A 51,250-nucleotide genomic window follows, 5' to 3' on the forward strand; every position below is an offset into this window, starting at 1 on the left:
TCCAACTTGAGTCTCGACACCTCAAGGATCACAGAGGACGGCGTGTTTCACGTCCAGCCGCAGATCAGCGCACCCACACATGCGGCAGGAGAGCCCGAAATAGAGGGAACCATCGAGGTGGCTCTCCGCTGGTGCGACTCCCACGAGGAACGGGTCGCAAGCTATGCCAACAGCCGGCCGACCACCGGCGGCGGCACGCATGAGCTCGGCTTCCGCGACGGCCTGGCGGCCGCGGTCACCGCCTACGCCCGGGAGCAACAGCTGCTCACCCCGTCCGACCCCGACTTCACCCCCACCCAGCTCGGCGCGGGCCTGACGGCGGTCGTGTCCGTGAAGCTCGATCGCCCCGAGTTCGAGGGGGCCACCCGCGACCGACTGGGCAACGGGCCCGTCCGCGCCTGCGTCGCCGACGCTGTCCGAGAGCACCTGGCCGCCTGGCTCCGCGCCAACCCGGCGCAGGCGACCGCGGTCCTCGCCCGGATCTCGATGACCACCCGCCACTGACAGCAGCACACCGAAGACTTGGCGGCCTGGCCGGCTCTGGTTCTCGGCCAGTCTGGGAGCCGAGGTCACCCTGCCGTTCCTTGCCGTCTTCGCCTTCCTGAGCGCACTCCACGCCAGTCTGGCGGGCACCCGCATCCCCTGGTGAGCGGTTCCTCAGTCAGGTGTCCCCGCCCGCCGCAGCTCCGGTGGTCAGTGGTGTCCCCGGGCGTGGAACGCCATGGTGGCCCAGACGAAGCCGACCAGGGTGATGGCGATGAGCCAACCGAGCGCCAAGTAGGCGCTGTTGCCGATCTCACTGCCCATCAGCAGCCCCCGCAGCGTGTCGATCACCGGGGTGAAGGGCTGGTACTCGGCGAACCAGCGGATGCCCACCGGCATCGAGCCGGTCGGAACGAAGGCGCTGCTGACCAGCGGCAAGATCTGCAGCGGCAGCGCCGCGGTGTTGGCGCCACCCGGGCTCTTGGCGGCCGAACCGAAGGCGATGGTGAGCCAGGTGATGGCGAGGCTGAGCAGTGCCAGGAGGCCGATCGCCGCGAGCCACTCGATCGGGGTGGCAGTGGGGCGAAAGCCCATCAGCAGCGCCACGGCGAGGACCAGCACCACGGTCGCCATCGTGCGGATGAAGCCGCCCAGCACGTGCCCGGTGAGCACCGCCGCGCGGGAGATGGGCATCGTACGGAAGCGCCGGACGATGCCCTCCGTCAGGTCGACGCTGACCGTCACAGCGGTGCTCCCGCCGCCGTAACACACCGTCAGGAGCGCCATGGAGGGCGCGATGTAGTTGAGGTAGCCGGCGCGGCCGACCGAAGCGCCGCCCACGCCGCTGCCCAGCGCGCCGCCGAGGATGTAGACGAACAGCAGGAGCAGGATGATCGGCGTGGCCAGGCCCGACACGAGCATCACCGGGTACCGGACGCCGTGCCGCAGGCTGCGGCGCAGCATGGTCATGGTGTCGCTGATGGCGTAGGGGAGGGCGCTACTCATCGGACGGTCTCCTTCGATCCGCTGGAGGGGCTGGTGAGGGCGAGGAAGACATCGTCCAGGTCGGGCGTGTGGACCGTCAGTTCGGTCACGTCGATGGCGGCCGCGTCGAGCTGTTCGAGCAGGTGTCGCAGGGAGTGGACGCTGCCGTCGCTCGGAAGCCGCAGGGCCAGCGAACCGCCGTCGCGGGAGACTTCACCGAGCGTCTCGGTCGCGGCGCGCAGGTGGAACTCATCGTCGAACTGGAGGCGGATGTAGCTGCCCGGGACGCGCCGCTTGAGCTCGGCGGCGGTGCCTTCGGCGACCAGCTTGCCCTGGTCCAGGACGGCGATGCGGTCCGCCAGTTGGTCGGCCTCTTCCAGGTACTGCGTGGTGAGGAAGATGGTGACGCCGTCCTCGACCAGGCGGCGGATCACCTGCCACATGGCGTGCCGGCTGCGGGGGTCGAGACCGGTGGTCGGCTCGTCGAGGAAGATGACGCTCGGCCTGCCGACCAGCGTCATGGCGAGGTCCAGTCGGCGGCGCATGCCGCCGGAGTAGGTCAGCGCCCGACTGCGGGATGCGTCCACCAGGTCGAACTGCTCCAGCAGTTGGTCGGCCCGTCGGCGCCCCTCCTTCCGGCCGAGGTGGTGCAGGTCGGCCATCATGATCAGGTTCTCGCGGCCGGTGAGGAGATTGTCCACCGCGGAGAACTGGCCGGTGACACTGATCGCGGCACGCACGGCTCCGGGGTTCCGCTTGACGTCGTGGCCGGCCACTAAGGCCTGACCGCCGTCGGCGGCGATCAGCGTCGAGAGGATCTCCACCGTGGTGGTCTTGCCGGCGCCGTTGGGGCCGAGCAGCGAGAAGATCGTGCCTGCCGGAACGTTCAGGTCGATGCCGTTGAGGACCATCTTGTCGCCGTAGGACTTGCGCAGCCCGGTGACGGCGATGGCCGTGGGGGGATTGGTCACGCCCCTTCCTTTCGTGATTTCGGGGTGACGAATGTGACTGATGGTCAGACGCGGCGGATGTCGACGTCGCCGTAGATGGTGCGGGCGCGCAGCTCGATGGCCCCGTCGGAGTTCGTGGGCGCGTTCGCCTCGCCCAGCGCGTTGTTCAGACTGCCGATGAGCGTGCGAGCGTCGAGGTGCGCCGAGGTGCCCGCGCGGACTCCGACGCCGACCGAGCCGCGGGTGGTCTCCAGCGCGACCTTGCCCCGGGTCACCTCGCTGACGCGGATGTCGCCGTTGGTGTTCCTGACCTCAACGCTGCCACGGGTACGCCCGATGGAGACATTCCCATTCATCGCATTCAACCGCAGATCGCCGGCGACATCACCCAGGTCGGTCGTCCCGCTGAGGTTTTTGATGGTCGCCGAGCCCTGGATGGTGTCAATCTTCAAGTCGCCATGCGTCGCGGTGATGTCGGCGTTGCCCACGACCCGGTTGACCGTCACGTCGCCGAGCGCGGCCTCCACCCGCAGCGCTGCCGTCTCCTCCAGATCGACGTTCCCGCAGGCGGACTTGAGGCTGAAATCGCCGAGGCGACCCCAGCTCGAAAGGTAGCCCAGGGCGATCTCACCGCGCACGTCGGAGCCTTCCGGCAGTTCGATCGACACGTGGACCGCAGAGTCCTTCTCCTCCTGGGCGTTGCGGTTGCTCCAGCCGAACAGCCCGCGCCGCTGCTTGGGTCCGCGGATCAGCAGCTTGCCGTTGGCGTATTCGACGGTGGTCTGCTCCGCGGCCTTCGCGCTGGCCTCGCTGTCGTTGCTCGGGCGCACCGCGACGACTGTGTCGGACCGCTGGCCGGCCGTGATCTCCACGTCGGCGACGACGAATTCGAGCGAGGCGGAGATGGCGGTGGGAGTCTCGAAGATCGGCATGACATGGCCCTTCTGGCGATTGGCGATTGGTGGTTGGTGTGACGGGTGGTGCGGTGGACCGGTTCGTCCTCAGCGCTTGCGCGGGTCTAGCTGGTCCAGCCCTGGAACTTCTGGTCGCCGCCCAGGCGGCGGCTCGCGGAGCGGCGCCGCCGTTCGGCGGCCTGCACGGCGGTGGCGGCGGAGCGGACGAGCCACGCGTTGGCCGACAGGCCCTCCTCGGCGGCGGACTCGTCCACCTGCACCTTGAGGCGTTCCGGCATCCGCACGGTGATCCGGGACAGCGGGCCTTCCTCGAAGCCGGGCGGCGAGGCGGGTTCGCCGATCGACTCCGGCGTCTCCTCGGCCTGCGGTGCCATCGTCACGACGAAACCGGGGTTGCTGCCGCGGAGGCGGACGTCCACCGAGCCGGTCTGCAGACCTGCGCTGATCTCCTCGGCGGCTTCCGAGACCACCTCCAGGAAGGTGAGCCGGATCGCCGATTCCAGCGGTACGGCGAAGCGTTCCAGGAAGGCTTCCGCCTCCTCGCCACCGGCCGTGCCGGCGACGGCGAGCGCTCTGCTCAGGTTCGTGACGTGCGGCGTGAGGTCCATGACGTCACCGTAGCGTCGTCGATGACGTCACTGCAAGCATCGATGACGCCATCGATGCCGCAGGGTGACGTCACCGGATGTCCGGATGTCCTGTCACCCGGACATCAATGCGTCACCGGCTGCCCGGCGGCCGGGTCGATTTCCGGATTCCCGAAACCTTGACGGAGTTCTTCGCGTGAATCTACGTTGACGATCTGCATGGGCTTCGGCGTCCTGTCGGGGCAGTTGATTGCCAGATTTTCGGAGTCGGGACCAGGAGTTCCCGTCGGGGGTCTCCCCGGCTTGTGGGCATCCTCTCTAAAAACTGAGGTGGCTTATGGCCGTGCGTGAACGGGAAAACGCTGTCAAGGAGCTTCAGAGGCGTCAAGGAGTTGTCGCCGCGCAGGCGGACCGGGCCGCGGAAAGGCAGCACTCCAAGGGGAAGCTGACCGCCCGGGAGCGAATCGACCTGCTGCTGGATCCGGGGTCGTTCGTGGAGCTGGACGCGCTGAGTCGTCCGGCTGCTGCTGCCGGCGAGATCGTGGAGAGCTACGGCGACGGCGTGGTCACCGGGTACGGCAGTGTCGACGGCCGGCCGGTCTGCGTGTTCAGCCAGGACGTCACGTTCATGGGGGGATCGCTCGGCGAGGTTCATGCGCGCCGGATCCTCAAAATCATGGACCTGGCGCTCAAGACCGGCCAGCCGATCATCGGGATCAATGACGGCGCGGGGGCCCGCATCCAGGAGGGGGTGGTCTCCCAGGCGCTGTATGCCGAGATATTCCGGCGCAATGTCAAGGCGTCCGGGGTGGTGCCCCAGCTGTCTCTGATCATGGGATATTGCGCCGGTGGGGCCGCTTATTCCCCGGCGCTCACCGATTTCGTTGTGATGGTCGACCGGACATCGCACATGTTCATCACCGGCCCCGACGTGGTGAAGGCGGTCACCGGCGAGGACATCAGTCTGGAGGAGCTGGGTGGCGGCCACACCCACAGCGCCCGGTCCGGCAATGTGCACTACCTGGCGGCGGACGAGGAGGAGGCCATCCTCTTCGCCAAGGACCTGCTCTCGTTCCTTCCGGACAACAACCTCTCGCTGCCGCGGTCCTGGCCGGGAGACGCACTGGGCGATGATGCCGTCGACTCCGAGGTCGAGCGTCGGCGGAAGCTGGACGAGATCATCCCGGACTCGCCGTCGCAGCCGTACGACATGCGCGACGTGATCGCGGAGGTGGTGGACGAGATCGGGTTGGTCGAGGTCCAGGAGGCGTTCGCCCCGAACATCATCGTCGGGTTCAGCCGGATCGAAGGCGCAAGCGTGGGCATCGTCGCCAGCCAGCCGTTGCATCTGGCCGGCTGCCTGGACATCAACGCGTCGGAGAAGGCTGCACGGTTCGTCCGCACCTGCAACGCCTTCAACATCCCGGTCGTCACCTTCGTGGACGTCCCGGGCTTCCTGCCCGGCACCGAGCAGGAGTGGACCGGGATCATCCGGCGGGGCGCGAAGCTGATCTACGCCTACGCGGAGGCGACTGTTCCGCTGGTCACCGTGATCACACGCAAGGCGTACGGCGCCGGTTACGACGTCCTGGGGTCGAAGCACCTGGGGGCGGACATCAACCTCGCCTGGCCGAACGCTGAGATCGCGGTGATGGGTGCGGAGGGGGCGACGAACATCGTCCACCGCAGGCGCCTGGCGGAGGTCCAGGCGGCCGGTGGCGATGTCGAGGAGCTGCGGGCGACGCTCCGGCGCGAGTACGAGGACAAGCTCTGCAATCCGTACGTGGCGTCGGACCGCGGCTACATCGACGCCGTCATCCAGCCCTCGGCCACGCGCAGCCATGTGGCGCGGGCGCTGCGGAACCTCCGGAACAAGCGCGACCTCTCGCGCGGCGAACGGGGCAACATGCCGCTGTGAGGGCACTGGTGAGGTCGCGTGGGACATCGGAGCGGGTGTTGTGGCAGGAGAGCCGCGACACCCGCTGCCGCTTGTGCGCGCGCGGCGGGCCTGACCGGCCGGGCACGGTCGGCTCACAAACGGTGCTCGGTCGACTGCCTTGGGTGGTCGACCTGGGTAAGTCGCGCCGGGTGTCGACTCCCGGCTTGCCGCCTAAATCACGAACGCGTTTCACTCGTACCGTTCGCGTCTCAGCCGGGTCGGGCACGGAAAATCGGTGCTGGTCCACGGCGACCGGGCTGCGCGCGTCTCGCCGGTATCGGACATGTTGTTTGGGGGAACTCAGTGGATTTCTGTTGGCATCGCGGCACCAGCCGGCAGTTCGGAAAGCCCGGATCCTCGTCGGTCCAGTGACCGTCGTGCAGCCATGGGCCCGGATTGTCGGGATGGATTGCCGATTCGCACGGCTGCCGGTTCGGCCGCAGCCCTCGCGGCTCCTCTTCGTCTGTCCATTTCTTCTCAACGCGGAGGCATGCTGATGAATGCAATGACCGGTTCTGGTGCCGAAACGGCCACCGAGCTGGCTGGAACCACTGTCCCGGTGCATGGCCGCTGGAGGGTCGGTGCGGACAGCCGGCGCGGTGAGGTGCTCACCACCCGGGTCGGCCTGCAGATGCCGTCCGACCTCAGCTTCGACGCCTGGCAGCGCGCGGGCGGCCAACTCGCGGGCGTCGTGGACTCGTCCTCCTGGTGGTTGGGTGACTGGCTCGTCTTCGGCAAGGACCACTATTCCGACCGGTACCAGCTGGGCATCCGCACGGCCGGCCTGAAGTACCAGACGCTGCGCAACTATGCCTGGGTGTCCCGCCGGTTCGACTTCCAGCGCCGACGGGACAGCCTGACCTTCCAGCACCACGCGGAGGTTGCCTCGCTCCCGATCGAGAAGCAGGAGATGTGGCTCGACCGCGCCGAGCAGAAGGGCTGGAGCACCAAGCAGCTGCGCAACTCCATCAGGGCGGCCAATTCGGTGACCGCCCCCGAGCGGTCCCAGCTGGACATGGTCCGGCAGCTGACGCTGCCCGGCAGCCGGATCAATTGGTGGCACCGGGCCGCCGAGCACTCGGGTGTGGACTTCGAGAAGTGGGTGCTGGTGACGCTCGACAACGCGGCGGAGCTAGCCCTGGACGACATGGACGGGGTGACGGCCATCAGCGCCTGACATCCCGCCGGGGCCCGAGAGGGGCACCGGCGGCCGGCTCCGGAGCCATCCTGCACGCGGGCGGCTCCGGAGCCGGTCCTGCGGTCAGGGGAGCCTGCTCATAAGCTCGGCGGTCTCCCGGTGCCCCCCGCAGGCGCGCTGGGCGAAGGACTGCTGGACCCGCTCCCGCACCTCGGGCGCCTGCTCCTGGCTCAGCTTGAACATCCCCTCCGCGCCGGTGACGGTCACTCGGAAGGCGCCGACGCCGGGAACGATCTGCCGGAAGTAGCCGAGGGAGTCGGTCATGTTCCAGCCGGTCCCCAGCCCGGCCTCGAAGGCCTGCACGGTGGCCTTGACCACCTCAAGGGTGTCCTCGATCGATTCGATCTTCTCCACGGTCCCGTGCACGTGCACCGAGGTGAAGTTCCAGGTCGGAGCCGCAGGGCTCTTCTTGTACACGGTCGGGGAGACGTAGCCGTGCGGCCCGGTGAAGGCGAGTAGCACGGTCTGCCCTGCCTGGAGCGACGTCCAGTGCGGGTTCTGCCGGTTCATGTGGCCGAGCAGGGTGGCTCCGGAAAGGTATTCGGCCCACTCTCCGGTCATGGCCGGGTCCGGAATAACGGGCAGATGGGTGGCGAACGGTCCGTTCTGTGGACTGCCGTTAGTCGCCAGCAGGGCCAGCGGATTCCGGCGGATAAGGTCCACCATCCAGGAGTTGTCGGGCTGTCGGTACTGCTCTGGAACGAACATTCGGAAACTTCCTTTCAGCGGTACACCGAAGATGCCTTTCCGATCCGCTGCGGGCAGCATGGAAAGCGCGACTGGGCAATGGCGCGCGTGGTCCCGGCATGTCCCGTTGCCGGGACATCGGTGAATGTCTGTTCGCGTAATTGCACACCCGTCCGAGTCGGCGTCGCAAGTGGACTTGGTGTTCCTGTCAGGAATTTGGTGCGGGGCAGCCGCTACTGCCGAGCAGAACAACCTGCCCACCCTCCGCCCCGCCGCAGCCCTCCACCGCTGGCTGCTCACCCACGGCACCCCACGGCCTGACAAGTCCAACAGCGCACCGATTCGTCTCGGCCGCGAAATAGGCGGCCGCCAACCTGATGGTCAACGGCCGCTTCGTTCGCGTCTGGTGTCTCAGCTCACTTGGAAGCTCTCGATGTCCGACGTCGTACTGGCGAATCCATTGGTCGAGATGACCCTCAGCTCGACCCGCGTTCCCGGGGGGAACTGGGTGCGGTCGACCGAGATCATGGGGTCCTTCAGGCCAACCCCGACAGTCTGCCAGGTCTGCCCGCCGTCGGTGCTGACCTGGGTGGCGAAGGTCTGGCCTTCCTGCTGGGGCTGGCCGAAGTCCAGGTTGAGCCCGAATCGCCCTTCTCCCGCCGTTGCCTGGCGGGCGCCGCGCAGGGCCGGAGGCGGGGCTCCGGGGCGGAAGGTGTCCACGACCTGTCCGCCGACGAGCAGTTCGATCGAGGTGGGGTCGGCCCCCATCGGGAGGACCGCGTCGACCAGGCCGGTGCGTTCCTGTCCCTGCTCCGGGTCCGACGTCAGCTTGACGGTGACTGGGAAGTCGACCGGTGGCGCACCGCCGGCCTGCTGGACGCGCAGAACCACCGGGACCTCGCCGTCCGGGCCGCCGGCGGTGGGTCCGGTGCCGTCCGGGCGTGCGGCCGGGGCCGGCTGGGCCGGCGTTTCGGCGGCCGCCGACACCGGGTTGACGAAGCGGATCGAGCCGTCACGGCGGGTGAGGTCGACCGTGCCGACGACGCTGACGAGTCGTCCGGCGTCGGGTCCCGCGCCCTGCGCCGCTTCGCCGGGCGCGGGCACAGGTGGCGGCGCCGTGGTCACCGAGAGTTTCGGGAACCGGTCGTCAGGGCGGCCGCCGCTCCCGACCGTGGTGACTCTCAGTACGCGCTCGGCAGTCAGGTCCGGAGCCGCCGCCTGGGCTTCGGGCGGCGCCGACGCGCCGGCCGCGAGGGTGTCCTCAGCCAGCAGGCGCTGGCGGATGCCTTCGTACGTGTAGCTACACGGCCATTGGTAGTTGCAGTACGTCATAACATCGTGCCACTGCACACCCGGCCTGGCGGCCATCGGCAGATTGAGCTGGGGGTCGCCGACGTCGAACCCGACGAAGCTGTTGGGGGTGTCGGCGAGCTGTCCGTTCTGGAACGGGTAGTTCTGCAGGTCGTCCTTCGACTCACCGCAGAATCCCGGGTGCTTGCGGCCGAAGGTGTGGCCGAGCTCGTGCCCGCCGTACCAGTCGGCGTAGGAGCCGTCGAAGTCCCAGCCCCAAGTCGCCGCACCGCAGGGCGAGGAGGCGACGGTGGTGGGGTCGGGAGTGGCGGGCACACCGGAGGCACAGCCGCGCAGGAAGAACCCGCCGTCGGCCACCTGGCCGATGTAGTGGGTGCGCCGGTCGGCGCCGGAGCTGATATCGAGGGCGCGGATGGCGGCGAGCTGGGCGTTGGTGTCGGTGCATTGGAAGGGTGGGGTGGCTGTGACATCGATGACGGCGTGTGGCGCCGTGATGACGTCGGCCACTGGGTAGGCGCGCCTGAGCCAGCTGACCAGGAAGTTGTAGTCGGTGTCTCGCGGGGTGTAGGTGACTGGGGGGTTGCCCATGGTGTAGCGCAGTCCGAGGACACGCACCCGCAGCGGCGGGGAGTCCTTGAACCAGACGGACGGGCCGCCGGCCGAGCCGTTGATCGGGACGGCGGCACCGGTCAGGGTGTCGGTCAGGGAGATCGCGCTCACGTTGAGTGCTCCCGCGGCCGTCAGTGCGGGCGGAACGATGAAGTTGAGGCTCAGAGCGGCGTCGGCCCGACGGGTGGGCACGTCCTTGGGCGCGGTCGGATCGAGGGAGATGGTGTTGGCCGAGGAAACGGTGATCGGTGGATCGGTGGGCGACCGGAGCAGGGTCGCGGTGCCTGTGACGCCGGTGGTGGGACCGCTCGCGCCGCTCACGTAGGCGCGGATCACGGTGATCTTGCCGGCGATCAGGGTGACGCTGTGCTGGAGGTCCTGAATGGCCTGGGTGACCTCCACGGCATCCAGTACGGCGAGCGTCTGAGTAGTCATGACTGACCCCTTGGACGAGCGTTCCGGCTCTTTCAGGTTATGTCGATCGGGGGCTGTTCGCCGTTCGGCGGCGGCGCCAGAACGGGCTCAGAGGCCAGCGCTGCTCCTTGTCGTATGTATGCGCATGGTTGCGTCGGTAGGCGGCCGCGATCCCGTCCAGGAACGCTGTGTAGTCGGCGAGCGCGGCGCTGGTCCGCCCTGCGCCGGCGAGGCAGTCGGCCACGGTCCGTCCGGCGCGCGCTCCGGTGTGCAGCGCGGTGAGGATGCCCTGCGAGGAGAGCGGGTCGAAGGCGAGGGCGGCGTCCCCGGCCGCCACCCAGCCGGGCCCGGACGCCGGGGTGAGTCGCAGGCCGTGGGCGGGTGCCCAGCGCGGCACGGGAGTTGCGGTCGGACTGTGCCCGGCCAGGCGGTGCCGAACGTGAACTGTGCGGCTGAGCGCGCGCCAGAAGCCCTGCGGGGTGCGCAGGGAGGGGGCGGCGAGGTCGGCGTCGGTCAGGTGCGCGACCAGCCGCCCGGCCGGGATCCGGGTGGTGTACCACCAGCCGTGCGGCGCCGCCTCCACCAGGGTGCGGGCTTCGACGTCCGCCGGTTGCGACTGGCGGTGGTCCGGGAAGACGGCGTACGCGGCGACGAGCCGGTCCTGCCGCAGCCGGTGGCTGTGGCGGCGGCCGACGACGCAGCGTCGGCCGGTGGCGTCGACCGTCCAGCGGGCGGTCAGCTCCGTCACGGCGCGGGTGGCCCGGTCACGGACGATCAGGCGGTCGTCGAGTCGGTCCAGTACGGCGGCCCGCCGCAGTTCGGCGCCGGCCGCGACGGCCGCGTCCCGCAGGAAGGCGTCGAAGCGGAGCCGGTCGAGGTGCCAGCCGTGCCCGTACGGGTCGAACAGGTGGCTGCGGCCGTACAGCCTCGCCGACCCCCAGGCGGCGTACGTGCCGGTGGAGACGGGGTGGCCAGCGGCCAGGAATCCGTCCAGCAGCCCGAGGTCGGCCAGCAGCGGCCGGGCGGCGGGCGGTAGGAACTCCCCGATCTTGAACACTGGCTTGAACACGGGTCCACCGGTGGCCGGGGTCTGGTCGCCGTCGTCCAGGAGTTGGACGCGGTGGCCGGCCCGGGCCAGGACGAGCGCCGCCACGGCGCCCGCCGGACCGCCGCCTGCCACCACGGCGTCGACGGTTTCGGACGGGCGCGGGCGGGCCGGTGGGCGAGGGCTCACCGGCTCGACCGGAAGCGCTTGACCTTGTCGATGAACCCGGCCGAGACCTCCTCGTCGGGAGCGTCCGTCATGGTGACTGCGGTGGCCACGGCGGCCGCGCCCAGGACCGGGTCGGCGCCGCGGTCCACGTGCACGGTGACCAGGTTGCGCCCGGCCGGCGGGGCGGGCTCGGGCGGGAAGCTCACCTCGGACTCCACGAGGAGCTCCGCCGGGAGACGGGGATCGTCGGTGGGACCGGGCCGGCGCTCGACCACGCCGAGCTTGCCGAAGTCCTGCACCATCGCGTTGATGGCGGCGACGTAGTCGCTGGGCAGCCAGCGGAGCCAGGTCCGCCGATTCTGGAACGCGGCCAGCCGGTCGGCGATCGGCCGGGTGGTGTCGACCACGACGTCGTAGTCCTCCTCGGCGAGCACGTGGTTGGGCACCCTGGCCGGCCAGAAGGTGGGCAGGTACGGGTCGTACGGGCCGAGGCCGAGGGAGACGCTGTACTCGTAGCCGGACCGGCAGCTCGCCGTGTCCGTCTGCCAGGGCACGGCCATCCACCGGGTCAGGTCGCCCGGGCCCTGGGCGTGCAGCGGTCCATCGAGGGAGAGTGCGGTCTCCGGGGTCAGCGTCTGGCCGTAGAAGGGCGGGGGAGGCGCCAGCGGGTCGCGGTGCCGTACCCGGAACGGGCTGCTGTACAGGGTGGTGTGGCGCATCGGCCAGGTCAGCTCGCAGCCGGGGTGGAAGGCGTCGGCGAGGCAGAACGACAGGGCCGCCCGGTCGAGGGTCTCGGGCTGTTCGGCGAACGGGACATCGTCGAGGCCGGCAGGCGGTTCGGCGTTCGGATCGTAGTCGTCGACGAAGTCCCCGCGGGCCCAGCGCTGCAGGAGGCGGTACTGCAACGGGGAGAGCGTCATGTGCTGGCGCACGGACTGGGGCGGCAGGTTCATTGCGTCGCCGTAGACCGCGGGCCAGGGCACGGGTGACACGCCGTCGCGGTCGTAGTTGCGGACGGAGAGCCAGATCTGCCGGCGGAGCTCTCGGTGGACCGGCGAGGGGTCCGCCAGCTCGGCGATCCGGGCAGGATCGAGGAGGTCCTCGCGGCCGCCGAAGCCGAACTGGGTGGCCAGGCCCTTGTTGACCCACTGCAGGCCGGACAGCCGGCGCAGTACCGGCAGCACGTCGCGGGTGAACGAGACCTTCGGTGGTTCGTCGAGCAGTCCGGCGCTGAAGAAGGCCCCGCGCACCAGGTCGTACATCGTGCGCACCGAGACGAGTTCGGGCGCGTAGTTGGGCGGCGCGGTCACCACCCAGGCCGGTTCGACCGGGATCGGCCGTCCGTCGATGCTCACCTCGGCGGTGACCGGGCCGTCGGAGACGTCGTCGTGCCAGCCGTCGTTGTTGGCGAAGGTGTCGGCGGGGGTGCCGGTCGCCGAGGCCGAGAGACCGTGGCCGCCGAGGAAGATCAGCCGGCCGCTGTCGTCGGTGCGCAGCTCCCCGAGGTAGACCGGCTTCTCCATGAACGTGCCGGTGTCGAAACGGTATTCGGGTCGGCCGGAGCGGTTGCGACCGCGTACTGACCGGGGACCCGGGTCGATGGTCAGGAGACCGCGCTGGTCGGCCGGGATCTTGGGATTGCGCAGGTTGCTGGGGTCGGCCTGGCCCGCCTCCGGGATGTCGAAGGCGATCTGGAACTGGTACCAGGCCGCCTTCGAGTTGGCGACGTGCACGGTCCAGCGCAGGTCGGCGTTGTCGGCGGTCAGTTCGGCGACCGGCTCGCCGGCGGCGTTGTAGCCGTAGACCCGGAACCGGACGGCCTGGCGCTTCAGAGCGCCGGTGACGTCCTTGTAGCTCCCGGCAGGCAGCGGGGCCGGCTCGTCGACCTCGGGGGCGAGGACGAAGTCGTCCATCATGCTGTCGCCGACCCGGGCCACGCCGATGGCCGGGTGCACGGCGGCCCGGACGATCCGGGTGTCGCGGGCCGCCGGCGGGGTGATCTGCGGGCGGGCCGGGCCGGGCTCGGCCGTCGGGACGCCGTTCACGTCGCGGCGTTGTTCGGCCGACGCGAGGTAGACCGTCTTGCGCACCTCGCCGATGCTGCCGATCGGGCGGTGCTCCGCGAGACTGTGCCACGGGTTGAGGGAGAGGTTCTCGCCGTACGTGGCCTGGCCGCGGACGGTGACGTCCTGCTGTTGGAGGGTCAGCCGGGCCACCTTTACGGGGGCGCTCTCGGACTCCTCCCAGCGCACGGTCGCCATGTCCAGAGGCATTCTCTCGTCGTCGGTGCGGAACTGGAGCATCAGGTCGAAGGCCGCCGGACCTGCCGCGAGCCGGTGGACCAGGTCGGCGCCGAGGTAACCGGGGTTCTCGTCGGGCGGCGTCGCGGCCGGGTCGCCGGGTTGGCAATCGGCGGGCACCAGCTTGTACTTGACGAAACGGTCGGCTCCGAAGGCATAGGGGAGCACGCCCCAGTAGGTGGCGGTCAGCACGCTCTGCTCCACCTTGGCCATCGCGTCGAGGATCTCGCGGGTGACCGGGTGGGCTTCCAGATACCTGTCGTAACTGCCGTCGATGACACCGGCCTTGGTGAACTCGCACATGTCCTGGGCGGTGTCGACGAAGAAGACGTCGTGGTTCTGCAGCAGTAGGTCCTGGGTGCCGGCCTCGGTGTAGTCGTCCAGCAGTTTCGGGCCGGGCACGCCGAACAGCTTGATGCCGATGCCGAGGGTGGTCTTCAGGTCGGGAAGGCCGGGCACGGTGTCGCTGGAAAACCGCACCCAGGCGGTCAGGCCGCCGGGTTGGGTACGGGCGGCCTCCAGGAACCCGACGCGCAGCTCGGCCGGCAGGTCGTCGGCGACCGCGAGCGTGCCGCGGGCGACGCCGTGCGGCTTGAGGAACACCGGCCGTTTGACGGGATCCTGGCCGCGGGCCATTCGCACGCCCTGGGTCAGGTCCACGAACATCTGCTTCAGGGCACCGGCCGAGTCCTCGGCACAGCCTGGAAGGGGCGGCATCCCCGCAGTGTCGTCGAAGGGTTCGGGGGTCCCGATCATGCTGTGCTCCCGTCGGTGCGGTGGTGGGTCGGGGCCGGCGAAAGCGCGGTCGGTACCGCTCGCGGCTTCCGGGCCCCGTCCAGCGTGCACGAACCTTCGGGGGATGGCGCGTCGGAGTACGCCCGAACCGACCAGGAGGCGGGCCCGGAGCGGGCCGGCTCACTCCAATCGGCCAGCAGCGGTCGCCCACTCCGGGCCCCGGTGACAGCGTCGTCGGTGGGCCGGCGCCGCCAGCGGCCGGCCGTCCAGTCCGAGGGAAGTCCGAGGGAAGGAAGGGTCATGGCCAGAGAAGGACTGCGCGTCACCGTCCAGGGTGATCTGCCGCACGACGTGCTGGAGAGGATCGGGGACTCGGTGCGCCGGGCCGTCCTCGACGAGGTCGCGGAGCTCGACCTGACGCCGCCGCTGCGTGAGGTGCCGTTCGGCAACGCGAAGAGCCCGGCCCACGACGCGGCGGACGCCTTGATCAATCGGCCGGGTCCGGTCGGGATCGCCATGGCGCCGGAGGAGTAGATGGGCGCCGCCGAAGCCGGGTCCGGGACGACCTGCCCGAGCAGCCTGTGCGCCCCGGGCCACCTGCTGCTCGGCATCGTCCGGCCGGACGGGACCGTCGCCGCGCTGCGCCGGCCGCTGACGGTGGACGCCGACTTTGTAGCCCGAGCCTCCGCGCCGGGCCGGCGCCCGCCGGAGGCGCGGTTCCGCTTCGCCGGGCCCTGCGTCGGACCGGCCTGCGGCCAGTGGGCGGAGGAGCGCTGCTCGCTCGGCGACGCTGTGGCGCACGCAGCGCACGAGGCGGGCGTGGACGCCTCGGGCACCCCGCTTCCCCCGTGCGCCGTCCGCCCCACCTGCCGCTGGTGGCAGCAGGGCGGCCCGGCCGCGTGCCACGTCTGCGACCACCTGGTACACACCTCCAGCTGAAGGGGTGACAGCTCCCAGTCACCGGCAGTAGCTGCGGCGGGGTGGTCAGCCCTGGGACCACTTTGGAACCACACGTGCTGTTCGGAGGCCGCCCGGCGGGCCTGTTCTCCCGGTTCTTCGGCGATGGCCGTGTCGGAATCGTCGGCGTCATGGGCACCCGCAGCTCCGACAGCGCCGTCGTCATGGTCTAGCGGCTCCCAGGGTGCCGGGGTGCCCTTCGCCGTGCCCGGCGCCCCTCCCGTACCGCTCGAGCCGCGCTTCAAGACCGGTCGCCATGCTCGGCGGATGCGCGAACCGAACGAACGGCTCCTCGATCTGCTGGCCGTGCTCCTGTGCGGGCTGGCGGCGCTGGGGCAGATGGCCGGCTACGCGGCCCCGCCGCCGCAGCCCCGGCCGGACCGGCGGCCCGGGGAGCCGGGCGGCCCTGCCGGGGACGGCCCGCCACCGGGGCACCCGGAGCGGCTGCGCCCCGACGTGCCGCTCAGCCCGGTCGAGCGGCGGCTGACCCGGCGGCTGCGCCGGGTCTCCGGGTGGACGGAGCCGCCGTGAAAGGCGCGCCGCCCCGGGGCCCGTGGCCGGCCCGTCCTCAGGAGGGCGCCCGTGAGGCCTGCGCCGCCTCGGGCGCCGGATCCGGGAGCGTGCCGGATCCGGCGGAGCCCGCCGTGTGGCGCTCCAGGAGCGGCCCCGTCATCAGCGTCGTGACCAGGGCCATCACCACCATGGCGGTGAACATCCGGGTGTCGATCACCCCGAGCCGGTGGCCCACGTTGAGGATGACCAGCTCCGTCAGGCCCCGGGCGTTGAGCAGGATGCCGAGCACCCGCGCCTCGCGCCGGCTTGAGCCGGTGGCCCGGGCGGCGGCGACCGCACCGACGAACTTGCCGGCGCACGCCGCCACCAGCACCGCCGCCACGACGGCCAGGCCGCGCAGCCCGAGGCCGGTGAGATCGACGGCCAGGCCGGTCACCGCGAAGAAGGCCGGCAGCAGCAGGAGACCCGCCCGCTCGATCTGCTCCGGGATGTCGGGCGCGATCGCCTCGATCCGGTCCCGGGGCACCGCCGCACCGAATATGAACGCCCCGAACACCGCGTCCAGGCCGATCTCGGCCGTGACCCAGGCGGTGATCAGGGTGCCGGTGACGAGCACCGCGTGGATCCACGGCCGGGGGAGGGGGCGGCGCCGGCCGGGGGCGAGCAGCCGGGAGAGGAGCGGACGGACGACGCCGACCAGCACCAGGACCACCACCGCCGTGTCGAGCGCCAGCCGTCCCAGCGACCAGAGGCCCTTGGCCTCCACCACCGCCACCACCACCGCCAGTGCGCACCAGGCGAGGAAGTCCTGGAAGGCCGCGCAGGCCAACGACAGGCTGCCGAGCGGGTCGTGCTGCATCCGTCGCTCGGCGATGATCCGGGCCAGGACGGGGAAGGCCGTGATGGACATCGCCGCGCCCAGGAACAGGGCCGGGCCGAGCCACCCGTCGGTGCTCAACTGGGCCTTGTCGAACCAGGGGTAGAGCAGCACCGCGAGCCCCACGCCGAGCGCGAACGGCAGGGCCACCGAGCTGAGCGACACCGCCGTCACGCGGCGCCCGGCGCCGCGCAGGTGGCCGACGTCGAAGCGCAGGCCGACGGTGAACATGAAGAGCACCAGGCCCAGTTGGGACAGCACCCGCAGGTAGGACTGGACCTCCGCCGGGAACAGTGAGGCGTCCAGGTGCCCCGGCAGCAGCCCGAGCAGGCTGGGCCCGAGGGCCAACCCGCCGACGATCTCCCCCATCACGACGGGCTGGCGCACCCGGGCGGCGATCCGGCCGCAGACGAACGCGCTGGCGAGGACGACGGCGAGGGCGAGGAGCACCCCGCTCGCCGTCGCCGAGTCGCCGGGGGCGGCGATCGCCGCGCGGCCGCTCACCGCCCCGCCCCGGCGAGCAGATCGGCGCGCAGCCGGACGGGCGCGGTGCCGAAGGCGATCCGGCGCAGCACGGCCCCGTACAGCGGAGTCCTGGACACCAGCGCCGCCGCCCGGGGGCGCACCCTGGAGGAGATGCGCCCGGTGGAGAGCATCATGCGGCTCTGGACCTGCTGGATCCGGGTGATCCGTTCCACTTCGGGGCGGCGTTGCCGTTCGTACGGGCCGAGCCGGGCCGCGCCGGCGTCGCCGCTGCGGACGGCCTCGACCAGCACCGGGTGGGCCGCGACGGCGTCACGGATGGCCAGGTTGATCCCCTGGGCGCCGATCGGGCTGTGGGTGTGGGCGGCGTCGCCGATCAGGAGCAGGCCGTCGCGCACCCAGTGCTCGGCGCTGCCGGAGAAGACGTCCAGCAGGGAGACGTCGCCGAAGCCGGTGATCTCCTGGCGGATCAGGTCGGCGTACTCCGGTGCGGCGTCGACGAGTTGGGTGACGATGTGGCCGATGCCGCGGTCGGCCAGCTTGCGGAAGCCGCCGTGCGGAAGGGTCCAGCCGAGCTGGAGCGCGTCGGGCACCGAGCGGTAGCTGAGTACCGGATTGCCGCCGGCCCGGAAGACCCGGACGTCGCACGGGCGCCGGGTGTCCGTGCGCGGCGGTGTGCTCAGCCGGAACCACAGGACGTCCTGGCTGAACAGCTCCTGGCGCCGGTAGCCGATCCCGGCGAGCGAGCGGACCTTGGAGAAGCGGCCGTCCGCGGCGACGACGCAGCGGGCCCGCACCACCCGGTCGGGGGAGCCGCCCGCGCCGCCCGCGACCACACCGCGGACGAAGCCGCCTTCCTCGATCAGGGCGGTGGCCTTGGCGCCCGCGAACTGGCGGAACCCTTCGTGGCGTTCGCAGGCCGTGAGCAGTTCGGTCAGCAGGTGCCGCTGGGGCAGGCTCAGCAGGCAGTTGTACGGCCCGGGCAGGCGCCGGTAGTCGCCGTCGATGAGGACGCGTCCGTGCTCCTCGAGCAGGAAGCGGTCGTGCTCGACGGCGCCGTGCGCCCGGGCCGGGCCGAGCACGCCCAGCTCGTCCAGCAAGGCCTGGCCGCCGGGTTGGAGGATCTCGCCGCGGTAGGCCCGGTCCAGGGAGCGGCTGCGTTCCAGCACGGTGACGCGCAGGCCGGAGCGGACCAGCAGCAGGGCGAGGGTCAGCCCGGCCGGGCCGCCGCCGACCACGCAGATGTCGGTGTCGATGTCCATGCGGCCAGACGCTAGGGGGCGCCCTTCGACGCCGGTTCGCGTCGTCTTCCCGCCGCCGTGCGCGCGGCGCCGCCGCCGTCGTGCGTGCGGCCCTTCCCGCCACGGCGGGACGGCTGGCGCCGGAGGCGCGTGGACGGCGGCTCGAAGCCGCCGCGAACGCCTGCCAGGACGATCTGATCCGGCTCAAGTCCCCGCCCGCCCGAGCCCGCGGGTGGGGCGGACGGACAGGAGGTCAGGGCATGACGCCGGACACGCACGGGGAGACCGACAGGGGGAGCAGTGGTGGGAGTTGACGACGGCCGCCGGCGCGTGGTGGTCACCGGGATCGGCGTGGTGGCACCGGGCGAGGTGGGCACCAAGGCGTTCTGGGGGCTGCTGACGGCCGGCCGGACCGCGACCCGGACGATCTCGAACTTCGACCCCTCGCCGTTCCGGTCCAGGGTCGCCGCCGAGTGCGACTTCGACCCGCAGGCCGCTGGACTGACGCAGCGCCAGATCCGTCAGTGGGACCGCACCGCGCAGTTCGCGGTGGTCGCCGCGCGCGAGGCGCTGGACGACTCGGGGGTGTCGGGCGTCAACGACCCGATCCGCACCGGGGTGATGGCCGGCACCGCCTGCGGGATGACGATCAGTCTGGACCGCGAGTTCGCCGTGGTGAGCGACGAGGGCCGCAAGCGGCTGGTCGACGACGCGCACGGCGTCCCGTACCTCTACGATTACTTCGTCCCGTCCTCGATGGCCACCGAACTGGCCTGGCTGGTCGAGGCGGAGGGCCCGGTGGGCGTGGTGTCGACCGGATGCACCTCGGGGATCGACGTGATCGCACACGCCTGCGACCTGATCCGCGACGACGCGGCCGACGTGATGCTGGCCGGCGCCTCGGACGCGGCGATCTCCCCGATCACGGTGGCCTGCTTCGACGCGATCAAGGCGACCACACCGCGCAACGACGAACCCGAGAGCGCCTCGCGCCCCTTCGACCTGACCCGCAACGGCTTCGCCCTCGGCGAGGGCGCGGCGATGTTCGTGTTGGAGGAGCGGGAGCACGCGATCCGGCGCGGCGCGCACATCTACGCCGAGGTCACCGGCTACGCCGGGCGCTGCAACTCCTACAGCATGACCGGGCTGCGGGTCGACGGGAACGAGATGGCCGAGGCGATCCGGGTCGCGCTCGGCCGTAGCCGGATGAACCCCGAGGACGTCGGCTACGTCAACGCGCACGGCTCGGCGACCAAGCAGAACGACCGGCACGAGACCGCCGCGTTCAAGCAGAGCCTGGGCGACCACGCCTACCGGGTGCCGGTCAGCTCGATCAAGTCGATGATCGGGCACTCGCTGGGCGCGGTCTGCGCCCTGGAGTTCGCCGCCAGCGCGCTGGCGATCGAGCACTCGGTGGTGCCGCCCACGGCCAACCTGCACGTGCCCGACCCCGAGTGTGACCTCGACTACGTGCCGCTGGTGGCACGGGAGCAGCGGGTGCGCACGGTGCTCAGCGTGGCGAGCGGCTTCGGCGGCTTCCAGAGCGCGATCGTGCTGGCCGAGCCGGAATGGAGCCGGGGATGACCGACGTCGTGGTGACCGGGATCGGCGTGGTGGCGCCGAACGGCTGGGGCGTGGCGGAGTACTGGGGCGCCACGCTGGCGGGCCGGTCCGGCCTCGGGCCGCTGACCCGCTTCGACTCCACCGGGTACCGGGCGCACGTGGCCGGGGAGGTGAACTTCACGCCCGAGGAGCACCTGCCGGGCCGACTGCTGCCGCAGACCGACCACATGACCCGGCTGGCCCTGGTCGCGGCCGAGGAGGCGCTGGCCGACGCGGGGGCGGACCCGACGACGATGCCGGACTTCTCCGCCGGCGTCGTGACGGCCGCCTCGGCCGGTGGCTTCGAGTTCGGCCAGAAGGAACTCCAGGCGCTGTGGAGCAAGGGCCCGGCCTACGTCAGCGCCTACCAGTCCTTCGCGTGGTTCTACCCGGTCAACACCGGGCAGATCTCGATCCGGCACGGCATGCGCGGCCCCGGTTCGGCCCTGGTGGCCGAGCAGGCGGGCGGGCTGGACGCGCTGGCCAAGGCCCGCCGGCACGTCCGCGAGGGCACCGCGCTGATGCTGGCCGGCGCGGTGGACGGCTCGCTCTGCCCCTGGTCGTGGCTCTGCCTCACCCGCAGCGGCACGCTCAGCCCCCGGCGGGACCCGCGGCGGGCCTTCCTGCCCTTCGATGCCGACGCCTCCGGCGGGGTGCCGGGCGAGGGCGGCGCACTGCTGGTGCTGGAGACCCCGGAGCGCGCCGCCGAGCGCGGGCAGCACCGCCACTACGGGCGGATCGCCGGCTACGCGGCCACCTTCGACCCCCGACCCGGTTCCGGGCGCCCGCCCGGGCTGCGCCGGGCGATCGACACGGCGCTCGCCGACGCCGGGATCGGCCCGTCCGACGTCGACGTGGTCTTCGCCGACGCCAGCGGCGTGGCCGAGCAGGACCGCGCCGAGGCCGAGGTGCTGGGCGCGGTGTTCGGCCCGCGCGGGGTGCCGGTGACGGCGCCCAAGACGATGACCGGCCGGCTGCTGGCCGGCGGCGCCCCGCTGGACGTCGCGGCCGCGCTGCTCTCCCTGCGGGATGGGGTGATCCCGCCGTCCGTGCACATCGGCCGGCCGGCCCACCCGGACCTCGACCTGGTGCGGGACCGGCCGAGGCCGGCCCGGCTGGGCAGCGCGCTGGTCCTCGCCCGCGGCCACGGCGGCTTCAACAGCGCTCTCGTGCTGACCAGTTGACCGGGCCGGCCGACCGCCCGGCCGACCCTCCGGATCCGACAACCGACCCACCGATGTGAGGAACAGCCATGGCAGAGTTCACCCTTGACGACCTGATCGCCGTGCTGAAGGAGGCTGCCGGAGCCGACGAGGGCATCGCCCTCGACGGCATCCTGGACGTCCCCTTCGACGACCTCGGCTACGACTCGCTCGCCCTGTTCAACACCCTCAACACCATCGAGCGCGAGCGCGGCATCACCCTGCCCGACGAGACCGTGGTGGAGGCCGTCACGCCGCGGATGCTCCTGGACGCGGTCAACCTCGCTCTCGCCACGGCCGGCTGAGCATGTGCGGAATCGTGGGGGTGGTCGACTACGACGCCCCGGCCGAACACCGCCGGGACCTGCTCCAGGCGATGACCGACACCATGGCCTGCCGGGGGCCGGACGCCGAGGGCCTCTGGTTCGGCCCCGCGGTCGGGCTCGGTCACCGGCGCCTGTCGGTGATCGACCCCGAGCACGGCCAGCAGCCGATGACCGCGGAACACGAGGGCCGCGGCGCGGCGATCACCTTCAGCGGCGAGATCTACAACTTCCGTGAGCTGCGCGCCGAACTCACCTCGCACGGCCACCGGTTCAGGACGTCCTGCGACACCGAGGTCGTCCTGCGCGGCTACCTCCAGTGGGGCGCCGCGTTGGTCGAGAGGCTCAACGGGATGTTCGCCTTCGCCGTCTGGGACGAGCGCAGCGAGGAACTCCTGTTGGTACGCGACCGGATGGGGGTCAAGCCGCTCTACTACTGGCCGACCGCCGCCGGCGTGCGCTTCGGCTCGGAGCCCAAGGCCGTCCTGGCCGACCGGACCCTGCCCCGCCGGGTCGGCCCGGACGGGCTTTGCGAGGTGCTGGACATGGTGAAGACGCCCGAGGCGGCCGTCTTCTCCGGGCTCGTCGAGGTCCGTCCGGGCCAACTCGTCCGGGTGGGGCGCAGCGGGGTGCGCCGGCAGACGTACTGGCGACTGGAGGCCCGCGAGCACACCGACGACCTGCCGACGACCATCGGCACCGTCCGTGACCTGCTCGCCGACACCGTCACCCGTCAGCTGGTCTCGGACGTCCCGCTGGGCACGCTGCTCTCCGGCGGCCTGGACTCGTCGGCCGTGACGGCGCTGGCCGCCCGCAGTGGGCCGGTGCGCTCCTTCTCGGTGGACTTCCGGGGCGCCGCCGACGCCTTCGCCTCCGACGCCGTCCGGCGGGAGGCGGACGCGCCGTACGTGCGCGAGCTGGCGGGGCACGTCGGAGCGGACCACCTGGAGGTGTTGCTGGACAGCCCCGGCCTGTCGGACCCGGCGGTGCGCTCCGCGGTGCTGCGCGCCACCGACCTGCCGCCCGCGTACTGGGGCGACATGTGGCCCTCGCTCTACCTGTTCTTCCGCGCGGTGCGGGAGAACGTCACGGTGGCGCTGTCAGGCGAGGCCGCGGACGAACTCTTCGGCGGCTACCGGTGGTTCCGCAACCCGCTGGCCCTGCGGGCGGCCACCTTCCCGTGGCTCACCCCGGGTTCGGCGCGCTACTTCGGCGGCAGCTCGCTGTTCCAGCCGGGTCTGCTGGACAAGCTCGACCTGGACGGCTACCGGGCGGCCCGGTACGCCGAGGCGCTCGCCGAAGTCCCGGTGCTGCCGGGCGAGGCGGCGCCCGAGAGGCGGATGCGCGAGATCGGCCACCTGAACCTGACCCGCTTCGTGCAGACCCTGCTCGACCGCAAGGATCGGATGAGCATGGCGGTCGGCCTCGAGGTGCGGGTGCCGTTCTGCGACCACCGGCTGGTGGAGTACGTCTTCAACGTGCCCTGGGAGATGAAGAGTTTCGACGGCCGGGAGAAGAGCCTGCTGCGGGCGGCGGTGGCCGACCTGCTGCCGCGCTCGGTGGTCGAGCGGGTGAAGACCCCGTACCCGGCGACCCAGGATCCGGGCTACGAGGGCGCCCTGCGGGCCGAACTGGCCGGGGTGCTCGCCGATCCGGACGCTCCGGTGCTGCCACTGCTGGACCGCGAGCGGGCCCTGGCCGCGGCCGCCCGTTCGATCGGGGCGGTGAGCCGGCCCTACGACCGGGGCAGCCTGGAGCTGGTGCTGTGGCTCAACTCCTGGCTCGCCGAGTACGAGGTCACGCTGGACCTGTGACGTCGGCGGCGTCCGCGCCGCCGCCCGCCGCCGGGGGCAGCCCCTCGGCCAGGACCGCCCGAAGGCCACGCAGCAGCCGCAGCGTGGCCTTCAGGTCGTCCGGATCCAGGCCGCCCGCGAGGTGCTCCATCCACAGGCGTTCGGCGGGTTCGATCCGGGCGAGGGCATCGGCGCCCTTGGCGGTCAGCGAGACCAACGGGGCCCGCCGGTCGGCCGGGTTGGGGGAGGTGCTGACCAGGCCCTCCTCGACCAGCTTCACCACGGTCTGCTGGACGGCCTGGCGGCGCAGCCCGCGCTCGCGCGCCAGGTGGGCGGCGCTCTGCGGCCCCTCGGCCAGCAGCCCGAGGACCTGCCAGCGCGCGGAGGTGAGCCCGAAGCGGGCGGACAGCGCGTCGCCCGCGCGCAGCAGGGCTCCGTTGACGGCGAACAGTTCCGTGGTGATGTCACTCAAGGTCTCGGCCGCGGGGGAGAGGTCGGTCATGGGGGCAGCCTAATCGCAGGCGCTCCACGGCCAGCCTAACCTCGTCCGGGCCGGAGTTCGGCAAGAACTTGTCATTCCGCCGCGGCAGCCACTACGCTCAACTCGACAAGACCTTGTCGATTCCGTGGGAGAAATGGGAATGGCGAACGCCACCTCGCAGACCGGCGAGGCCGTCGCGGACGAGGCCGACGGCCCCGCCGGCTTCACTCACCGCCAGATCATCACCGCGCTGTCCGGGCTCCTGCTGGCCGTGCTGCTCGCCGCACTCGACCAGACGATCGTCTCCACCGCGCTGCGCACGATCGGCGACCAACTGCACGGCCAGACCGTCCAGGCCTGGGTGATCACCGGCTACCTGGTCAGCTCCACGATCGCGATGCCGTTCTACGGCAAGCTGTCCGACATCTACGGTCGCAAGCCGCTCTACCTGGCGGCGATCGTGGTCTTCGTCGTCGGCTCGGCGGCCTGCGCGATGGCGAACTCGATGGAGACGCTGGCGATCGCCCGCGTTGTCCAGGGCTTCGGCGGCGCCGGGCTGATGTCGCTGCCGACGGCCGTCATCGCCGACCTCGCCCCGGTGCGCGAGCGCGGGCGCTACTTCTCGTACCTGATGATGGCCTGGGTGGCGGCCAGTGTGCTCGGCCCGCTCGTCGGGGGTCTGTTCGCGGGCGCCGGCGAGATCCTCGGGGTGACCGGCTGGCGCTGGGCCTTCCTGATCAACGTGCCGCTCGGTCTGATGGCGCTGGTCAGCGTGCGCAAGGCACTCAACCTGCCGCACCGCAGGGTGGACCACCCGATCGACTTCCGGGGTGCGCTGACCCTGGCGCTCTGCCTGGTGCCGCTGCTGATCGTGGCGGAGGAGGGCCTCGACTGGGGCTGGGGATCGGCGCGTTCGCTGACGCTGTTCGTCGTCTCGCTGATCGGCCTGGTGCTGTTCGTGCTCGCCGAGCGGGCCCGCGGGCTGGAGGCGATGGTCCCGCTGCGGCTGTTCCGGCGCGGTGGCATCACGATGGCCACGGCCGTCAACTTCACCATCGGGGTCGGCATCTTCGGTACGGTCTCCACCCTGCCGCTGTTCCTGCAGCTGGTGCAGGGGCGCAGTGCCACCGTCGCCGGACTGGTGATCATCCCGGTGATGACCGGGGCGATCGTCTCCCAGACGATCTGCGCCAAGATCATCAAGAAGTGGAACCGTTACAAGAAGCCCGCGATCGTGGGCCTCGGTTCGATGGCCGGAGCGTTGCTGTCGCTCTCCGCCGCGGGCGCGGACACCCCGCTCGCGGTGATCGTGGTGATCGCGGCCTGGCTGGGCTTCGGCATCGGGCTCTCCCAGACCGTCATCACCCTGGCGATCCAGAGCTCGGCGCCCAAGTCCGAGCTGGGCGTGGCCAACGCCGCCTCCGGTCTGTTCCGCCAGCTCGGCGGCACGAGCGGCGCCGCCGTCTTCATGTCGGTGCTGTTCGGTGTCGCCGCCGGCAGGCTCGACGGGGCCGACCCGGACGAGGCCGTGCGCCGTGCGCTCTCCGATCCGGACTCCACCGGCGGCCTGAGCGCCGCGGCGGTCGATGCCTTCACCTCGGGCTTCGACACGATGTTCCTGGTCGGCGGCCTGATCCTTGCGGTGGGCTTCCTGCTCACCTTCCCGCTGCGGGAACTGCGCGACGAGGAGTGAGCGCGCGCACCCGCACCCCCTGAACCCGCGTACCCCCGGTCACCCCCGTGCCGGGGGTGCGCGCTTTTCCGCTCCGGCTCGGCCTGCGTCCGCGCGCCCTCGCGCGTGCCCGTTCGCGTGCCCGTTCGCGTGCCCGGAGGGCCCGACGACGGCCCGGCGCCGGCTCGAAGGCGCCCCGCGAGCATGGGGGCACCGACCCGCCGAGAGTGGAGGACCGATGCCCCCCGAACCCCTGTCCCTGCCGCTGGACCTGGCCCCCGGTCTGGTGGACGGCGACACCTTCCTGTCGATCATGGGCGCCCTGCCGACCGGGGTCACCGTGGTGACGACCCTGGGACCGGACGGGGAGCCGTACGGGCTGACCTGCTCGGCCGCCTGCAGCGTCTCCAAGGCCCCGCCCCTGCTGCTGGTCTGCATCAACCGCGACAGCCGGGTGCTGAAGGCCCTCCTGGAGCGCGGCGAGTTCGCCGTCAACGTGCTGCGCGGCGGAGGGGAGTCCACGTCCGCGCGCTTCGCCGCGCCCGTGGACGACCGCTTCCGGGACGTCCGGTGGGAGCCGGGCAGCGCCGGCGGCGTGCCGGTCATGTCGGCCGACGTCGTCGCGCACGCCGAGTGCCGGGTCGCCGCGGCCCTCGACGCGGGCGACCACACCATCGTGATCGGCGCGGTGGTGGCCGGCGGCCCCCGGCCCGAGGTGCCCAGTCCGCTGATGTACTGGCGCCGCTCCTACGCCCGCTGGCCGGTAGAGGAGGACCCGCGGACGGCCGCCCTGACCCTGGCGGCCGAGGGCTGAGCCCGTACGCGTGCGACGAACGGCGAGGGCCGCGTCCGGGAGCACCTCCCCGGACGCGGCCCTCGCCGTTGCCCGTCGTGTTACGGCTTGACCCGCATCGCCGCCCTGACCTCCTCGGCACTGGCGGCCAGCAGCTCACGGATCTCCGGGCGGTGGTGACCGGTGGCCCACTCCGCGATCCGGATCATCTTGTCCGCCGTCGGGTTGATGTGGTGGGTGTCGGGGTCGTTGAAGCCCAGGGCCGGCAGCATCCAGTCCGACTCGCGGACCCGCTGCTCCAGCACCGCCGCGGCCTCCTCGGCCGTGGTGCGCCCGGCGTCCACGGCCTCGCACAGCTCGGTGAGCTCGTCGAAGGCCTCCTTGTAGAAGTCCAGCGGACACCACAGACCCGGGTACGGGTTGTCGTCCAGCGCCTGGCAGTGGCTGTCGTCGCCGGTCTCCTTGGTCTTGGTCAGCGCGTTGAGGATGCGCTTGCCGCCGATCACGCTGGCCGAGGCCCAGATCCGGAAGACCGAGTTCCACAGCGGGTAGTGCGAGAAGGAGATGAAGGAGTTGTTGACCAGCTTGTCGTTCCAGTCCAGCAGGCCCTGCTCCAGCTCCTCCACGTAGGCGAAGCGCTCGACCGCGAAGTCGTCCTCGCGCAGCGCGGCCATCAGGCGCCAGGACAGCGCGTTGATGATCTCGCAGGTGTTGGACAGGCCGCGGGAGAAGAGCGGGTCGATGAAGCCGGCCGCGTGCGACATCAGGCACCAGCGCTCGCCGACCGTCCGGCTCGAGGAGTACTGCATGCGGTCCGTTCGCACCCACTCGCGCACACTGCGGGCGCCCTTCAACTGCCGCTGCACCGCCGGGAAGCGGTCCACGTGGGACCAGAACTCCTCCTCGGCCGTCAGGTCCGGCCGGGCGGGGTGGCGGCGCTCGTCGAGCTGGACGCCGACGCTGCACAGCGGGTTGGTGGCCCCGGGGTGGTTGTTGAACGGGATGATCCACATCCAGCCGCGCTCGAAGATGTGGTGCATCGTCCCGTCGTTCCACGGCACCGGCGGGCGAAGCTCGGCCGGCGTGTCCACGTGGTCGTCGATCGCGTCCACCCCGACCATGTGGGTGAAGATCGAGCGGGCGTGGTGCTTGAGCCGGCTCGGCTCCTCCCGCAGCCCCAACTGCCGCGCCAGCGGCGAGCGGAAGCCGCTGGCGTCGACCAGGTAACGGGCCCGGACGGTGCTGCCGTCCGCGCCGGAGACGGTCACCCCGCCGTCGTCGAACTCGATGTTCTCCACCCGGTAGTACTGCCGGGCGTCGCAGCCGTAGCGCACCGCGGCGTGGAACATGTAGGAGTCGGTGTCCTGGCGGAAGAAGTGGGCCGCGTTGCCGACGATCGCGGGGATGCGGAACTGGCTGGTCTCGTTCGGGTCCGGCTCCTCGCCGTCCCGGTGGAACATGAAGCCGAAGTTGCTCTTCTGCCCGTGCGAACTGCTGACGTTGGCGAGGACGTCCTGGAAGCTCGCCAGGTTGGCGATCTCCGGCACCCCGTACCGGTCCGAGATCAGCCGCAGCACCACCAGCGTCTGCCCGATGGTGGACTCGCCGACGGCGAAGCGGGGGTGGTGGGCGCCGTCCAGCAGCATGATCCGGAAGCCGTGCTTGGCGAGGATCGAGCCGAGCATGGTGCCCGACAGGCCGCTGCCGATGATGACGACGTCGTACGGCCGGTCGCTGTGCCGCGCCTGATCCGCGGTTGTGTCGGTCACGTCGAACTCCTTTTTCTCAGGCCGACTTGACGCCGATGGCGAAGTGGTCGCGGGTGATGGTGTCGGAGGCGGCGATCCGGTCGACGGTGAACCCGGCCTCCTCCAGGTAGGCGCGGGCCTCCTGTAGCGAGTAGGCCCCGGCCTCGTCCCGGATCATGGTGTGGTTGATCCGCTGCAGCAGGACCTCCGGGTCGCGCTCCTCCGGGTCGATCATGGCGTCGTACAGCACCACCAGGCCGCCCGGGCGCACCGCCTTGTGGGCGCGGCGCAGCAGCTCCTTGCGATCCCCGACCGGCCAGTCCGGCAGGACGTGACCGAAGATCACCACGTCCGCCTCCGGCAGGTCGGTGGCGAAGAAGTCACCGCCGTGGAAGTCCACCCGGTCGGCTGTTCCGGCCGAGGCCACCAGCTCCTCGAAGAGCGGGCGCAGCGCCGGCAGGTCGAAGACCCCGCCGCGCAGGTGCGGGTGGGCGGTGACGATCCGGGAGGCGACGTTGCCGCGCCCGCCGCCGACGTCCACGAAGGAGGTGTACCGGCTCCAGTCGATCGCGCGCGCCATCTCGTCGGCCGTGAAACCGTTGTGGGCGTCCATGTGCAGCATGATCTGCCGGGCGCGGTCCAGGTCCTCGTACTGCTTGGGGTAGGCCAGCTGGCCCTGCGCGGCCACGGCCGACTTGGCCTTGCCATCGCGCAGCGCGTCGGTCAGCTGCGCCCAGGCGTGGTAGTGCAGCCGGGCGTGCTGGCGGGCGGTGCCGCCGAGGTACGTGGGGCCGGGGAGCAGGAACTCCCGGGCGAGCTCGGAGGCCCGGTAGCCGCCGTCCTGCTCGTCCAGCAGGCCGAGGCCGACCAGGGCGTTCAGGAAGTCCTTGAACAGCCGGTGCTGGACGCCCAGTTCGGCGCGGATCTGCTCGAGGCCGGCGGAGCGCTCGGCGAGCAGCTCGAAGAGGCCGAGCTCGACCGCGCTCTGCAGCGCCTTCGCCTGGAAGTAGGCGGTGTTGAGGGCGACGATCCGGCGCGCGCGGGCGGCGGCGCTGTCGGTGGACGAGGTCATCGTGCGTCCTTTCTCAGGGATGTGGGGATCAGGCCGCCGCGCCGAACCAGGTGGTCGCGGCGTGGTGCAGTTCCTCGGTGCGGGCCGGCTCGCCGGCCCAGGCCACGTAGCCGTCCGGGCGGACCAGGTGGGCGGTGTCCGGGTCCGGGCCGCCCGACTTGACGGTCAGGGTGTCCACGCGGTCCGCCCAGGCGGCCAGCGGCGAGACGGTCGGGGCCTGTTCGGGGAGCAGCAGCAGACCGCGGGCCCCGGCGAAGCAATCGCTGATCCGCCGCGGCCCGTCGGCGGTGATCAGCTCTGCGTCCGGCATCCGGCGGCCGACCAGAGGGTGGTCGCCGCCGCCGTAGGCGACGTCGAAGCCGGAGAGCATGCCGGCGATGTGGCGGTTGGTGTCGGGCAGGGCCATCAGGTCGCGGAAGGTCTGGCGCAGTGCCTCGTACCGCGGGTCCGGGTCGATCAGGACGGCCTGGGTGCGGGTGTTGCGCACCACGCCGTCGGCGATCGGGCGACGCTCGCGGCCGTAGCTGTCCAGCAGCTCCTCGGTTCCGTGGCCGCGGACCACGGCGGCCAGCTTCCAGCCGAGGTTGACGGCGTCCTGGAAACCCAGGTTGAGCCCCTGGCCGCCGGCCGGCAGGTGGATGTGCGCGGCGTCGCCGGCCAGCAGCACCCGGCCCTGCCGGTAGGAGTCGGCCAGCCGGGAGACGTCCGTGAGGCGGGACAGCCAGGTGACGTCGTGCATCCCGTGGTCGCTGCCGGTGTGCTCGACCAGTGCGGCGCGCATCTCCTCCTCGGTAACCAGGGCGTGGCGGTCGGCGAAGGGCCGGTCGAACCAGGCGACGGTGGCCCGGTAGACGCCCGGCTGGTGCTGGAAGGCGCCGAACCAGGACCGCTTGGCGGGGTTGACCAGGCCCACCGGCCGCATCGGGCCGAGGCCCTCGCCGCGCGGCAGGTCGCCGCTGAAACGCATGTCGCCGATGAGCGCGTACATGTGCGGGTCCTGGCCGGTGAAGCCGATGCCGGCGGCCTTGCGGACGGTGCTGCCGCCGCCGTCGCAGCCGACCAGGTACCGGGCCCGAAGCGGGCCCGTGTCCGTCTCGACGGTGACCCCGTCGGCGTCCTGGACGAAGCCGGTGACGGCCGAGCCGCGCACGATCCGCACGCCCAGTTCGCGGGCCCGCTCGGCGAGCAGCTCCTCGGTGCGCAGCTGGGGCACCAGCAGCACGTACGGGTGGCGGGTGTCGAACTCCTCGAAGCGCATCGGCACGCCCAGGCTGGCGAAGTTGCCGCCCTGCAGCACGCCCGCGCCCTCCTTGAAGCGGTCGAGCAGCCCGCGCAGTTCGAGCAGTTCCACGGTGCGGCCCTGCATGCCCATGGCCTTGGAGTGCTTCTCCGGCTCCCGGCGCCGTTCCACCACCACCGCCCGGGCTCCGCTCAAGGCCAGTTCGCAGGCGAGCATCAGGCCGGTCGGCCCCGCTCCCGCCACCACCACATCGCAGTCCAACGCGACCTCCCATCTCGGTCCGGTACGACGGCCTCACCGTGTCAGCCGGACTTCGAGCCGGAGTCCAGCGCAGGTACGCGAGCAGGCCGAACGGCACCAAGGCCGCTCGAAGCGGGCTGCCTAGCGTGGGCGCCGACCCTGACCCACAGACACCCACAGACACCGAGGACAGCCATGCCATTTACCGCGAAAGAGGCCGCCTACCTGGCCTCGCAGTCGCTCGCCCGCCTGGCCACCGTGGACGGCCGGGGGCAGCCGCACGTCGTCCCGCTGGGCTTCCACCACAACGCCGAGCTCGGCACCGTCGACGTGACCGGGCGCGGCATGGCCCGCAGCCTCAAGTACCGCCACGTGCAGGGGCATCCGCGGGTGTCACTGGTGGTGGACGACGTCGTGGACGCGCAGCGCTGGGTCGTCCGCGGGATCGAGATCCGGGGCACCGCGGTGGCGCTGGCGACCGGCGGCAAGGAGATCCTGCCGCACGTCGACGACGAGCTGATCCGGATCACGCCGGAGCGGATCGTCTCCTGGGGCATCGACTCCGACTGCCAGGCGCCGCCGCTGGCCCGCAACGTCGGGGCGGGGGCGCAGGCATGATCGAGCGGCTGCCGAAGTTCCCCTGGGACGTTCTGTTCCCGTACCGCAGGCGCGCGGCCGCCCACCCCGACGGGTTGGTCAACCTGGCGCTCGGTGACCCGGTCGACCCGACCCCGGAGGCCGTGCGCGCCGCCCTGGCGGCCGCGGCCGACGCCCCGGGTTACCCGTCCACCGAGGGCACGCCCGCGCTGCGGGCCGCCGCCGCAGCCTGGCTGCTGCGCCGCGAGGGCGTGAGCGTCGAGCCGGAGGCCGTGATCCCGGCGGTCGGCACCAAGGAGCTGATCGCCTGGCTGCCCACCATGCTGGGCCTGGGCCCGGGGGACGTCGTTCTCGCCCCCGAACTCTCCTTCCCCACCTACGAGGTGAGCGCTCGACTGGCCGGCGCCACCTTCGTCCGGACGGACGACCCGCTGAGCTACGACGGCCCCGCGCCGCGGCTGCTGTGGCTGAACTCCCCGTCCAACCCGGAGGGCCGGGTGCTCGACGCCGCCGAACTGCGCGCGGTCGTCGAGTGGGCGCGCGAGCGCGGCACCCTGGTGGTCAACGACGAGTGCTACCTGGACCACGTGTGGGAGCGCTCGACCCGCTCGGTGCTCCACGCCGAGGTCACCGGCGGCGACCACCACGGCGTACTGGCGGTGCACTCGCTGTCCAAGCGTTTCAACCTGGCCGGCTACCGGGCGGGCTTCGCCGCCGGCGACCCGGACGTCATCGCGACGCTGCTGGAGGTGCGCAAGCACGCCGGCCACATGGTCCCCGCCCCGGTGCAGGCCGCCATGGTCGCCGCGCTCGGTGACGACGCGCACCTGGCGGGCCAGCGCGAGCGCTACGCCCGGCGGCGCGAGCTGCTGCGCGGGGCGCTGGTGGACGCCGGCTTCCGGATCGAGCACTCGGCCGGTGCGCTGTTCCTCTGGGCGACCAGGGACGAGCCGTGCTGGACGACCGTCGGTGCGCTGGCCGACCGCGGCATCCTGGTGGCGCCCGGTGAGTTCTACGGCGCCGCGGCCGCCCGGCACGTGCGGGTGGCCGTCACCGAGACCGACGAGCGGGTCGAGCAGGCGGTGAAGCGGCTCGCCGAGGGCATCTGACCCCGCTCCCTTCCCGTTCCGCCCCCGAGCCCCGCCGGCCCGCGCCGGCGGGGCTCACCGCTGCCCCGGACAGCGCGAGGGCCGCCGCCCCCGGACAGCACGACGCCGCCGCCCCCGGACGGATCCGGGGGCGGCGGCCGTGGGCGGGCCGGTCAGCCCCGCTCGGGCACCACGCTCTCCACCAGGTGCAGGTAGGAGTTGACCGGACGGACCTCGGCCCGGGTCAGGCCCGCCTCCTCGATCAGCGAGACCAGGCCGGCCCTGGTGTGCTTGCGGCCGCCGACGTTGAGCAGCAGCAGCAGGTCCATCGCCGTGGTGAACCGCAGCTCGGGGCTGCCGTCCACCAGGTTCTCGACCACGATCACGCGGCTGCCCGGAGCAGCCGCCCGGACGACGTTGCGCAGCGTCAGGACGGTGCTCTCGTCGTCCCACTCCAGGATGTTCTTCAGCAGGTAGACGTCGGCCTGCACCGGGATCTCCCGCCGGCAGTCGCCGCCGAGCAGCGTGGCGCGCCCGGCCAGCGCACCGCCCGGCTGCAGCCGGGCGTCGGCCCCGGCGACCACCTCGGGCAGGTCCAGCAGGGTGCCGCGCAGACCGGGGTTGCGCTCCAGCAGGGTGGCCAACACGTGCCCCTGGCCACCGGCGATGTCCACCACCGTGCCGACCCCGCCGAGGTCCAGCCGGTCGGCCAGCGCGAGCGCGGAGAGCCGGCTGGACTGGGTCATCGCCCGGTCGAACACGGCCGCCGACTCCGGGGAGTGGGCGTGCAGGTGGTCGAAGAAGTCCATGCCGTGCAGCTCGGGGAAGACGGCCTTGCCGGTGCGCACCGCCTCGTCGAGGTGGCCCCACAGCTCCCAGGTCCACGGCTCGGTGCCCCAGAGCACCATGTCCTTCAGGCTGCGCGGGGTGTCCTCGCGCAGCAGCCGGGAGGCGTCGGTGTGCACGTACCGACCGTCCGGCTGCTCGGCGAACACGCCGTAGCAGGTCAGGGCGCGCAGTAGCCGCCGCATGGTGTCCGGGTCCGCGTTCACGGCCCGGGCCAGCTCGGCCGCGCCGGCCGGCTCCTCGCCCAGGGCGTCCGCCAGGCCCAGCCGGGCCGCGGCCCGCACGGCGGCGGCGCCGGCCGCCGCCAGCCCCAGCTCGCGCAGCTGGATCACCGGCTGCGCAATGATCTCGCCGTTGTCCGTCATGGTGTTCCTCTCTCAGGCGCCGTGCTGCGCGAGCAGGTCGAACGGGGCCGGCTCGGCCTTGGCCAGGCCCATCACCTTGCCGACCCGGGTGCGGAACTCCGGCGAGCCGGTCGCCGCCTGGTGCGAGGCCGCGTCGTCCCACTCGGCGGTCTCCACGTACACCGAGGCGTCCGCGGCGGAGCGGTACAGCCGGTGCGAGCGGAAGCCGGGCCGGCCGCTCATGAACTCGCTGATCTCGCCGACGAGCGTCTCGAACTCGGCGACGTCCCCGGTGACGGTGAAGCGGTTGATGAAGGTGTACACGGTGTTCCTCCTGTGATGGGTCGGACGGGTGGGGCGGTGCGGGTCAGAGGGAGCCGAACAGCCGGTCGCGGAGCTCGCGCCGCTGGACCTTGCCCGTGGCGGAGCGTGGGATGCCCTCCACCAGGCGCAGCTGCTTCAGGTGCTCGTAGTAGGGGAGCCGGGCGTTCGCGAACGCGGTCAGGACGGCCGGGTCGACGCCGTCGCCGCGCGGCACGACGAGGCCGACGGCGACGGCGCCGCTCAGCTCGTCGGGCTGGTCGAAGACCACGCAGTCGGCGACGGCCGGGTGCCGCATCAGCACCCGCTCGATCTCGGTCGGCGACACCAGCCAGTTGTCGCACTTGAAGACGTCCTTGATCCGGTCGACGACGAACAGGCGGCCGGCCTCGTCGATCCGGCCGACGTCACCGGTGCGGAACCAGCCGTCCGCGTCGACGGCGTCGGTGGGCCCGTCGCCCAGGTAGCCCAGCATCAGCTGCGGCCCCCGGACCTGGATCTCACCGCGCTCGCCCACCGGCAGCACCGCGCCGGTGCGCACGTCCACGATCCGGCAGGCCGTCCCGGCGACCGGGGGCCCGCTGGAGCCGAGGGTGGGCCCCTCGGGCAGGTCGAAGTGCGTCGACGGGGACGTCTCGGCGAGGCCGTAGCCCTGGACGACCGGCACCCCGAAGTGCTCCTGCAGGACGGTCGTCGTCCGGGGCGGCAGCGCCGATCCACCGGACAGCACCGCCCGTAGCGAGGGGATCCGGAAGTCGGGCAGCCGCTCGTCCCCGGCGAGCCGGGACAACCGCACCGGCAGGCTGTACAGGTGCGAGGCCCGCCAGGTGCGGGCCAGTCCCACCAGTGCCGCGCGGTCCTCCTCCGGGCAGAGCACGTGTGTCGCGCCGACCGCGAGCGCGGTGTTCAGGTGCATCAGGTGGAAGGAGGGCAGGTTGTTGAGCGAGACGGCGTCGGCCGTCAGCCGGTGGGCGTGCGCCGACTGCGCCGCGTTCACCAGCAGGTTGCGGTGGCTGAGCCGGACGGTCTTCGGCGCGCCGGTGGTACCGCTGGTGAACTGCAGGCAGGCGGTCTCCACCACCTCGCCGGCCGGGACGGCGGTGCGCTCCAGCGTGTCCAGGACGGGCGTGCCGTCGCCGGCGTCGGCGGTCACCACCAGCTGCCGCAGCAGCGGCAGCCGGCCCCGCAGGGCCAGGATCCGGCGGTGCATCCGGGGCGACAGCACGGCCGCCCGGGCGCCGCAGGAGTTGAGGACGTGCACCAGGGTGTCGTCCGGGACGAGCGGGTTGAACATGGCGCTGGTGTTCCCGGAGCGGGAGATGCCCAGGAAGGTGACGGCGAAGTCGACGGTCAGCTCGGCGGCGATCGCGATGACCGTGCCGGGACCGCCGAACGCGGCGCGCAGCGCCTCGGCACAGTCGCTCACCCGGGCGTCCAGCGCGGCGTGGTCGAGCACCAGGGACCCTGCCACCAGCGCGACGTGACGTGGCGTCAGTTCGGCGGCGCGGCGGACCAGGTCGTCGATCCGGGGGCCGCCGATCAGCTCCGCCACCACGTCCAGCGGCGGACCGAAGGTCGTACTGTCCCGTGGGAGGTCCACGGTGGCCTCCTCTCAGGCGGGCAGGTCGTCCCGGTACACCTGGCGGTGCCGGACCTTCAACTCGCCGGCGACGCGCACCAGCTGGTCCTCACAGCTGCAGCTCAGGTGCACGGCGGCCGGCCCGCCCTTGGGCGTCGCGACGATCAGCGCGTAGGTCTTGGCGAGCACCCGGCCGTCCGGCTGCTCGGCGACCTCCAGCATCCCCAGCCAGTGCCGGTGCCGGATTCCGGCGTCGGCCAGGCGCTGCGCGGCCTCCCGGGCGCCCTGCTCGATCGCCGCGCGGCCCTCTTGCGGGTGCGGGCGGGCGTTGGCGGCGAACACGCCGTCCTCGGTGAAGGTCGCGGCCCACTCGGTGACCTCGCCCTCGTCCAGGTGGCGCATCTGCCGCCCGTAGAAGTGCTGGACCTCCTCGTAGAGCGAACCGGTCATGTTCCGGGCCTCCTCGTTGCGTCGGTGGTTGGGCAGCGCCGACGCTCCCACCCGCGCTTCGAATCCCGTTGGAGCGGTCGGCGCGTGCGACGCGCTCGAACCGCAGTCGAAGCCGTCCGGGCAGGGTCGGCCCGGGGCCTGTCCCCCCGGGTTCCCGACGGGGCGCGGGGGCGGGCCCGGACCGGCGGGCCCGCCCGGGCCCGCGACCCGTGAGCGAGACAGGAGATCGATGCGATGAGCACCGTGACGACCGGCGACGTCGCCCTGGTGACCGGGGCGACCAGCGGCATCGGACTGGCCAGTGCCGAGCGGCTGGCCCGGCGCGGGCTGCGCGTCTTCATCTGCGCCCGAACCGCGCAGGGCGTCGCCGAGACGGTCGCCCGCCTGCGCGGCGAGGGCCTGGCGGTGGACGGCCTCGCGGCCGACGTCCGCTCCGCGCAGGACGTGAGCACGGCCGTCCGGGCGGCGGTGGACCGCTTCGGCCCGATCGGCGTGCTGGTCAACAACGCCGGACGCAACGGCGGCGGCGTCACGTCCACCATCACCGACGAGCTGTGGCAGGACGTGATCGACACCAACCTCACCAGCGTCTTCCGCGTCACCCGCGAGGTCCTCACCACCGGCGGCATGGAGGCGGCCGGGCACGGGCGGATCATCACCGTCGCCTCCACCGGCGGCAAGCAGGGCGTCCCGCTGGGCGCCCCCTACTCGGCCTCCAAGGCCGGCGTCATCGGCTTCACCAAGGCGCTGGCCAAGGAGATCGCCCACACCGGCACCACGGTCAACGCCGTCTGCCCCGGCTACGTCGAGACGCCGATGGCCGTGCGGGTCCGCCAGGCGTACGCCGCGACCTGGGAGACCACCGAGGAGGACGTGCTCTCGCGCTTCGAGCTGAAGATCCCGCTCGGCCGCTACTCCACCGCGGAGGAGGTCGCCGGCATGGTCGACTACCTGACCACCCCCGACGCGGCGTCGATCACCGCGCAGGCGATCAATGTCTGCGGCGGCCTCGGCATCTACTGAGCCGCACCCCACGCACCCCGCCGAACTCACCCCGCCGACGGAAAGGGCCGGTCCCACCCATGAGCACCATCCAGCACACCACCCACTCGATCGACGTCGACGCCCCCGCCGAGGTCGTCTACACCGTCATCGCCGACGCCAAGGCCTGGCCGCGGCGCTTCGCCCCCACCCTCCACGTCGAGCGCGAGGAGCTCGCGCCGGGCGCCGAGCGCCTGCGGATCTGGGCCCGGGCCAACGGCGAGGTCAAGCACTGGACGTCCCGCCGCGACCTGGACGCCGACCTGCGCCGGATCCGCTTCCGCCAGGAGGCCTCCTCGGCCCCGGTCGCCTCGATGGCGGGGGCGTGGCAGGTCGCCGAGCGCCACGGCGGCTCCACCCTCACCCTCACCCACGAGTTCAGCGCGCTCGACGACGACCCGCAGGGCCTGCGCTGGATCAGCGAGGCGACGGACCGCAACAGCCGCAGCGAGCTCGCCGACATCAAGGACCTCGCCGAACGCTGGAACCGGCTCGCCGAGTTCGAGTTCGAGTTCGAGGACTCGGTGCTGGTCGACGCCGCCCCGGAGGCGGTCTACGACTTCCTGCGGGACGCCGCCGCCTGGCCCGCCCGGCTGCCCCACGTCGCCCGCCTCGACCTGCGCGAGGAGGCCGGCGGCATCCAGCACATGTCCATGGACACCCGCACCGCCGACGGCTCCGAACACACCACCGAGTCCATCCGGATCTGCTTCCCGGAGTCCGGCATCGCCTACAAGCAGCTGCGCACCCCCTCCATGATGGCCGCCCACACCGGCCGCTGGACCGTCGAGCCGACCGACCGCGGAGTGCGGGTCACCTCCTGGCACGCCGTCGTCCTCAACCCCCAGGCGGTCCCCACCGTCCTCGGCCCGGACGCCACCGCCGCCACCGCCCGCCGCTTCATCCGCGAGGCCGCCGGCGGCAACAGCCGCGCCACGCTCGGCCTGGCCAAGCGCTTCGCCGAGGAACGCCGTGGCTGACCCCGTTCCCGCCGTCCTGATCGCGGGGGCCGGCCCGGTAGGCCTCACCGCGGCCCACGAACTCGCCCGGCGCGGCGTTCCCGTCCGGCTGGTCGACGCCGCGCCCGGCCCGGCCACCAGCAGCCGGGCCCTGGCGGTGCACGCCCGGACCATGGAGGTGCTCGACCAGATGGGCGCCCTCGACCGGCTGCTGCCGCTCGGCCGGCGGGTCACCCACTTCACCATGCACCGCCGCGGCCGCACCCTCATCCGCTTCGACACCAACTACCGCTCCCTGCCGACCCGTTACCCGTTCAGCCTGATGGTCGACCAGGTGGTCACCGAGCAGGTGCTGCGCGAGCGCACCGCCGAACTCGGCGTTCCCGTGGAATGGGGCGCCGAACTCACCGAGCTGCGGCCCGGGCCCGACTCCGTGCTCGTCACCCTCCGCCACGCCGACGGGCGCACCGAGGAGACCCGGGTGCCCTGGCTGGTCGGCGCCGACGGCGGCCGCAGCACCGTGCGCAAGCAGCTCGGGATGCGCCTGATCGGCGACTCCACCGAGGTCTGGCTTAACGCCGACGTCACCCTCGACGCCGACCTCCCGCCGGACAGCAACCACCTGCTGCACACCGAGCCCGGCACTCTGCTGCTCGTCCCGTTCCCCGAGCCCGGCAAGTGGCGCGTGGTGGACACGGTGGACACCGACGGCGCCGAGGACCGCGAGCTCGTCCGCCGCCGCCTGGCCGACAAGATCGGCCGGGCGCTCGGGCGCCCCGTCCAGGTCGGCACCCCGACCTGGCTCTCCGTCTTCACCGTCCAGCAACGCCAGATCACCCGGATGCGCGAGGGCCGCTGCTTCCTCGCCGGGGACGCCGCCCACGTCCACAGCCCGGCCTCCGGGCAGGGCATGAACAGTGGCATCCAGGACGCCTACAACCTCGCCTGGAAGCTCGCCGACGTGATCCGCGGCCACGCCGGGCCCACCCTCCTGGACAGCTACGACGCCGAGCGCGTCCCGATCGGGGCCGTGCTGCTGCGCTCCACCCGCAGGGCCACCGCCCTGGTGTCGCTGCGCACCGCGCTGGCCCCGGCCCTACTGACCGTGGGCACCGCGGCGCTGCGCCGGATCACGCCGCTGCGGCGCAAGGTCGAGGGCCGGATGATCCGGGGCTTCTGCGGACTGGCCCTCGCCTACCCGGACAGCCCGCTCACCCGCCCGGCCGGCTCGCGCGCCGGGCGGCTCTCCCCCGGGGACCGGGTGGGCTGCGACACCCGGACGGCCGCCGGGCACCCCGGCTGGTCCGCGCTCTGCGCCGAACTCGCCGACCCCCGCTGGACCCTGCTCGCCACCCCGGCCGAGGGCGGGAGCACCGGGCACCGGGAGGCGCTCGCCCGGGTGGAGCGGCTGCTCGGCTCCGCCGTCTCCGTCCGTACCGTCGCCGACCCCGGAGCCCCGGGCGAGCTGCCCGACCCCGGCGGCGTGCTGCGCCGCGAACTCGGCTTGGCACCGGGGGAGTTCCTGCTGATCCGGCCGGACGGCCACCTCGCCGCGCGGGACCGCGGGCCGGAGCGCTACCTCGACGTCCTGCGGGACTGCGCCCTGCTGCCGGAAGGAGCCGCGCATGCGCCTCATTGACCTCTCCTCGACGATCGACGCCAACGCCTGGGAGGTGGACGGCATCCGCCACGAGGTGCTGACGCCGGCCGACGGCGCGCGCCACATGGCCGAGGGCATGCTCCGTGACCACGGCCTCGAGTTCGACGTCGCGGACCTGCCGGACGGCGAACTGCTCTCGCTGGACACCCTGACCCTGACCACCCACACCGGCACGCACGTCGACGCACCCTCCCACTACGGCAGCAGGGCCGCCTACGGAGTGCCGCGCCACATCGACGAGTTGCCGCTGGAGTGGTTCATCGGGCCGGGCGTCCGGCTGGACCTCACCGACTGCGGGGTCGGGACGATCGGCGTGGACCGGCTGCGGCGTGCCTTCGACGAGATCGACCACCGGCCGAGCGCCGGGGAGATCGTGTTGCTGCGCACCGGTGCCGAACGATTCGCCGGGACTCCCGAGTACTTCACCCGATTCGCGGGCCTGGACGGGGCGGCGACGAACCTTCTGCTCGACCTCGGCGTGCGGCTCATCGGGACGGACGCCTTCGGGCTGGACGCTCCGTTCACGCACATGCTCGCCGAGTTCCGGCGCACCCGCGACCGTTCCGTGCTGTGGCCCGCGCATTTCGCGGGCCGGCAGCGGGAATACTGTCAGATCGAGCGTTTGAGCAATCTGGGCGCGCTGCCCGCGCCGACCGGGTTCACTGTGCAGGCGTTCCCGGTAAAGATCGCCGGGGCGGGGGCGGGTTGGACGCGAGCGGTGGCACTGCTCGACTGAAGACGGAGTGCGCGCGAGGGCTGAGGGCCCGACCACCGTCACGGTGGTCGGGTCCTCAGCGTTCACGACGTTCCGTCAGATCCGGCCGAAGGCCCGCAGCATGTACTCCGAGCGGTCCACCGGGTTGAGGTCGGTCCGCCGCCGCCTCGGCGCCGCCCCGACCACCGGCTGGAAGCTGTGGAATCGGGTGACCAGCACGCCCTGGCCCTGGCTCAGGCCCGGCAGCCGCTGCTCGAACTCCTGCACCGTGCGGGCCGGGATCGTCCCCTCCACCAGGCAGCTGCTGCCCAGGCCCCGGGTGGTCTCCGGGGTGGCGCCGCACTCCACCAGGTTCAGCAGGGCGGCGCTGGCGTTCTCGCCCGGCACCTCCAGCTCGAAGCGGTTGACCGGCTCGTACACCTGCGTGCCCGCCTGCTTGAGCGCGTTCATCAGCACGAGTGGCGTGAGCTTGCGGAAGTCGCCCGCCGCGCTCACCGGGCTGGCGAACCCGGAACGGGTGAGGGTCACCAGGATGTCCAGCACCTCCCAGCCGTTCAGCCCCTGCTGCAGGGTGGCCCGCACGGCCTCCTCGACGGCCTTGTGGAAGGCGTGCGGCAGTGAGCCGAGCTCCACCGAGCGGCGGAACACGACCCCTGAGCCCGGCTCCCCGGGTTCCACCCGCAGGCCGATCGTGGCCCAGAAGAAGGTCTTGCTCCGGTAGTCGATCTCCTCCACCGACTCGCCGACCCCGATCGGGCGCTCGACACAGATGATCCGGGTGCCCTCGAAGGCCACGTCCAGCTTGAACTCGTCGGCGAGCGTGGCCGCGATGACCTCCTTCTGCACCTCACCGTAGAGCGAGACGGCGATCTCCTGCTCCTCGTCATCCTTGCGGACGTTGATGAACGGGTCCTGGTCGGCCAACTGCAGCAGCGCGTCGTACAGTTCGGGCATCGCGCTGGGCCGGGAAGGCCGGATCACGGTCTCCAGGCTCGGCGGCGCGAACAGGTGCTCCCCGTCCAGCCCCTCGGCCGAACCGAGCCGGTCGCCGATCCGGATGCCCTTGAGCCCCCAGACCTTGGCGATGTCCCCGGCCTGGGCCTGCGACTCGACGACGGCCGAGCCCCGGTCGAACACCTCGACCACCGTGGTGCGGCCGGGAATCTCGGTGACGGCTCCGTGCTGATCGCGCCGGAACACGGACACCTTCTCCCGCGACCCGAGCTCGCCCCCGTGCAACCGGACATAGGCGACCTTCTCGCCGGCCCACCCGCGCTCGATCTTGAACACGGTGCCGCGGAGGGTGCCCCCGGAGCCGCCGTGATTGACCGGAAACAGCCTGGTGATCCCGTCGACCAGGGCATCGATGCCGGCGCCGGCCACGGCCGAGCCGAAGAGCACCGGGTAGAGCTGGGCCCGGGTCGCCTGGCGGGCGAGTTCCGCGGTGTAGTCCCGCGCGGTCAGGGAGGTCTCGTCCTCGAGGTAGCGGGCCAGGAAGTCGTCGCCGTGCTCGGTCAGGACGTCGGCCAGTTCGGCGGCGAAGTCGGGGTCGTCGGCCCCGACGGTCCGGGCGAACGCCCGTGCTCCGGGGGTGCCCAGCCCTTCGACCCGGGTCAGGGGGACGACGGCCGGGGTGAGCTCGGAGCGGATCTCGTCCAGGAGGTCGTGGTAGCGCGCGCCCATCCTGTCGATCTTGTTGACGAAGAGGATGACCGGCATGCGCAGTTTCACCAGCGTGCGCATCAGCAGCCGGGTCTGGGCCTGCACGCCCTCCACGGCGGAGATGACCAGCACCACGCCGTCGAGCACGCCGAGGGCCCGCTCCACCTCGGAGATGAAGTCCGGGTGGCCGGGTGTGTCGATGAGATTGACCTTGACGTCGCCCACGGTGAAGGACACCACCGCGGACCGGATGGTGATGCCGCGCTGGCGCTCGAGTTCGTGCGAGTCGGTCTGGGTGTCGCCGCGGTCGACGCTGCCGACCCGGTCGATGACGCCGGCGGTGTGCAGCAGTCGCTCGGTCAGGCTGGTCTTACCGGCGTCGACATGGGCCAGGATTCCGATGTTCACGGTTGTCAAGACGTGTGTCCCCTAGTTCTGCGGTTTTCGTACGGATTACCGGAGCAACACGGATCTTTCGGGGCACGTCCTTCTCCTCGTGGCTCTGTCTCGCGGGTGTCGGATGACTGGTCTCGGCCCGTGGGGCCAACCGGCCCCAGCTTAACAGGACTTGTCGATCGACCAGCCGATCGGCGGGGGTCGGTCGGCGGGGGGTGTTTCCCCCGGGACAGGGAGTCGGACCGCTCTGGAAGTGCGTCGGTGCCACTTTGGAATTGCGCGCCTGCCACCTTGTGCGGGCTCCTCTTGAGGCCCGTCCGCGAGCCCGGATATACCTGGGGCTGAGGGAAATCCGAGCGACATCGGAGGAATGGTGAAGTTCAACATCCTGGGCCCGCTGGAAGTCCTCGACAAGGGAATTCCGTGCACCCCGAGCGCGCTGAAGGTCCGCTGGACGCTGGCGATCCTGCTCATGAACGCGAACCGGATCGTGGACCTCGGCCTCATCATCGAGGAGATCTGGGGCAGCAGTCCGCCCCGCACGGTGGTCACCACCGCGCAGACGTACATCTACCAACTGCGCAAGCTCTGTCGTCCGCTGGGCGGCGAGGTCATCCTGACCAAGGCCCCCGGTTACGTGCTGCTGCTGGGGGAGGAGGAGCTGGACGCCCAGGTGTTCGAGCGGCTGCACCACGAGGGGGACCGGCTGCTGGCCGCCGGCCACCCCGAGGCGGCCGCCCAGCGGCTGCGGCAGGCGCTGGACCTGTGGCGGGGCACCGCCCTGGCGGACATCCCGGTGGGCGCTCGGCTCGCCGGTCACGTCGCCGTCCTGGAGGAGATGCGCCTGCGCGCCCTGGAGCACCGCATCCTGGCCGACCGGCAACTCGGGCGCTACCGGGAACTCATCCCCGAGCTGAGACTGTTGACCCTGCATCAGCCGATGAACGAGTGGTACCACGAGCAGCTCATGCTCGCCCTGGACGCCGCCGGGCGGCGGAGCGAAGCCCTGCACGTCTATCGCACGCTCTACCGCCGGCTCGACGAGGACCTCGGCATCGCCCCCTCCCAGCCGCTGCACGAGCTGCACAACGACCTGCTCAGCGGCACGTCGCCCACGCGGCAGGAGTTCCCGGCGCTTGCCGCGCGGGCGATGGAGCAGGGCCTGCGGGCCCGTTCGGCCTGAGGCCCGTCCCGGCCGAGCCCTGCCCCGCTCCCTGCCGGGGCCGTCGTCCCCGCAGGGGTCCACGCCGGACCGGTCCACGGCGGACGGATCCGCGCCGGACCGGTCCGCGGGGCTCAGGCCCGGCCGGCCGGGACCAGCATGGAAGCGGCCCGGGCCTTGTTCACGGCGTCGATCCGGGAGACGGCGTTGAGCTTGACGAACACGTTCCGGAGGTGGCGCTTGACGGTGCCGGGCGAGATGCAGAGCCGGCCGGCGATGGCCGAGTTGCTCAGCCCGTTCGCGACCAGGCCCATGACCTCCCGCTCGCGTCCGGACAGCCGGCTGCCGCGCTGACCGGCCATCCAGTCGAGGCCGGAGCGCGAGGCCATGATGTAGACCCGCTCCCGGTCCGAGGTCAGGCCCCGGATCACCGAGCCGAGGCACTCCCCGGCCGCGTCCTCGGCCAGGTAGGCGTGCACACCGCTGCTGAGGTACGTCTCCATCTCGCCGGGGTGGTCCCGTCGGCTCAGTACGACTACCCGGGCGCCCCGGTTGAGCAGGCGCTCGACGCCGTGCTCGGTGTCGGCCACCGACTCGCCCGCTCCGTACACCACGACGTCCACGGGGTGCCCGGCCATGACGGCGAGTGCTTCGTCCACGTCGCCGACGGCGGCGCGGAGGGTGAGGTCGGGCTCGGCCGACAGCAGGGCCCGCAGGCCCGTGCGCAGCAGGACGTTGTCCTCGACGACGAGAACCGACGGATGGTTGTTGCCGACTGACACGGTTGACCCCCGATGGCGACAGGCGCGAGTGACCGATGGGTGGAGCGATCCGGGCCCGCCCGTGGCGGCCGCCGGTCACCCGCCCCGCTGCCCGGGTGGCTCGATTCGTTTGCGATCCGGGCTGATGAGAACCTAACCCGATTCTTACTTTCCGCCCAAGGGCGGTTTTTCGCCGCACGAACGACGCTAGATCACGGGACGATCTCGCTCTCCGCAGATGTGACCGGAGCGACGTCGAGGAAATCCGGCCACCGGTGATTGGCGACTTCGGAACCAGGGAAGGGGAGCCGGATGTTCGCCGGGGTCGTCTGGATCCCGCCAGTCGACGGCCGGCGATTGAATGCGGGCCGGAATCAGGTCAGCGGTTGGAGCTGTTGAGGTAGGCGAGGACGGCGAGGACGCGGCGGTTGTCGTCGTCGGAGGGAGCCAGGTCGAGCTTGCCGAAGATGCTCGCCGTGTGCTTGGCGACGGCTCCTTCCCCGATCTGCAGGTACTGGGCGATGGCCGCGTTGGAACGTCCCTCCGCCATCACGGCCAGCACCTGCCGCTCGCGCGGGGTGAGGGTGGCGATCGGGTCCTTGCGGGACTTGTTGGCCAGCAGTTTGGCGATCACTTCAGGGTCCATCGCGGTGCCGCCGCCGACCACCGTGCGCAGCGCGTCCATGAACTGGCCGGCGTTGAACACCCGGTCCTTGAGCAGGTAGCCGATGGCGCCGGTGCCGTCCTCCAACAGCTCGCGTGCGTACAGCTGTTCCACGTGCTGGGAGAGCATCAGGACCGGCAGGCCGGGGCGTTCGCGGCGGGCGGTCAGCGCCGCCCGCAGGCCCTCGTCGGTGAAGGTGGGCGGGAGCCGCACATCGACGATCGCCAGGTCCGGCTGCTCCTCGGCCAGCGCGGTCAGCAGTTCGGTACCGGTGGCCACGGCCGCGACGACCGTCAGGCCGTGTGCCGTGAGCAGATGGGTCATGCCGTCCCTGAGAAGGTACAGATCCTCGGCCAGCACGACACGCACGCGGTACTCCAGCTCTTGAGTGAGGCCCTGACTGGTCACGGGCTTGTGGCCATCCTAAGCACGGCGAGCGCAGCTCACCGTGCGTGGTGGGGTTGATCGAGTCAACTCCCTTGCCGGAAGGCCGTGATGTCGGCACATCGGACGGATACGACTTGCCGTCCACAGTGATGCCGGCCGAGCCGCCTTCCACCTTCTCCAGGTGCAGGTGGAAGGGGCCGAGGCCGAAGCTCAGCTCCTTGGTCAGGTTGATCTCGATGCCGTGGGAGTCGAGCCGCACGGTGTTGATGTCGATCCCCTCGACCGAGAGCTTCTGGCCCGCGATGGTGATCGAGCTCCCGTCGTGCACCGTGAAGTGGCACTCGGGGGTGCTGCAGCCGAGATCTATGCCGTCCTTCCCGTCGCAGGCGTTCGCGGTGCCGAAGCCGATGATGCGGTCGCGCGCTCGCCGCCCGGCTCGTGGCCGATGGCGGTCACGGGGGCGGCGCAGGGGATGGTCAGGGTGATCCGGGTCGGGCCGCCCGGCGGGCTGTCCACCCGCAGGGCTCCGTCGAAGGTTTGGAGCCTGCGCTCCATTCCGCGCAGGCCCGATCCGTTCGCCGGGTCGACTCCGCCGTCGCCGTCGTCGGTGACGACGGTCTGGAGGGTTCCCGCCCGGTGGCTGATTTCCACCGAGGCCCGCTCCGCATGGGTGTGCTTGGCCACGTTGGTGAGCAGTTCGGCCACCGCGAAGTAGACCGCGGACTCGACTGCGGCCTCCAGCCGACCGCCGAGGTCCACGGTCACCTCTACCGCCATCGGCGCGTCGATGGCCAGCGCCTGGATGGCACCGCCGAGACCGCGTTCGGCGAGGACCGGCGGGTGGATGTTGTGCACCAGGTCACGGAGTTCGGTGAGCGCGAGCCCGGCCAGCTCGCGGGCCTTGGCCAGTTGCTTCAGGGCCTGCTCCGGGTCGGTCGGGACCGCGAGCTCCGCCGTGCTGACCGCGATCCCTATGGCGACCAGCCGGGCCTGGGCGCCGTCGTGCAGATCCCGCTCGATCCGGCGCAGTTCCGAGGCCTGGGTGGTGAGCAGCTCGATCCTGGTGGCGTAGAGGTGGCTGGCCCGGCGGGTGAGCAGCGTGCGCGAGGACGGGGCGAGCCAATTCCGGGTCACCGACTGGTAGACGCCGCTCATCAGGGGTGCGCACGCGACGCCGAGCGCGATGAGGACCAGGCCGCCGACCCCCGCCACCGGGACGGGCAGGCGGGGGAGTTCGTGGAGGCCGACCGGCCGACCGGCGAGGGAGAGCGCGGTGACGTACAGGCCTCCGCCCACGAGCGCGACGGGAAGGGCCAACGGCAGTGCCAGGACCGGGTCGACGACTGTCCAGGCGATGTCGCGCCAGGTGGCCGGGTCGACGAACGTCCAGCGCATCCGACGCTGGGCGCGGGCCACCAGCCGACTGCGCTGGAAGTCGTAACCGTTCCAGTACCAGCCGTTCTCGGTGCGCACCAGCGTCGGAAGGGGCTGGTACGGGGAGGCTATCGGCCGGCCGTCCCACCGGGCGAGAAGCTTTCGGGTGATGACCGCCAGAAGCCGAGCGCCGGGGACGATCAGCAGGACGGTCAGCCCAACGGCGCTGACCCACTTCGGCAGCATGAGGACGGCGGGCAGCACGGTGGCGCCCAGTTTCATCGCGGACAGGGCGAACAGGACGGTGCTTCGGCCTACGGCGGCGAGGCCGCGTCTGGCTCGGTCGATAGTCGTCACCAACTGATCGTAGGTTCCGCGACCATGCGCTCGGACAGGCTCATCACACCCCCAACTGGCTCTGTTCCAGGGAGAATGGCACCGGCCCGGGGGTGTGGCCATCCTGCTGGACCCCCTTGGGGGGGTATACCTAGGTCAACCTTCCGTCCCCCGCCTAGCCGGATTCCTTCCGGCAGCCGACCTTCCTATCGTCGTAGACAGCCGGGGAGCGTACCGCTGCGCGGTGGCAAGCGGGGTAGGTCTCTGCCCGTACAACGGAGGATGGAATGAGCAGTCAGCTCTCGCCCGGGCAGGTCCAGGCGGCCCACCGGCGCCGTCAGACCCGTGGCGCGCTCATCACCGGGCTTCTGCTGGACGCCGGGTTGCCGCTGCTGATCTTCTACGGTCTGCGGCAGCAGAACGTCGGTGTGGTGACGGCCTCGCTGGCATCGGGCGTCCTGCCGGCCCTGCGCACGTTCTACGTGATGCAGAAGGAGCGCCGGGTCGACGTGGTGGCCCTGTTCATGGTCAGCACCCTGATCCTCGGAGGCATCCTCGGCGCGCTGACCGGTGATCCCCGGCTGATGTTCGCCAAGGACGGCTGGATCACCGGCATGATCGGGCTCTGGCTGCTGATCACCCTGATGATGCGGCGTCCGTTCTTCCTGCACGCCGGAAAGAACATCGCCCTGACCAAGACCGGCCCCGAGAGTGCCGAGCAGTGGGAGCGGCGCTGGGACACCGAGCCGGCGTTCCGTCGCGGCCTGCGGGTCCTGACGGCGGTCTTCGGCGTCGGACTGCTGCTGGACGCGGGCGTCCGCGTCCTGATCGCCTACACCGTGCCGATCGACAACGTGCCGCTGGTCACCAACGTCCAGTACCTGGTCCTGCTCGCCGGGCTGCTGACGTTCATGATGCGGCACACCAAGAAGCACAACCTGCGGGCCTGAGCGCCTACTTCGGCCCGAGAACGACGATCGCGAACTCCGAGGAGCGACCATGCCTGCTCACATCGCCCTGTTGAACACTCCGGCACACGGACACGTCAACCCGACGCTGGCGGTGGTCGAGGAACTGGTCGCGCGAGGTCACCGGGTGATCTACGCCACCACCGCGGAGTTCGCGTCCACCGTTGCCGCCAGCGGCGCCGACGTCCTGGTGTACGAGTCGACGCTCAGTTGGCCGTGCTGGAGCAAGCTTCGGCGTTCATCACCCACAGCGGGATGGGCGGCACGATGGAGGCGTGGTACTACGGCACTCCGATGGTGACGTTCCCGCAGAGTGTGGAGCAGGCGGCGATCGCCCACCGCGTGGCGGAGCTCGGTCTCGGAGTGGGGGTGCCCGCCGGCGGGCTCTCCGCCGAGAAGCTGCGCGAGACCCTCATGGCGGTCGTAGCCGATCAGGCGGTCGGCGAGCGGGTGGCGTCGATGCGTGCGCACGTGCGCGACGCAGGTAGTGCCCGCCGTGCCGCGGATGTGATCGAGAGCCGTCTGCAGCACGGCAGTTGAGCGAGGGCGAAATCGGGCTTCCCTTCGATGGTGATCTCGGCGTTCAGCACGACTGGTCACCGGCAACGGCGCACACGCCTTCGGTGAAGGCGGTGTTCGCCATCGGGCCGCGTCGCAGGAGAACCACCCGTACGTGGACGGCTGCGCAACCTTGGGCCCACTCGGCCGTTCTACGTTTCGCAGCACTTGATCGTTCGCGGCAGGGGGAGAGGGCATTGGCCGACGAAGCGGCACCGGGCAGTGTGCGCCAGGTGGAGGTGGTGGTCATCGGGGCCGGCCTGTCCGGGGTGGCTGCCGCCATTTCCCTGCGCCGGTCCGGTTTCGAGGATGTCGTCGTGCTGGAGAAGTCCGACCGGCTCGGTGGTACCTGGCGTGACAACACGTACCCCGGGTGCGGCTGCGACGTTCCCTCGCTGCTGTACGAGTACTCCTTCGCGCCCGGGCCGTGGCGGCGCGTCTTCGCCGCACAGCCGGAGATCCTCGGCTACCTCCGGGCCACCGCGGCCTCCCACGGCATCGAGCCGCTGATCCGTTGCAACACGGAAGTCCTTGGCGGCCGTTGGGATCCGGCGAGCGGCCGCTGGTGTCTTCAGACCTCCGCCGGCGCGTACGCCGCGCGCGCGATCGTGGTGGCCACCGGCCCGTGGAACCGGCCTCGCTTTCCCGACCTGCCCGGCCTGACGCACTTCCCGGGGCCGGTCTTCCACTCCGCCCGGTGGGAGCACGACACCGAGCTGGCCGGGCGTCGCGTGGTGGTGGTCGGCAACGCGGCCTCGACCGTGCAGTTCCTGCCGGAGCTGCAGCGGACGGCCGCTCGGGTGGACATCTTCCAGAGCACCGCGCCCTGGGTGCTGCCCAAACCCGACATCGCCCTGCCGGCACGGGTACGCCACCTGCTGCAGCGCAACCTCGCCGTACGACACCTCGCCCGTGCCGTCCACGCCACCACCCAGGACGCCATCGGCCTGGCCCTGCGCCACCCCCGAAGGCTGCTGCCGCCCCTGGAGGCGGCGGCACGCCGGCATCTCCGTCGTTCGGTGGCGGACCCGGTGCTGCGTCAAGCCCTCACCCCGAGCCACCGCCTCGGCGCCCGCCGCCTGCTGGCCTCGGACACCTACTACCGGGCCGTCAGCCAGCCGAACGTGCACCTGCACCCCGCCCGGGCAGTCCGCGTCGAGGGAAGCGATGTCGTGGGCGCCGACGGGCGACGCGTCAGCGCGGACGTGATCATCCTGGCCACCGGCTTCCACATCGGCGAGCAGCCCCTCGCCCCGCACCTGTACGGAATTCACGGCCAGAGCCTGGCGGACACCTGGAGCGGGGGGCGGCGCGCCTATCTGGGCACCCACGTCAGCGGCTACCCCAACCTCTTCCTCCTCCTCGGGCCGAACATCCTCAGTGGCACCACCGCCGTACCGAGCGTTCTCGAAGCCCAACTACGGCACGTCACCGCCGCACTGAGGTACCTGCGCCACAGCGGGCAGACGGCCATGGACGTACGCCGTGAAGTCCAGGAAACCCATAACACGGCCCTTCAGACGGCGCTGAACAGCACCGTCTACACCTCCGACCACGACGGGTACTACTTCAGCTCCCCGGGGCTGAACAGCTTCTGCTGGCCGTGGTCCACCCGGCGCCTGCGCCGCGCCCTCCGCACCTTCGACCCCGCCGCCTACACCTGGTATCCGCCCCAGCCCGCCGGCCTCCCGCTCCAGCGCACCACGGAGGCACCCGCCCAGTCGGCCGTCCAGGGCCCGCGCGCCGACTCACCCACATGAACAACCCTGTCGGGCTCGGCAAGTCATCGCTGGAGCAGGGAAGCGATCGTCGGCTCGCAGACGATCCTCGGCGTTGTCCGGGCGGTGAGATGCGCTGCCGTCCTGCCGTGACCGGCGCCGAGCCTCGGATCTGTCGTCGGAAGTGCGCCACGGCGAGCGCCGGGCATTTCGGTGAGACCGTACAGAATCGGTGAGGCGGGACGGAACGGCAGCCTGTGCCCCGAATTGCCGCCCTTCGCTTCGACCGTGGAGGCGGGCCGGTTGTCGACGGTCAGCCGTCGGCCGTGGCCGTGCCGGTGGCCGCGATGGACGCGTCGACGTCCATGCCGAGGTTGACCAGGCGCCAGTCGCCGCCCTTGACCTGGCCGAGGGTGAAGGTGAGGGCGAGCTGCACCTGGCCCGAGCCCTGCTTGGTGCTCAGGATCGCCTGCCGCAGGGTGTGCCCGTCGACGGTCACGTCCGCGTCGGTGACCACGCTCTGGCCGTCGGCCTTCGGCGACTGGCGGGTGACCTGGAAGTCCGGGGTGTGGACGGCCTGGACGAAGTTCTGGTGCAGGGAGTTCACCACCCGCGCGAACGCCGCCTTCGGGTCCTGCTGCGGGGAGGCGCCACCCGTGGTCGGGGGCAGCTGGGTGAGTGCCCACGCCTGGTCGACGTCCCCGCGGTAGACATCGGCGAGCCAGGCTTCCAGCACCCGGGCCGGCCCGTCCGCGGCCGCCGTCGCGCCTGCCGTCGGGGTGGGTGTCGACGTCGGGGCCTGCGTGGGCACGCCAGCCGGGGTAGCCGGGGCGGTGGTGGGGCCTGCGGCGGGCGTGGACGCCCCGGCCGCCGCTCCGGAGCCGCCCGCCGAGCAGCCCGCCACGGCGAGCGCGAGGAACGGTACGGCTATCGCTCTGCGCAGGAACAGGTTCACGGTGGTCTCGACCTTCGTCTGGTGTGAATCGGGAAACGGCGGTGCGTGCCCAGGCTAGTACTCCAGTGCGACTTCGTGATCTTTCCCGGGAGCCGGGTGAGAACGGCAACGGCCACCGCGTGATCATCAAGGGTTGTGTGGACTCATG

At 71.7% G+C, this 51,250-nt stretch carries 45 protein-coding genes; 22 read left to right on the forward strand and 23 right to left on the reverse strand.

Annotation, left to right across the window (positions count from 1 at the left end; all coding sequences use genetic code 11):
* Positions 1–42 precede the first annotated feature (42 nt).
* A complete protein-coding gene (locus ACIG5E_RS34475) occupies positions 43–504 on the forward strand; it encodes a hypothetical protein (RefSeq protein WP_396540420.1) in 462 nt (153 codons plus the stop codon).
* Positions 505–693: 189 nt separating this feature from the next.
* On the opposite strand, the gene ACIG5E_RS34480 is transcribed toward ACIG5E_RS34475, so the two are convergent.
* The 4 genes from ACIG5E_RS34480 to ACIG5E_RS34495 all read right to left on the reverse strand — a co-directional run bounded on the left by ACIG5E_RS34480 (position 694) and on the right by ACIG5E_RS34495 (position 3,939).
* Positions 694–1,488 (reverse strand): ABC transporter permease, encoded by a 795-nt coding sequence (locus ACIG5E_RS34480; protein ID WP_396540338.1) that lies wholly within the window; start codon positions 1,486–1,488, stop codon positions 694–696.
* Positions 1,485–2,438, reverse strand: a complete 954-nt coding sequence (locus ACIG5E_RS34485; RefSeq protein ID WP_396540341.1) for an ATP-binding cassette domain-containing protein — start codon at positions 2,436–2,438, stop codon at positions 1,485–1,487. Before ACIG5E_RS34485 ends, ACIG5E_RS34480 begins: the two co-directional genes overlap by 4 nt.
* Positions 2,439–2,482: 44 nt before the next feature.
* Positions 2,483–3,349 (reverse strand): DUF4097 family beta strand repeat-containing protein, encoded by an 867-nt coding sequence (locus tag ACIG5E_RS34490; RefSeq protein WP_396540343.1) that lies wholly within the window; start codon positions 3,347–3,349, stop codon positions 2,483–2,485.
* A gap of 86 nt (positions 3,350–3,435) precedes the next feature.
* A complete protein-coding gene (locus tag ACIG5E_RS34495; protein ID WP_396540345.1) occupies positions 3,436–3,939 on the reverse strand; it encodes a hypothetical protein in 504 nt (167 codons plus the stop codon).
* A 316-nt stretch (positions 3,940–4,255) separates the two neighbouring features.
* Here ACIG5E_RS34495 and ACIG5E_RS34500 point away from each other — a divergent pair, with 316 nt between their 5' ends.
* Together ACIG5E_RS34500 and ACIG5E_RS34505 are read left to right on the forward strand one after the other, a co-directional pair.
* A complete protein-coding gene (locus ACIG5E_RS34500) occupies positions 4,256–5,836 on the forward strand; it encodes an acyl-CoA carboxylase subunit beta (RefSeq protein ID WP_396540347.1) in 1,581 nt (526 codons plus the stop codon).
* Positions 5,837–6,362: 526 nt separating this feature from the next.
* The gene (locus ACIG5E_RS34505) at positions 6,363–7,034 is read left to right on the forward strand and encodes an LmbU family transcriptional regulator (protein ID WP_396540349.1); all 672 of its coding nucleotides are present in this window, start codon (positions 6,363–6,365) and stop codon (positions 7,032–7,034) included.
* A gap of 84 nt (positions 7,035–7,118) precedes the next feature.
* Here the strand turns inward: ACIG5E_RS34505 and ACIG5E_RS34510 are convergent, their stop codons facing one another.
* The 4 genes from ACIG5E_RS34510 to ACIG5E_RS34525 form a co-directional block, all read right to left on the reverse strand.
* Positions 7,119–7,763: an FMN-binding negative transcriptional regulator gene (locus ACIG5E_RS34510; protein ID WP_396540351.1), complete on the reverse strand. Its 645-nt coding sequence runs from the start codon at positions 7,761–7,763 to the stop codon at positions 7,119–7,121.
* A 390-nt stretch (positions 7,764–8,153) separates the two neighbouring features.
* A complete protein-coding gene (locus ACIG5E_RS34515; RefSeq protein ID WP_396540353.1) occupies positions 8,154–10,097 on the reverse strand; it encodes a hypothetical protein in 1,944 nt (647 codons plus the stop codon).
* Positions 10,098–10,134: 37 nt separating this feature from the next.
* Entirely contained in the window at positions 10,135–11,310 is a 1,176-nt protein-coding gene (locus tag ACIG5E_RS34520) for a tryptophan 7-halogenase (RefSeq protein WP_396540355.1), read from the reverse strand.
* Positions 11,307–14,345, reverse strand: a complete 3,039-nt coding sequence (locus ACIG5E_RS34525; protein WP_396540357.1) for a LodA/GoxA family CTQ-dependent oxidase — start codon at positions 14,343–14,345, stop codon at positions 11,307–11,309. The genes ACIG5E_RS34520 and ACIG5E_RS34525 overlap by 4 nt, the downstream gene beginning before the upstream one ends.
* A gap of 279 nt (positions 14,346–14,624) precedes the next feature.
* Between ACIG5E_RS34525 and ACIG5E_RS34530 the strand changes: the two genes are divergently transcribed.
* The 3 genes from ACIG5E_RS34530 (at position 14,625) to ACIG5E_RS34540 (ending at position 15,812) form a co-directional block, all read left to right on the forward strand.
* Complete coding sequence (locus ACIG5E_RS34530; RefSeq protein ID WP_396540359.1) at positions 14,625–14,858, forward strand: hypothetical protein; 234 nt, start codon at positions 14,625–14,627, stop codon at positions 14,856–14,858.
* Positions 14,859–15,263: a hypothetical protein gene (locus ACIG5E_RS34535; RefSeq protein ID WP_396540361.1), complete on the forward strand. Its 405-nt coding sequence runs from the start codon at positions 14,859–14,861 to the stop codon at positions 15,261–15,263.
* A gap of 285 nt (positions 15,264–15,548) precedes the next feature.
* Positions 15,549–15,812, forward strand: coding sequence for a DUF6059 family protein (locus tag ACIG5E_RS34540; protein ID WP_396540363.1), 264 nt, complete (start codon positions 15,549–15,551; stop codon positions 15,810–15,812).
* A gap of 37 nt (positions 15,813–15,849) precedes the next feature.
* Here the strand turns inward: ACIG5E_RS34540 and ACIG5E_RS34545 are convergent, their stop codons facing one another.
* Together ACIG5E_RS34545 and ACIG5E_RS34550 are read right to left on the reverse strand one after the other, a co-directional pair.
* Entirely contained in the window at positions 15,850–17,175 is a 1,326-nt protein-coding gene (locus ACIG5E_RS34545; protein ID WP_396540365.1) for a cation:proton antiporter, read from the reverse strand.
* Entirely contained in the window at positions 17,172–18,416 is a 1,245-nt protein-coding gene (locus tag ACIG5E_RS34550) for an FAD-dependent monooxygenase (protein WP_396540367.1), read from the reverse strand. Before ACIG5E_RS34550 ends, ACIG5E_RS34545 begins: the two co-directional genes overlap by 4 nt.
* A 282-nt stretch (positions 18,417–18,698) precedes the next feature.
* Here ACIG5E_RS34550 and ACIG5E_RS34555 point away from each other — a divergent pair, with 282 nt between their 5' ends.
* The 4 genes from ACIG5E_RS34555 (at position 18,699) to asnB (ending at position 23,336) form a co-directional block, all read left to right on the forward strand.
* Positions 18,699–19,979: a beta-ketoacyl-[acyl-carrier-protein] synthase family protein gene (locus ACIG5E_RS34555; RefSeq protein WP_396540369.1), complete on the forward strand. Its 1,281-nt coding sequence runs from the start codon at positions 18,699–18,701 to the stop codon at positions 19,977–19,979.
* Complete coding sequence (locus ACIG5E_RS34560; protein ID WP_396540371.1) at positions 19,976–21,181, forward strand: ketosynthase chain-length factor; 1,206 nt, start codon at positions 19,976–19,978, stop codon at positions 21,179–21,181. Before ACIG5E_RS34555 ends, ACIG5E_RS34560 begins: the two co-directional genes overlap by 4 nt.
* A 68-nt stretch (positions 21,182–21,249) precedes the next feature.
* Positions 21,250–21,504, forward strand: coding sequence for an acyl carrier protein (locus ACIG5E_RS34565; RefSeq protein ID WP_396540373.1), 255 nt, complete (start codon positions 21,250–21,252; stop codon positions 21,502–21,504).
* Between the two features lie 2 nt (positions 21,505–21,506).
* Positions 21,507–23,336: an asparagine synthase (glutamine-hydrolyzing) gene (asnB, locus tag ACIG5E_RS34570; RefSeq protein WP_396540375.1), complete on the forward strand. Its 1,830-nt coding sequence runs from the start codon at positions 21,507–21,509 to the stop codon at positions 23,334–23,336.
* On the opposite strand, the gene ACIG5E_RS34575 is transcribed toward asnB, so the two are convergent.
* A complete protein-coding gene (locus ACIG5E_RS34575) occupies positions 23,320–23,817 on the reverse strand; it encodes a MarR family winged helix-turn-helix transcriptional regulator (RefSeq protein WP_396540377.1) in 498 nt (165 codons plus the stop codon). The two genes, asnB and ACIG5E_RS34575, sit on opposite strands and share 17 nt — an antisense overlap.
* 139 nt (positions 23,818–23,956) lie before the next feature.
* On the opposite strand from ACIG5E_RS34575, the gene tcr3 reads away from it, so the two are divergent.
* Together tcr3 and ctcQ are read left to right on the forward strand one after the other, a co-directional pair.
* Complete coding sequence (gene tcr3 / locus ACIG5E_RS34580) at positions 23,957–25,489, forward strand: tetracycline efflux MFS transporter Tcr3 (protein WP_396540379.1); 1,533 nt, start codon at positions 23,957–23,959, stop codon at positions 25,487–25,489.
* A gap of 217 nt (positions 25,490–25,706) precedes the next feature.
* A complete protein-coding gene (ctcQ, locus tag ACIG5E_RS34585; protein WP_030282588.1) occupies positions 25,707–26,282 on the forward strand; it encodes a flavin reductase CtcQ in 576 nt (191 codons plus the stop codon).
* Between the two features lie 80 nt (positions 26,283–26,362).
* Here ctcQ and ACIG5E_RS34590 read toward each other — a convergent pair whose 3' ends face one another.
* From ACIG5E_RS34590 to ACIG5E_RS34600, 3 genes are read right to left on the reverse strand one after another with little or no spacing between them, the layout of a single operon-like run.
* Positions 26,363–28,030: an NAD(P)/FAD-dependent oxidoreductase gene (locus tag ACIG5E_RS34590; protein ID WP_396540381.1), complete on the reverse strand. Its 1,668-nt coding sequence runs from the start codon at positions 28,028–28,030 to the stop codon at positions 26,363–26,365.
* 16 nt (positions 28,031–28,046) lie between these two features.
* Positions 28,047–29,081 carry a methyltransferase gene (locus ACIG5E_RS34595; protein ID WP_396540383.1) on the reverse strand — a complete coding sequence of 345 codons (1,035 nt, stop codon included), beginning with the start codon at positions 29,079–29,081 and terminating at the stop codon, positions 28,047–28,049.
* Positions 29,082–29,109: 28 nt separating this feature from the next.
* Positions 29,110–30,582: an FAD-dependent monooxygenase gene (locus tag ACIG5E_RS34600; RefSeq protein WP_396540386.1), complete on the reverse strand. Its 1,473-nt coding sequence runs from the start codon at positions 30,580–30,582 to the stop codon at positions 29,110–29,112.
* A 174-nt stretch (positions 30,583–30,756) separates the two neighbouring features.
* Here ACIG5E_RS34600 and ACIG5E_RS34605 point away from each other — a divergent pair, with 174 nt between their 5' ends.
* Both ACIG5E_RS34605 and dapC read left to right on the forward strand, forming a co-directional pair.
* The gene (locus tag ACIG5E_RS34605; protein ID WP_396540388.1) at positions 30,757–31,179 is read left to right on the forward strand and encodes a PPOX class F420-dependent oxidoreductase; all 423 of its coding nucleotides are present in this window, start codon (positions 30,757–30,759) and stop codon (positions 31,177–31,179) included.
* The gene (dapC, locus tag ACIG5E_RS34610; protein ID WP_396540390.1) at positions 31,176–32,267 is read left to right on the forward strand and encodes a succinyldiaminopimelate transaminase; all 1,092 of its coding nucleotides are present in this window, start codon (positions 31,176–31,178) and stop codon (positions 32,265–32,267) included. Before ACIG5E_RS34605 ends, dapC begins: the two co-directional genes overlap by 4 nt.
* A 152-nt stretch (positions 32,268–32,419) precedes the next feature.
* Here dapC and ACIG5E_RS34615 read toward each other — a convergent pair whose 3' ends face one another.
* Genes ACIG5E_RS34615 through ACIG5E_RS34630 form a run of 4 tightly spaced genes read right to left on the reverse strand, consistent with a single transcriptional unit; the run spans position 32,420 to position 35,786 of the window.
* Positions 32,420–33,457: a methyltransferase gene (locus tag ACIG5E_RS34615; RefSeq protein WP_396540392.1), complete on the reverse strand. Its 1,038-nt coding sequence runs from the start codon at positions 33,455–33,457 to the stop codon at positions 32,420–32,422.
* 12 nt (positions 33,458–33,469) lie between these two features.
* Entirely contained in the window at positions 33,470–33,760 is a 291-nt protein-coding gene (locus tag ACIG5E_RS34620) for an antibiotic biosynthesis monooxygenase family protein (protein ID WP_396540394.1), read from the reverse strand.
* Positions 33,761–33,803: 43 nt separating this feature from the next.
* Complete coding sequence (locus tag ACIG5E_RS34625) at positions 33,804–35,357, reverse strand: class I adenylate-forming enzyme family protein (protein WP_396540396.1); 1,554 nt, start codon at positions 35,355–35,357, stop codon at positions 33,804–33,806.
* Between the two features lie 12 nt (positions 35,358–35,369).
* Entirely contained in the window at positions 35,370–35,786 is a 417-nt protein-coding gene (locus tag ACIG5E_RS34630; protein ID WP_396540398.1) for a nuclear transport factor 2 family protein, read from the reverse strand.
* A 234-nt stretch (positions 35,787–36,020) separates the two neighbouring features.
* Between ACIG5E_RS34630 and ACIG5E_RS34635 the strand changes: the two genes are divergently transcribed.
* The 4 genes from ACIG5E_RS34635 to ACIG5E_RS34650 are packed head-to-tail and all read left to right on the forward strand — an operon-like array spanning position 36,021 to position 40,182.
* Positions 36,021–36,809, forward strand: coding sequence for an SDR family NAD(P)-dependent oxidoreductase (locus tag ACIG5E_RS34635; RefSeq protein WP_396540400.1), 789 nt, complete (start codon positions 36,021–36,023; stop codon positions 36,807–36,809).
* A gap of 59 nt (positions 36,810–36,868) precedes the next feature.
* The gene (locus ACIG5E_RS34640) at positions 36,869–37,807 is read left to right on the forward strand and encodes an aromatase/cyclase (RefSeq protein ID WP_396540402.1); all 939 of its coding nucleotides are present in this window, start codon (positions 36,869–36,871) and stop codon (positions 37,805–37,807) included.
* The gene (locus ACIG5E_RS34645) at positions 37,800–39,425 is read left to right on the forward strand and encodes an FAD-dependent oxidoreductase (RefSeq protein ID WP_396540404.1); all 1,626 of its coding nucleotides are present in this window, start codon (positions 37,800–37,802) and stop codon (positions 39,423–39,425) included. Before ACIG5E_RS34640 ends, ACIG5E_RS34645 begins: the two co-directional genes overlap by 8 nt.
* Positions 39,412–40,182, forward strand: coding sequence for a cyclase family protein (locus tag ACIG5E_RS34650; RefSeq protein WP_396540406.1), 771 nt, complete (start codon positions 39,412–39,414; stop codon positions 40,180–40,182). Before ACIG5E_RS34645 ends, ACIG5E_RS34650 begins: the two co-directional genes overlap by 14 nt.
* A gap of 75 nt (positions 40,183–40,257) precedes the next feature.
* On the opposite strand, the gene ACIG5E_RS34655 is transcribed toward ACIG5E_RS34650, so the two are convergent.
* Positions 40,258–42,231, reverse strand: coding sequence for a GTP-binding protein (locus ACIG5E_RS34655; protein ID WP_396540422.1), 1,974 nt, complete (start codon positions 42,229–42,231; stop codon positions 40,258–40,260).
* Positions 42,232–42,592: 361 nt separating this feature from the next.
* On the opposite strand from ACIG5E_RS34655, the gene ACIG5E_RS34660 reads away from it, so the two are divergent.
* Complete coding sequence (locus tag ACIG5E_RS34660) at positions 42,593–43,402, forward strand: BTAD domain-containing putative transcriptional regulator (RefSeq protein WP_396540408.1); 810 nt, start codon at positions 42,593–42,595, stop codon at positions 43,400–43,402.
* A 113-nt stretch (positions 43,403–43,515) separates the two neighbouring features.
* Here ACIG5E_RS34660 and ACIG5E_RS34665 read toward each other — a convergent pair whose 3' ends face one another.
* From ACIG5E_RS34665 to ACIG5E_RS34675, 3 genes are all read right to left on the reverse strand, one after another.
* On the reverse strand, positions 43,516–44,163 hold the full coding sequence (locus tag ACIG5E_RS34665; protein WP_396540410.1) for a LuxR C-terminal-related transcriptional regulator: 648 nt from the start codon (positions 44,161–44,163) through the stop codon (positions 43,516–43,518).
* Positions 44,164–44,521: 358 nt separating this feature from the next.
* On the reverse strand, positions 44,522–45,175 hold the full coding sequence (locus tag ACIG5E_RS34670; protein ID WP_396540424.1) for a response regulator: 654 nt from the start codon (positions 45,173–45,175) through the stop codon (positions 44,522–44,524).
* 381 nt (positions 45,176–45,556) lie between these two features.
* Positions 45,557–46,924 (reverse strand): histidine kinase, encoded by a 1,368-nt coding sequence (locus ACIG5E_RS34675; RefSeq protein WP_396540412.1) that lies wholly within the window; start codon positions 46,922–46,924, stop codon positions 45,557–45,559.
* Positions 46,925–47,190: 266 nt separating this feature from the next.
* On the opposite strand from ACIG5E_RS34675, the gene ACIG5E_RS34680 reads away from it, so the two are divergent.
* The 3 genes from ACIG5E_RS34680 (at position 47,191) to ACIG5E_RS34690 (ending at position 50,189) form a co-directional block, all read left to right on the forward strand.
* Positions 47,191–47,853: a VC0807 family protein gene (locus ACIG5E_RS34680; protein ID WP_396540414.1), complete on the forward strand. Its 663-nt coding sequence runs from the start codon at positions 47,191–47,193 to the stop codon at positions 47,851–47,853.
* 234 nt (positions 47,854–48,087) lie between these two features.
* Positions 48,088–48,411, forward strand: a complete 324-nt coding sequence (locus ACIG5E_RS34685) for a nucleotide disphospho-sugar-binding domain-containing protein (RefSeq protein WP_396540426.1) — start codon at positions 48,088–48,090, stop codon at positions 48,409–48,411.
* A gap of 215 nt (positions 48,412–48,626) precedes the next feature.
* Positions 48,627–50,189, forward strand: a complete 1,563-nt coding sequence (locus ACIG5E_RS34690; protein WP_396540416.1) for a flavin-containing monooxygenase — start codon at positions 48,627–48,629, stop codon at positions 50,187–50,189.
* A gap of 271 nt (positions 50,190–50,460) precedes the next feature.
* Here the strand turns inward: ACIG5E_RS34690 and ACIG5E_RS34695 are convergent, their stop codons facing one another.
* On the reverse strand, positions 50,461–51,102 hold the full coding sequence (locus tag ACIG5E_RS34695) for a hypothetical protein (protein WP_396540418.1): 642 nt from the start codon (positions 51,100–51,102) through the stop codon (positions 50,461–50,463).
* Positions 51,103–51,250 lie beyond the last annotated feature (148 nt).

The sequence above is a fragment of the Kitasatospora sp. NPDC053057 genome (assembly GCF_044546945.1).
Classification (GTDB): Bacteria; Actinomycetota; Actinomycetes; order Streptomycetales; family Streptomycetaceae; genus Kitasatospora.

What these genes read in the sequence shown, in the direction of transcription:
- ACIG5E_RS34480 (WP_396540338.1), bottom strand. Translation starts at nt 1,488, where the DNA reads ATGAGTAGCGCCCTCCCCTACGCCATCAGCGACACCATGACCATGCTG.
- ACIG5E_RS34490 (WP_396540343.1), bottom strand. Translation starts at nt 3,349, where the DNA reads ATGCCGATCTTCGAGACTCCCACCGCCATCTCCGCCTCGCTCGAATTC.
- ACIG5E_RS34495 (WP_396540345.1), bottom strand. Translation starts at nt 3,939, where the DNA reads ATGGACCTCACGCCGCACGTCACGAACCTGAGCAGAGCGCTCGCCGTC.
- ACIG5E_RS34500 (WP_396540347.1), top strand. Translation starts at nt 4,256, where the DNA reads ATGGCCGTGCGTGAACGGGAAAACGCTGTCAAGGAGCTTCAGAGGCGT.
- ACIG5E_RS34505 (WP_396540349.1), top strand. Translation starts at nt 6,363, where the DNA reads ATGACCGGTTCTGGTGCCGAAACGGCCACCGAGCTGGCTGGAACCACT.
- ACIG5E_RS34510 (WP_396540351.1), bottom strand. Translation starts at nt 7,763, where the DNA reads ATGTTCGTTCCAGAGCAGTACCGACAGCCCGACAACTCCTGGATGGTG.
- ACIG5E_RS34515 (WP_396540353.1), bottom strand. Translation starts at nt 10,097, where the DNA reads ATGACTACTCAGACGCTCGCCGTACTGGATGCCGTGGAGGTCACCCAG.
- ACIG5E_RS34525 (WP_396540357.1), bottom strand. Translation starts at nt 14,345, where the DNA reads ATGATCGGGACCCCCGAACCCTTCGACGACACTGCGGGGATGCCGCCC.
- ACIG5E_RS34530 (WP_396540359.1), top strand. Translation starts at nt 14,625, where the DNA reads ATGGCCAGAGAAGGACTGCGCGTCACCGTCCAGGGTGATCTGCCGCAC.
- ACIG5E_RS34535 (WP_396540361.1), top strand. Translation starts at nt 14,859, where the DNA reads ATGGGCGCCGCCGAAGCCGGGTCCGGGACGACCTGCCCGAGCAGCCTG.
- ACIG5E_RS34540 (WP_396540363.1), top strand. Translation starts at nt 15,549, where the DNA reads ATGCGCGAACCGAACGAACGGCTCCTCGATCTGCTGGCCGTGCTCCTG.
- ACIG5E_RS34550 (WP_396540367.1), bottom strand. Translation starts at nt 18,416, where the DNA reads ATGGACATCGACACCGACATCTGCGTGGTCGGCGGCGGCCCGGCCGGG.
- ACIG5E_RS34560 (WP_396540371.1), top strand. Translation starts at nt 19,976, where the DNA reads ATGACCGACGTCGTGGTGACCGGGATCGGCGTGGTGGCGCCGAACGGC.
- ACIG5E_RS34565 (WP_396540373.1), top strand. Translation starts at nt 21,250, where the DNA reads ATGGCAGAGTTCACCCTTGACGACCTGATCGCCGTGCTGAAGGAGGCT.
- asnB (WP_396540375.1), top strand. Translation starts at nt 21,507, where the DNA reads ATGTGCGGAATCGTGGGGGTGGTCGACTACGACGCCCCGGCCGAACAC.
- ACIG5E_RS34575 (WP_396540377.1), bottom strand. Translation starts at nt 23,817, where the DNA reads ATGACCGACCTCTCCCCCGCGGCCGAGACCTTGAGTGACATCACCACG.
- tcr3 (WP_396540379.1), top strand. Translation starts at nt 23,957, where the DNA reads ATGGCGAACGCCACCTCGCAGACCGGCGAGGCCGTCGCGGACGAGGCC.
- ctcQ (WP_030282588.1), top strand. Translation starts at nt 25,707, where the DNA reads ATGCCCCCCGAACCCCTGTCCCTGCCGCTGGACCTGGCCCCCGGTCTG.
- ACIG5E_RS34595 (WP_396540383.1), bottom strand. Translation starts at nt 29,081, where the DNA reads ATGACCTCGTCCACCGACAGCGCCGCCGCCCGCGCGCGCCGGATCGTC.
- ACIG5E_RS34605 (WP_396540388.1), top strand. Translation starts at nt 30,757, where the DNA reads ATGCCATTTACCGCGAAAGAGGCCGCCTACCTGGCCTCGCAGTCGCTC.
- dapC (WP_396540390.1), top strand. Translation starts at nt 31,176, where the DNA reads ATGATCGAGCGGCTGCCGAAGTTCCCCTGGGACGTTCTGTTCCCGTAC.
- ACIG5E_RS34615 (WP_396540392.1), bottom strand. Translation starts at nt 33,457, where the DNA reads ATGACGGACAACGGCGAGATCATTGCGCAGCCGGTGATCCAGCTGCGC.
- ACIG5E_RS34630 (WP_396540398.1), bottom strand. Translation starts at nt 35,786, where the DNA reads ATGACCGGTTCGCTCTACGAGGAGGTCCAGCACTTCTACGGGCGGCAG.
- ACIG5E_RS34635 (WP_396540400.1), top strand. Translation starts at nt 36,021, where the DNA reads ATGAGCACCGTGACGACCGGCGACGTCGCCCTGGTGACCGGGGCGACC.
- ACIG5E_RS34640 (WP_396540402.1), top strand. Translation starts at nt 36,869, where the DNA reads ATGAGCACCATCCAGCACACCACCCACTCGATCGACGTCGACGCCCCC.
- ACIG5E_RS34650 (WP_396540406.1), top strand. Translation starts at nt 39,412, where the DNA reads ATGCGCCTCATTGACCTCTCCTCGACGATCGACGCCAACGCCTGGGAG.
- ACIG5E_RS34680 (WP_396540414.1), top strand. Translation starts at nt 47,191, where the DNA reads ATGAGCAGTCAGCTCTCGCCCGGGCAGGTCCAGGCGGCCCACCGGCGC.